This is a genomic window from Acinetobacter sp. YH1901134 (genome assembly GCF_013416965.1).
GTDB classification, from domain to species: Bacteria; Pseudomonadota; Gammaproteobacteria; order Pseudomonadales; family Moraxellaceae; genus Acinetobacter; species Acinetobacter amyesii.
In genome coordinates this window covers 288,358-346,028 of record NZ_VPEW01000003.1, presented here as the reverse complement: position 1 = coordinate 346,028, position 57,671 = coordinate 288,358, and the positions used below count along the sequence as shown (strand labels likewise).

50 protein-coding genes and 1 tRNA gene (2 of these 51 only partly in view) are annotated in these 57,671 nt (G+C 39.6%); 17 read left to right on the top strand and 34 right to left on the bottom strand.

The genetic code is table 11. The annotated features are described in order from the left end of the window. Positions 1–932, bottom strand: the 5' portion of a protein-coding gene (locus FTV50_RS03250) for an OmpW family protein (RefSeq protein ID WP_180023488.1). The gene continues 169 nt to the left of window position 1, outside the view; 932 of the gene's 1,101 nt are visible here — the first part of the coding sequence; it begins with the start codon at positions 930–932; the stop codon falls past the left edge of the window. A gap of 204 nt (positions 933–1,136) precedes the next feature. Further along, entirely contained in the window at positions 1,137–1,562 is a 426-nt protein-coding gene (gene aceI / locus FTV50_RS03245; protein WP_078191799.1) for a chlorhexidine efflux PACE transporter AceI, read from the bottom strand. A 115-nt stretch (positions 1,563–1,677) separates the two neighbouring features. On the opposite strand from aceI, the gene FTV50_RS03240 reads away from it, so the two are divergent. The 4 genes from FTV50_RS03240 (at position 1,678) to FTV50_RS03225 (ending at position 5,797) form a co-directional block, all read left to right on the top strand. Then, the gene (locus FTV50_RS03240; protein WP_180023487.1) at positions 1,678–2,568 is read left to right on the top strand and encodes a LysR family transcriptional regulator; all 891 of its coding nucleotides are present in this window, start codon (positions 1,678–1,680) and stop codon (positions 2,566–2,568) included. An 89-nt stretch (positions 2,569–2,657) separates the two neighbouring features. Further along, positions 2,658–3,647, top strand: coding sequence for a transaldolase (tal, locus tag FTV50_RS03235; protein ID WP_078191801.1), 990 nt, complete (start codon positions 2,658–2,660; stop codon positions 3,645–3,647). 73 nt (positions 3,648–3,720) lie between these two features. Next, positions 3,721–4,371, top strand: coding sequence for a leucine efflux protein LeuE (leuE, locus tag FTV50_RS03230; RefSeq protein ID WP_180023486.1), 651 nt, complete (start codon positions 3,721–3,723; stop codon positions 4,369–4,371). 256 nt (positions 4,372–4,627) lie between these two features. Beyond that, positions 4,628–5,797, top strand: a complete 1,170-nt coding sequence (locus tag FTV50_RS03225) for a benzoate/H(+) symporter BenE family transporter (RefSeq protein ID WP_180023485.1) — start codon at positions 4,628–4,630, stop codon at positions 5,795–5,797. Between the two features lie 344 nt (positions 5,798–6,141). Here the strand turns inward: FTV50_RS03225 and FTV50_RS03220 are convergent, their stop codons facing one another. The 3 genes from FTV50_RS03220 to FTV50_RS03210 form a co-directional block, all read right to left on the bottom strand. Next, the gene (locus tag FTV50_RS03220) at positions 6,142–6,702 is read right to left on the bottom strand and encodes a TetR/AcrR family transcriptional regulator (RefSeq protein ID WP_180023484.1); all 561 of its coding nucleotides are present in this window, start codon (positions 6,700–6,702) and stop codon (positions 6,142–6,144) included. A gap of 1 nt (position 6,703) precedes the next feature. After that, a complete protein-coding gene (locus FTV50_RS03215; protein WP_078188613.1) occupies positions 6,704–7,048 on the bottom strand; it encodes an SMR family transporter in 345 nt (114 codons plus the stop codon). Positions 7,049–7,129: 81 nt separating this feature from the next. Further along, positions 7,130–8,137 (bottom strand): alpha/beta hydrolase, encoded by a 1,008-nt coding sequence (locus tag FTV50_RS03210; protein WP_180023483.1) that lies wholly within the window; start codon positions 8,135–8,137, stop codon positions 7,130–7,132. Positions 8,138–8,448: 311 nt separating this feature from the next. Between FTV50_RS03210 and FTV50_RS03205 the strand changes: the two genes are divergently transcribed. Both FTV50_RS03205 and FTV50_RS03200 read left to right on the top strand, forming a co-directional pair. Continuing rightward, on the top strand, positions 8,449–8,892 hold the full coding sequence (locus FTV50_RS03205) for a universal stress protein (protein WP_078191806.1): 444 nt from the start codon (positions 8,449–8,451) through the stop codon (positions 8,890–8,892). Between the two features lie 141 nt (positions 8,893–9,033). Next, complete coding sequence (locus FTV50_RS03200; RefSeq protein ID WP_078188616.1) at positions 9,034–9,480, top strand: universal stress protein; 447 nt, start codon at positions 9,034–9,036, stop codon at positions 9,478–9,480. A gap of 49 nt (positions 9,481–9,529) precedes the next feature. On the opposite strand, the gene FTV50_RS03195 is transcribed toward FTV50_RS03200, so the two are convergent. The 5 genes from FTV50_RS03195 to FTV50_RS03175 all read right to left on the bottom strand — a co-directional run bounded on the left by FTV50_RS03195 (position 9,530) and on the right by FTV50_RS03175 (position 15,364). Then, entirely contained in the window at positions 9,530–10,558 is a 1,029-nt protein-coding gene (locus tag FTV50_RS03195; RefSeq protein ID WP_180023482.1) for a DUF1311 domain-containing protein, read from the bottom strand. A 121-nt stretch (positions 10,559–10,679) separates the two neighbouring features. Continuing rightward, positions 10,680–12,155 (bottom strand): OmpA family protein, encoded by a 1,476-nt coding sequence (locus FTV50_RS03190; RefSeq protein ID WP_180023481.1) that lies wholly within the window; start codon positions 12,153–12,155, stop codon positions 10,680–10,682. 221 nt (positions 12,156–12,376) lie between these two features. Next, a complete protein-coding gene (locus FTV50_RS03185; RefSeq protein WP_180023480.1) occupies positions 12,377–13,612 on the bottom strand; it encodes a dihydroorotase in 1,236 nt (411 codons plus the stop codon). 9 nt (positions 13,613–13,621) lie between these two features. Continuing rightward, positions 13,622–14,638: an aspartate carbamoyltransferase catalytic subunit gene (locus tag FTV50_RS03180; protein WP_180023479.1), complete on the bottom strand. Its 1,017-nt coding sequence runs from the start codon at positions 14,636–14,638 to the stop codon at positions 13,622–13,624. Between the two features lie 369 nt (positions 14,639–15,007). Beyond that, on the bottom strand, positions 15,008–15,364 hold the full coding sequence (locus tag FTV50_RS03175) for a hypothetical protein (RefSeq protein ID WP_180023478.1): 357 nt from the start codon (positions 15,362–15,364) through the stop codon (positions 15,008–15,010). A gap of 221 nt (positions 15,365–15,585) precedes the next feature. On the opposite strand from FTV50_RS03175, the gene rlmKL reads away from it, so the two are divergent. Next, complete coding sequence (rlmKL, locus tag FTV50_RS03170) at positions 15,586–17,790, top strand: bifunctional 23S rRNA (guanine(2069)-N(7))-methyltransferase RlmK/23S rRNA (guanine(2445)-N(2))-methyltransferase RlmL (RefSeq protein WP_180023477.1); 2,205 nt, start codon at positions 15,586–15,588, stop codon at positions 17,788–17,790. A gap of 41 nt (positions 17,791–17,831) precedes the next feature. On the opposite strand, the gene FTV50_RS03165 is transcribed toward rlmKL, so the two are convergent. The 8 genes from FTV50_RS03165 to crp form a co-directional block, all read right to left on the bottom strand. Beyond that, positions 17,832–18,299, bottom strand: coding sequence for a hypothetical protein (locus FTV50_RS03165; RefSeq protein WP_180023476.1), 468 nt, complete (start codon positions 18,297–18,299; stop codon positions 17,832–17,834). A 188-nt stretch (positions 18,300–18,487) separates the two neighbouring features. Then, the gene (locus tag FTV50_RS03160; protein ID WP_180023475.1) at positions 18,488–19,789 is read right to left on the bottom strand and encodes a DUF945 family protein; all 1,302 of its coding nucleotides are present in this window, start codon (positions 19,787–19,789) and stop codon (positions 18,488–18,490) included. A gap of 128 nt (positions 19,790–19,917) precedes the next feature. Continuing rightward, positions 19,918–21,084: a GNAT family N-acetyltransferase gene (locus FTV50_RS03155; protein WP_180023474.1), complete on the bottom strand. Its 1,167-nt coding sequence runs from the start codon at positions 21,082–21,084 to the stop codon at positions 19,918–19,920. A 1-nt stretch (position 21,085) separates the two neighbouring features. Further along, positions 21,086–22,636, bottom strand: coding sequence for a GH3 auxin-responsive promoter family protein (locus FTV50_RS03150; protein ID WP_180023473.1), 1,551 nt, complete (start codon positions 22,634–22,636; stop codon positions 21,086–21,088). After that, positions 22,636–23,472: a hypothetical protein gene (locus FTV50_RS03145; RefSeq protein ID WP_306441826.1), complete on the bottom strand. Its 837-nt coding sequence runs from the start codon at positions 23,470–23,472 to the stop codon at positions 22,636–22,638. Before FTV50_RS03145 ends, FTV50_RS03150 begins: the two co-directional genes overlap by 1 nt. Before the next feature lie 225 nt (positions 23,473–23,697). After that, a complete protein-coding gene (gene clpB, locus FTV50_RS03140) occupies positions 23,698–26,277 on the bottom strand; it encodes an ATP-dependent chaperone ClpB (protein WP_180023472.1) in 2,580 nt (859 codons plus the stop codon). 347 nt (positions 26,278–26,624) lie between these two features. Beyond that, positions 26,625–27,674, bottom strand: coding sequence for an NADP(H)-dependent aldo-keto reductase (locus FTV50_RS03135; protein WP_180023471.1), 1,050 nt, complete (start codon positions 27,672–27,674; stop codon positions 26,625–26,627). A gap of 202 nt (positions 27,675–27,876) precedes the next feature. Then, entirely contained in the window at positions 27,877–28,587 is a 711-nt protein-coding gene (gene crp, locus FTV50_RS03130) for a cAMP-activated global transcriptional regulator CRP (protein WP_180004890.1), read from the bottom strand. A 148-nt stretch (positions 28,588–28,735) separates the two neighbouring features. Here crp and FTV50_RS03125 point away from each other — a divergent pair, with 148 nt between their 5' ends. Both FTV50_RS03125 and FTV50_RS03120 read left to right on the top strand, forming a co-directional pair. Then, positions 28,736–29,164: an OsmC family protein gene (locus tag FTV50_RS03125; RefSeq protein ID WP_078191820.1), complete on the top strand. Its 429-nt coding sequence runs from the start codon at positions 28,736–28,738 to the stop codon at positions 29,162–29,164. 405 nt (positions 29,165–29,569) lie between these two features. Further along, on the top strand, positions 29,570–30,316 hold the full coding sequence (locus FTV50_RS03120) for an IS5 family transposase (RefSeq protein WP_180023470.1): 747 nt from the start codon (positions 29,570–29,572) through the stop codon (positions 30,314–30,316). Between the two features lie 86 nt (positions 30,317–30,402). Here FTV50_RS03120 and FTV50_RS03115 read toward each other — a convergent pair. From FTV50_RS03115 to efp, 7 genes are all read right to left on the bottom strand, one after another. Next, positions 30,403–30,479: transfer RNA gene (locus FTV50_RS03115), tRNA-Val, on the bottom strand. A gap of 32 nt (positions 30,480–30,511) precedes the next feature. Beyond that, positions 30,512–32,524: a DUF3488 and transglutaminase-like domain-containing protein gene (locus FTV50_RS03110; protein WP_180023469.1), complete on the bottom strand. Its 2,013-nt coding sequence runs from the start codon at positions 32,522–32,524 to the stop codon at positions 30,512–30,514. 3 nt (positions 32,525–32,527) lie between these two features. After that, positions 32,528–33,433, bottom strand: coding sequence for a DUF58 domain-containing protein (locus FTV50_RS03105; protein WP_180023468.1), 906 nt, complete (start codon positions 33,431–33,433; stop codon positions 32,528–32,530). A 12-nt stretch (positions 33,434–33,445) separates the two neighbouring features. Next, positions 33,446–34,402: a MoxR family ATPase gene (locus FTV50_RS03100; RefSeq protein ID WP_180023467.1), complete on the bottom strand. Its 957-nt coding sequence runs from the start codon at positions 34,400–34,402 to the stop codon at positions 33,446–33,448. Positions 34,403–34,630: 228 nt separating this feature from the next. Next, on the bottom strand, positions 34,631–34,933 hold the full coding sequence (locus FTV50_RS03095) for a YbdD/YjiX family protein (protein ID WP_078190160.1): 303 nt from the start codon (positions 34,931–34,933) through the stop codon (positions 34,631–34,633). A 13-nt stretch (positions 34,934–34,946) separates the two neighbouring features. Beyond that, complete coding sequence (locus FTV50_RS03090) at positions 34,947–37,049, bottom strand: carbon starvation CstA family protein (protein ID WP_078191829.1); 2,103 nt, start codon at positions 37,047–37,049, stop codon at positions 34,947–34,949. Positions 37,050–37,243: 194 nt separating this feature from the next. Further along, the gene (efp, locus tag FTV50_RS03085) at positions 37,244–37,813 is read right to left on the bottom strand and encodes an elongation factor P (protein ID WP_067762759.1); all 570 of its coding nucleotides are present in this window, start codon (positions 37,811–37,813) and stop codon (positions 37,244–37,246) included. A 387-nt stretch (positions 37,814–38,200) separates the two neighbouring features. Between efp and epmB the strand changes: the two genes are divergently transcribed. Genes epmB through FTV50_RS03070 form a run of 3 tightly spaced genes read left to right on the top strand, consistent with a single transcriptional unit; the run spans position 38,201 to position 43,088 of the window. Next, entirely contained in the window at positions 38,201–39,217 is a 1,017-nt protein-coding gene (gene epmB, locus FTV50_RS03080) for an EF-P beta-lysylation protein EpmB (protein WP_180023466.1), read from the top strand. A 14-nt stretch (positions 39,218–39,231) separates the two neighbouring features. After that, entirely contained in the window at positions 39,232–40,977 is a 1,746-nt protein-coding gene (locus FTV50_RS03075) for a GTPase (protein WP_180021984.1), read from the top strand. Next, complete coding sequence (locus tag FTV50_RS03070; protein WP_180023465.1) at positions 40,959–43,088, top strand: EAL domain-containing protein; 2,130 nt, start codon at positions 40,959–40,961, stop codon at positions 43,086–43,088. The genes FTV50_RS03075 and FTV50_RS03070 overlap by 19 nt, the downstream gene beginning before the upstream one ends. Before the next feature lie 84 nt (positions 43,089–43,172). Here FTV50_RS03070 and rpmE read toward each other — a convergent pair whose 3' ends face one another. From rpmE to FTV50_RS03045, 5 genes are all read right to left on the bottom strand, one after another. Then, positions 43,173–43,397 (bottom strand): 50S ribosomal protein L31, encoded by a 225-nt coding sequence (gene rpmE / locus FTV50_RS03065; RefSeq protein WP_078190165.1) that lies wholly within the window; start codon positions 43,395–43,397, stop codon positions 43,173–43,175. Positions 43,398–43,614: 217 nt separating this feature from the next. Next, positions 43,615–43,923: a hypothetical protein gene (locus FTV50_RS03060; RefSeq protein WP_180023464.1), complete on the bottom strand. Its 309-nt coding sequence runs from the start codon at positions 43,921–43,923 to the stop codon at positions 43,615–43,617. A gap of 217 nt (positions 43,924–44,140) precedes the next feature. Further along, a complete protein-coding gene (locus tag FTV50_RS03055; protein WP_180023463.1) occupies positions 44,141–45,115 on the bottom strand; it encodes a bile acid:sodium symporter family protein in 975 nt (324 codons plus the stop codon). A gap of 223 nt (positions 45,116–45,338) precedes the next feature. Then, on the bottom strand, positions 45,339–45,740 hold the full coding sequence (gene gloA, locus FTV50_RS03050) for a lactoylglutathione lyase (protein ID WP_078191833.1): 402 nt from the start codon (positions 45,738–45,740) through the stop codon (positions 45,339–45,341). A 197-nt stretch (positions 45,741–45,937) separates the two neighbouring features. After that, positions 45,938–48,082 carry an MFS transporter gene (locus FTV50_RS03045; RefSeq protein WP_180023462.1) on the bottom strand — a complete coding sequence of 715 codons (2,145 nt, stop codon included), beginning with the start codon at positions 48,080–48,082 and terminating at the stop codon, positions 45,938–45,940. Between the two features lie 184 nt (positions 48,083–48,266). On the opposite strand from FTV50_RS03045, the gene FTV50_RS03040 reads away from it, so the two are divergent. Continuing rightward, positions 48,267–50,936, top strand: coding sequence for an ATP-binding protein (locus FTV50_RS03040; RefSeq protein ID WP_180023461.1), 2,670 nt, complete (start codon positions 48,267–48,269; stop codon positions 50,934–50,936). Positions 50,937–51,118: 182 nt separating this feature from the next. Here FTV50_RS03040 and grxD read toward each other — a convergent pair whose 3' ends face one another. Next, positions 51,119–51,460, bottom strand: a complete 342-nt coding sequence (grxD, locus tag FTV50_RS03035) for a Grx4 family monothiol glutaredoxin (protein ID WP_067762767.1) — start codon at positions 51,458–51,460, stop codon at positions 51,119–51,121. 198 nt (positions 51,461–51,658) lie between these two features. Here grxD and FTV50_RS03030 point away from each other — a divergent pair, with 198 nt between their 5' ends. Further along, on the top strand, positions 51,659–52,870 hold the full coding sequence (locus tag FTV50_RS03030) for an aspartate aminotransferase family protein (protein WP_180023460.1): 1,212 nt from the start codon (positions 51,659–51,661) through the stop codon (positions 52,868–52,870). A 68-nt stretch (positions 52,871–52,938) separates the two neighbouring features. Here FTV50_RS03030 and FTV50_RS03025 read toward each other — a convergent pair whose 3' ends face one another. The 3 genes from FTV50_RS03025 to surE form a co-directional block, all read right to left on the bottom strand. Then, positions 52,939–53,868 (bottom strand): LysR family transcriptional regulator, encoded by a 930-nt coding sequence (locus FTV50_RS03025; protein WP_111884224.1) that lies wholly within the window; start codon positions 53,866–53,868, stop codon positions 52,939–52,941. A gap of 92 nt (positions 53,869–53,960) precedes the next feature. Beyond that, positions 53,961–54,791 carry a peptidoglycan DD-metalloendopeptidase family protein gene (locus FTV50_RS03020; RefSeq protein WP_078191836.1) on the bottom strand — a complete coding sequence of 277 codons (831 nt, stop codon included), beginning with the start codon at positions 54,789–54,791 and terminating at the stop codon, positions 53,961–53,963. A gap of 114 nt (positions 54,792–54,905) precedes the next feature. Beyond that, a complete protein-coding gene (gene surE, locus FTV50_RS03015) occupies positions 54,906–55,679 on the bottom strand; it encodes a 5'/3'-nucleotidase SurE (protein WP_111884223.1) in 774 nt (257 codons plus the stop codon). A 116-nt stretch (positions 55,680–55,795) separates the two neighbouring features. On the opposite strand from surE, the gene FTV50_RS03010 reads away from it, so the two are divergent. The 3 genes from FTV50_RS03010 to dacC form a co-directional block, all read left to right on the top strand. Beyond that, positions 55,796–56,170, top strand: coding sequence for an MCR_0457 family protein (locus FTV50_RS03010; RefSeq protein ID WP_111884222.1), 375 nt, complete (start codon positions 55,796–55,798; stop codon positions 56,168–56,170). 228 nt (positions 56,171–56,398) lie between these two features. Next, positions 56,399–56,785, top strand: coding sequence for an MCR_0457 family protein (locus FTV50_RS03005; protein WP_111884221.1), 387 nt, complete (start codon positions 56,399–56,401; stop codon positions 56,783–56,785). Positions 56,786–56,903: 118 nt separating this feature from the next. Further along, positions 56,904–57,671: the 5' portion of a D-alanyl-D-alanine carboxypeptidase PBP5/6 gene (gene dacC / locus FTV50_RS03000; RefSeq protein WP_111884220.1), read on the top strand. Its footprint extends 381 nt past the window's final position; 768 of the gene's 1,149 nt are visible here — the first part of the coding sequence; it begins with the start codon at positions 56,904–56,906; the stop codon falls past the right edge of the window.

Below are 57,671 nucleotides of genomic sequence, written 5' to 3'. Positions count from 1 at the left end.
TCATAAGTAAATCCAAGTGTGACAATTGGAGCAATCGCATCATCCGCATCGACATCGACCACCATTTTTCCTGATGATTCTTTACCATCGAGTGCTGCACCCGCATTATTATCTTTAATGTTTTGAATCATATGACCTGCAGCAATTAAGTCAGATTCAATTCCTTTATTGAGTTCAATATCATTAAAATAAGCATACATGATCCCTGCACCCACATAAGGTCTAAACTTATTTACACCCGACTGACCAAATTGGTACTGTGCCTGAAATACCGGCGTCCAAGCTCTTGCACTCGCCGCTTTACCATAAGATGATAGATCCGTAATGGGTACTGCGTAATCTAGTGGTAAACCATCTGGGAATAACATACCGCCCAGACCACCTGGCTCTGCAAGACCAGATAATGGCGCGGTAATCATACCCTTACCTTTAATGTCCACCTTAGGTGGGATACCGCCAATTACTTGCAAAGAAACATTATCATTAATATGGTAGTTAAATGTTAAACCTAAAGTATCGACATCTTCTGCTTCAAGCCCCGTGCCTTCAGCTGACCAATTATCTAGTCCATTGATCGTTGCGATCCCTGCAATCTCTGACTTGATGTTGCCATCCTTATCTTTAATTAATCCTCCCAAAGGGCCATTCACAAGGTCGGTTAAAGTGTCCTTAAGATTCGCAGAATTACTCCCTTCATTATAAATTGCATTCGGATCAATCGCTTTTAGAAAACCTTCAGCACTAATTGTGCCTACTTTAGCCTGTGTGCCATTTGCCACAGCGGTATTAATATTAAAAGGATTCGCCTTACCTTGCGGCATCACATGCATCCAACCCGCAGATACAGAAAAACGTTTAAAGTTACCATCTGCAAATGTAAATTGTGTAAGCCCAAGTAAAACAACAGGTGTGACAATTTTTATCAATTTCATATGCTAACTCCTTGTCTTGCATATTTTTTTAATTAAATCCTAAAAACATTCTTTGTTCTTATATTTAAAAGTTATGTAATTAGTATAATTTTTTATAGTTATATTATGTTTTTATATATTGTTATTTGTAAATTTTTGCACTATTTTAATGCAAAAAAGGCCTGTACTTATCAATACAGGCCAATGTGATTTTCTTATTGAAATTTAACGATATTGTGGTTGGTAACCTAGGTACGCTTCGATCTGGTCATAGCACCATTGGAAAATAAATGTGTAGACTAAAATACACATGGTCATACTAAAATCGAGCAAAATCGCCTGCCATAAGGTCATATGCATGGCATAAGCCACCATTGGGATGGTTGCAAGCATTAAACCGCCCTCAAATCCAATTGCATGTAAAACACGTACACCAAAGGTTCTTTTTAACTTTCTTTTTGCTTCAAATTTTTCAAAATAATGATTAAAAATCATGTTCCAAATCACAGAAGTGACCGCCATTGCAATACCGAGCGTACCTGTCACCTCCATCGGAACTTTAAAAATAAAACTTAAAGCAATAGCAATGATCACCAATAGGATGATCTCATAGCTTAGCGCATGAATAATCCTTCTCTTGGAAATCGTCATTTTGAAACACTCTATCATTTGTAAAAATCACATTTTATTTTTATATTATTGATTAATCGAGTTAGGTTCTTTCAATATTATTGAAAGGTTGTATTCCTTTATTTTTTATATGCACATGAATATTAATCAAGAACAACTGATGATTTTTAAAACAGTCATGGAAACAGGATCATTTTCCGCAGCCGCCAGACAACTCGGCAAAGTGCCATCGGCAGTCAGCATGTCCATTGCGAATTTCGAAATTGATCTCAACCTTAAACTGTTTGAGCGCGTTGGTCGTGAACCTGTGCCCACCGCTCAAGCGCTTAACCTATACGAAAAAACTGAACAATTATTGATAGAAATTAATCAGTGGAAACAGCATGCAATTGCACTGAGTCATGGTTTAGAGTCTTCACTGAATATCGTGGTGGTATCAGAGCTACTACATACGCAGTGGACCGACTATATCTCTTTGCTAGAAACTCATTTTCCATCTTTGCAAATCAATATTTTTTCTGCGCCTCAAGAAGATGCCCAAAAGATGCTATTACAAGGTCAAGCACAGCTTGCTCTAATGTTTGAACGTGAACAGCTTGAGAGTTATGAACAATTTGTCGAATTGAAGCGTGAAGCATTGGTTCCTGTTGCTGCGACAAAACATGCCCTGTCGAAATTTAAGCAAGTCAGTTTTGAGCAAATTTTGCAAAGCCGGCAAATCGTGGTTGCAAGTCGTGATAAAAGCATCAAACCAGAGTTGTTATTTTCCAAACACAGTTGGCGTACAGATAATCACCACTCTGCCTGTTCTATGATTATTCAAGGTCTGGGTTGGGGTGTGCTTCCCCTCGAGATGTTTAATGAAAATCCGACGCTCAAAGATCAACTCAAAATCTTAAGCTTTCAAGATTTCACAGCCAAATTTGAATATTTCGTCGACTTAGTCTGGAACCGTGAAAAACCTCTCGGCTCGGCTGCTCATTTTTTGATTAATCACATCCGAAATTCACGAAAAACTACGATTTAGACTGTCTAATTGGGCGTTTTTTGGTTGGGTTCTAAACAGATTGTGTTATAAAAGTATGTACACCAAGAACATTAAGAACTAGATTTCAAATGACTCAAAATGCGTTAAACCAATTAAAAAGCCTAACAACGATTGTTGCTGACAGCAGTGATTTAGCTGCGATTAATACATTCCGTCCATTGGATGCGACCACAAATCCATCTTTAATTACAGCAGCGGCAAATCAACCTGAAAATAAAGAACTGATTGAAAGTGCTTTTGAACAAGCGCGTAAAGAAGGTTATCAAAATGATGAGCTGGTTGAGCGCACCATCGATATTCTTACGGTCAAATTTGGTGTAGAAATTTTAAAATTGATCGAAGGACGTGTCTCTACAGAAGTCGATGCAGCCTTGTCCTATGATACTGATGCCACCATTGCAAAAGCTAAAGAGTTATTGGCTTTATATGCACAGTATGGTATCGATCAAAACCGTATCTTAATTAAAATTGCCTCAACGTGGGAAGGCATTCAAGCCGCTAAAGCCCTTGAAGCTGAAGGCATTCACTGTAATCTGACTCTGTTGTTTGGTTTGCATCAAGCTCAAGCCTGTGCAGATGCTCAAGTCACGCTGATTTCGCCATTTGTTGGTCGTATTTTAGATTGGTACAAAAAAGCTGAAAATGTGGATAGCTACCCGATTGAGAAAGATCCGGGCGTGTTATCAGTGAAGCAGATTTACCACTACTATAAACAACATGACATCAAAACTGAAATTATGGGTGCTAGCTTCCGTAGTATTGATCAAGTGCTTGGTTTAGCAGGTTGTGATTTATTGACGGTTTCACCGAATTTATTGGCAGAACTGGAAAAAGATCAGCGTACCGTGGAAGTGCAATTGTCTAATCATCATGCGCATGCACACTGTCAACACGATGTACAAGTGCTCGACAAGCAAACTTTCAAAGCTGAAGTTGAAAAAGACTTAATGTCTTTCCAACTATTACAAGGCGGTATTGATGGCTTTATTAAAGCCCGTGAGCAATTAAGTAGCTTACTGCGTCAAACTTTTGGCTTAGATGCTGAAATAAAAGCATAAATTAGAAATTTTCAGTTTCATCTAGAACCGAAGTTGTATACTACAGCTTCGGTTTTTTATTTGAGTGTCTTCAGTGTTTGGAATCACAGACTTAACGACCTTTATTATTGGTACGATATTAATTGTGATTTTACCCGGGCCAAATTCACTTTATGTCATGTCTGTTGCTTCTCGCTATGGCATTAAGGTCGGCTATTTAGGCGCTTTTGGTGTCTATACTGGCGATTTGATCTTAATCTTACTCACCGCTCTGGGGGCTGCATCCTTACTTCACGCCTTCCCTTGGTTATTCTTATTATTAAAAATTGTCGGTGCGCTGTATTTAAGTTATCTAGGTATCAAACTTTTCAAGGCTGCCTACCAAACATGGAATGCCGTTCAAATGCCAGAACAACTCGACACCAAGCAACTGAGTTTGAATGAATTGAAACCGTTTAAGACTGCATTAACCATCAGTATTTTAAACCCTAAAGCCATTCTTTTTTACTTATCGTTCTTTGTGCAATTCGTTGATCCTACGTATCCATATCCTGCGATTACATTTACCGTACTCGCGATCGTATTGCAAATTATCAGTATGAGCTATTTAACGATTTTGATCTTTTCGGGTGCAAAACTGGCTACCTATTTTAGCCATCGCTATAAATTTACGGCATGCTGCGTGGCAGCGGTAGGTCTTCTATTTTGTGGATTTGGTCTAAAACTTGCGACATCTACGTTGTAAATGACATGTGAGACATAGTTCAATTTTTTTAATTATAAAAATTTACAATGCTTTTAAATTTTGAATGGATGAAACATCCACAATCTAGGTTGTCGGTTCGTACTATTAAAGTGCCGTTTGTTAAAGTGTCATTTGTGAATAAATAAAGTATTTCCATAATATCTCGATGAGCACTTTTACTGTACAGGACTTGAGCGTATCATCCTGAAAAATGTCATCTTAAATCTGCGCCAACAATAATCATAGCTCGTTCATTATGCAAAAACTACTCCAAGACTTCTCCATTCCAGCTGCTTTTGCAGGTTTTATTACGTTCTTAGTCGGGATCAGTGTCTCGGCTGTTTTGGTGATCCAATCTGCACAAATGCTCGGTGCCAACACTGCAGAAATAACCTCTTGGTTTTGGGCTCTAGGTTTGGGTATCGGCTTAAGCGGGCTGATTCTGTCTTGGAAATTTAAATATCCCGTTGCGACTTCATGGTCCACTGCAGGACTGGCACTGATTTTAGCGACTGCGAATGGTTACAGCATGAATGCCGCCCTAGGTGCTTTCTTGGTCTGTGGCCTATTGACAGCAGTACTCGGATTTTTAGGCATTTTTGAAAAAATACTGCGCTATATCCCGCAAAGTCTCACCAGTGCAATGTTGGCGGGCGTACTTCTAAAATTTGGTATTGAGCTATTTGTCAGTTTACAAAATGAATGGGCATTCGTTCTGGGTTTACTCGCGGCTTATGTCATCAGTAAACGGCTGTTACCACGTTATAGCATTGTCATTACAGTAATCATTGGCATTATGCTTTGTCCATTATTACTTGGCTTTCAATTACCGGCGCTTAATTTAGAACTCGCACAGCCTGTTTGGGTTACACCTGAATTTTCGATCTCAGCAATACTGGGTTTAGCGCTACCACTCTTTGTAATCAATATGGCCTCTCAGTATTTACCGGGTTTAGCCATGATTAAAAGTTATGGTTATCAACCCCACGTCAATCAACTGATCGGTTGGACTGGGACAGCCCAAACGCTACTCGCGCCATTTGGATGTTTTAGTGTCAATATTGCTGCGATTAGTGCGGCAATCAGTCTAGATGACCAAGCCCACCCCGATGAGAAAAAGCGCTATATCGCAGGTATGACCTGTGGCGTCTTTTATATTTTGATGGGCCTGTTTGCAGCCACTTTGGTGAGTTTCTTAACCGCTTTCCCATTGGTGTTTATTACCGCTTTAGCAGGCATTGCCCTACTCGGCACCATTGGACACAACATCGTCATTGCTTTCCAAGAAGCGAGTGAACGTGACGCCGCTCTACTCACCTTCTTGTTTAGTGCATCGGGCGTACAGTTTTTTGGGATTGGTTCCGCGTTTTGGGGGTTGGTCTTTGGTTTAGTCGTGCATGCTATTTTCAAATATAAGAGAAATTAAGCCCTCAGTTAAATAATTTGCTTCAAATAAAAGAATGATACGCGGTAACGTCATCCGCAAGTGTTTGAGATAGGACTATTTCTAATCAAAAATGTTTTTGCGGTACTTTGAATAATTAGACACTAGTGAACAAGTTTTGCGGTGAGGAGCAATGCTCCGCAAGATGGTTTCCTTACGTAGCACGCTTCTCATTTTGCCGAATGAGAAACAACATTTCAAGAGTACCTCCAGCCGAAGGCTAATCCCTTTATTCAATCCCTAGATGTAAGACTCTGTCGAATAGACTTAAAAATCATTTTAAAAATGCGTAATTAATTTTACGTATGTAAAATCAGTTATTTAATCTATTTCGCTCGATACGTTCTGGCGATCAGTTCTTGTTTTAATAATTGGGTTTCGCTTTCGTCTTCCACTTCTGTAAAAGCGGTGAGCCAAATACCATCGGCTGCATAACGTACAATTTTCAGTTCTATATTTGAATCGGTCTGATGATGTCGCTCTAAACGTGAGTTCATCCATTCGATCCAATATTCATTAAAAGTTTTATCAGTCAGCATGGTCATCGAAATCGCGGACCAAGACTGTTGCAAACCCATGATTTGTTTTTCTAAAGTAATTTCAATATAGGCTCGGGTAAAGCGACCGTACGGCTCAGGGTCTTCGTCAATTAAACGGTCAACGACTTCGTCTAATTGAGCCAAAAGCATGACGATCATGGACTCTAAGAGCTTTTGTTTGTTTGAAAAATGATGAAATACACCGCCTTTTGTGACCCCAACTAAATCCGCAACGGCTTGAATCGACACCCCGTTGACACCTTTATCTGCAGCAAGACGGATTGCATGCTGCAAAATACTTTGGCGTATCAGTTGAGGTTCTTTCTTGCGCTGATGCGGATTATCCATATTAATGTCCAGCAGAAGTTGAAAACAGGTTAATTACGACCACACCTGAAACAATCAGGCCTATCCCTAACATGGCTGGGAGGTCTAAACTTTGACGAAAGATAAAGTAGCCAATTAGTGCAGTTAAAACAATACCAACACCCGCCCAAATGGCATAAGCAATACCAAGTGGTATGACTTTAATCACCTGCGACAATAAATAAAATGCCAAACAGAATAAAACTGCGACAGCCAATGAAGGCGCAAGTTTGGTAAACCCTTCTGACTTCACCAAAAATGTCGAACCAATTACTTCTGAGATAATCGCCAATGACAGTAAGCCATAAGCTAAAGTGACCGAATTCATTAATCATTCCAAAATAAACATACCAACTGGTAGGTATGTTATTAAGGTAGAGATTATTCTGCAAGCATTTTAAGCCTATTTTTAATTTTTAACGGACTGTACGTGTTGTTGCAAAAATTCTAAAGTGCGATCAAAGGTCTGCTGACTGGCCTTTTTACTCATCATAAATTGATATTCATGTACCAAAAATTCTTTCGAATCTGGATAAAAAACCGCTGTCACAGATACATTATTTGCCAACAATTTTTCTACAAAAGGCTCAGATTGCGTTTTGGTTAAAAAATCTTTATTGCCACCGCTGATAAATACAGGCGGATATTTTGAATTAATATTTGAGGCCGTTGAAATACGCGTTAAAAACTCGGCATCATCTTTTTTGTCTCCGGTATACGCCTGAACTAAGTTATAGACGCCCCACTCGATCAGTCCAATCTCTGCGGGTGCAGTATTTACAAAGCTGTTTAAATCATAAATACCACAATGTAAAATCAGCCCTTTAAGCTGTGAAGGCTTTAATACAGGTTGAATCTTTGACGCTTGTGCAAAATCTGGATTCGTAACCAAGGCGGCATAATGACTGGCCATATTTGCACCGGCAGAATCCCCTGCCAAATACATATTTTGAGAATCAATGCCATATTGTGCCGCATGTAGATTCAAAAACGTCAGTGCTGCATCTATTTGGTTGAGCTGTGTGGGATAAATGGCTTCAGGTGCAAACTGATATTGAACAGAAACCACATTATAGCCTTGGGCTGCGAGCCGTTTAAAATATCCACCTGCATGCTCTTTTGAACCTGAGACCCAACCGCCCCCATGGATCCAAACAATCGTTGGTCTTGGTGCAATCGCCATACTAGTTTCAGGTTGATAGATATCCAAGTTTAAATTTGGATTTTGTAGATATTGAATATTTGACTGCACAATAACATTGTCAGGAGCATGTAGGTTGATGAAGGTCTTTTGAACTTGTGTCGATAAGTTAAAAGCACCTGCAATCACTTTGGTACTGCTTTGCGTGTTTTGACAACCAGACAAATGCAACACTGAACACATGCTAAGTACAACCAACCCTGCTTTATATGACATATCAAACTATCCAATCGCATCAATTTTGTTATAAATCTTAGATTTAAAACTGTATATAGTTTAGGCTTATTTTCATAAAGTTCAAATTGATCTTTTAAGCTCAAAATCCGAGAAAATTGGTCGATTTTATTTTAATATTTTTTGAGCAAAGTCCGAGTTTTTTGCTCAGATTTATTTGACGGCTTATCGACATTAATTTATGTAATTTTATGAATTTACAATATTTTTTTGATTAATAAATTGAACCATGCACGACAATGTGTTATCAATAATCTATAGGGTTTAAAAGCAAAATTACAGGAGATTGTTCCATGTCATATCAAAACATTTTAGTACCTGTCGATGGTTCAGAAATCTCGTTTTCTGCAGTTAAAAAAGCTGCAATTATTGCCAAGGCGTTTAACAGCCAACTCACTTTAATCAGCCTTGTTGCTGAAGACCCATTTACCGATGCAGACTTCTATTATTCTTCATCAATCATGAAAGAATATTTCGTACAAGCTTATGCAAATGCTGAATCTGCTTTGAAAGAAGCTGTGCAAATTACAACTGAAGTGGGTGTAGAAGCACAAAGTAAAATCATTAAAGGCCAAGTTTCTGCTGAAGGTGTGGTAGAAGCTGCCAATGAAGTCAAAGCCGATTTGATTGTGATGGGTTCACATGGTCGTAAAGGCTTTAAGAAAATGCTACTCGGCAGCTTCGCACAAGATGTACTCAGTAATACTGAATTACCTGTGTTGGTTGTAAAAGCTTAAGATGACCAAGCCCACATCATGTGGGCTTTTTTGTATTCAGCACACCCTTCACCCATAGGCTTACCCTTTTGTCTAATTCATACAATATCGTGAATAGAGCAAGATTAGATTGATAACATTTAAAATATTAAGGAAGCAGATATGAGTCAATATCAACAAATTTTAGTCCCTGTGGATGAATCTCCAATTTCATATTCTGCTGTTGAACATGCCCTCAGCTTGGCTAAAAGTCAAAATGCACAAGTGACCATTGTCAGTGTTGTTGCTGTTGATCCATTCGTTGGTGTCGATTTCTATGCTGTGGCACCTGCAATCACTGAATATTTTATGCAAGCTGAAAAAAGTGCTCAGCTGCGTTTAGAAGATATCAAACAAACCTTTGTACGTGATGGTATCGAAGTTAAAACCCGTTTGATACATGGTGTATCGCCAACCGAAGGGATTTTACAAGTGGCTGATGAAATCTCTGCGGATTTAATCATCATGGGTTCACATGGACGCACAGGTTTGAAAAAAGCCATGCTAGGCAGCGTGGCACAAAATATTTTAACGCAGTGCCCAATTCCTGTTTTGATCATCAAGCAATAAACTAAGATTCAAAGAAAAGCCCTCAATTGAGGGCTTTTCTTCTTTTAGATCAATTAAACACGTTATTTAAATACACAATTCGTTCTGTAGTTTTCTGATTAAAACATTTGGTATATTGCAACTCTTGATTTTGCGTATTCATCGCATCATCCCAGTATTGTGAATGCTTTTGATAAGTCTCTTTTTCACTTTCATTTAATGAATAAACACTTTTTTGTGCAAGCACTTTACAGTCGATATCACGCTTTTCAAACCAGTCTGCTTGATCTTGCTGTAACTGCGCCTTTTGTTCATCACTAAAACGATCCCAAGTCTGATTGAGACGATCCACCACTTTGGCATTATCCTGATCTAGCTCTTTTTTTCGAATATCCATTGCCTTTTGTGCAAGGCTCATTTGTTGAGATTGACTCTCCATCCCTTGCTGATAGGATTCTTCGTTTCGCTTATTTTGAGCACTATATGCCGCATATAGCACCGCATGACGTGTCACTGTTACAACGCTATCAATTACGTCATTTTGACTTGGGACACTTAAACTTAAACCATCTTTGTCCGTTTTAGTGATGCTATAGCTAAAGTTCCCTTTAAGCTGATCATTGTCCATGCTCAAGCCTGACTCACCATCTTCGAGTGAATCATTCAAAGTATAATTACCACGTTCTTCACAGCCTTCATCACATGGTCGTTCAGCAAAGGCGTTTTCAGCACGCTTTTGTAATCCTTTCGGGAAAACCACCAACAATTGACTGCTACATTCCAATGTTTTGGCTTTATTAGGGTCTTCAGTTAAAGTCGTGACATTTTGAATGTTAAATTTTAGATTTTTTACAATCAGATCCATGAGTTGCTGATCGGCTTCATAATCTGACTGACGTATTTCTTTGTTTAATTCTTTGAGATATTCTTTTTTTAAATGATCTTGCAATTGGTCAATATTGGCTTGTGCAGTACAACTCCAATCTTCCAAAGCAGGCGCTTCCGTTTTGGCCTCAGCATCTTTTTTATTTTTAAAATTATCACAGCCATATATCAATGCCGCAGACAACATGAGGCTCGTGATGACTATTTTTTTCATTGTATAAGTACCATTATGATTTTATTCTTCGGGCGTATTTTACTCAAAATTACAGCGCTTTGACGAGAAAAATCCCCGCATGTGCAGGGATTTTTTATATATCATCTCATTTAGTACGGTTTTAATTGGTCTTTTCAGTTACGCCTTCGCTGGTGACATCTCGTACTTTACCATTCTCGGTATTTAAAACTTCAAACTCAATACGACGGTTTTTGAATTGACCTTCTTTGGTGCTGTTATCCGCTACGGGTTTTTCTTGACCATAACCCACCGCTTGAAGCTGTGCAGGATCAACGCCTTTCGACACCAAATAATCCACCACAGCTTGTGCACGCTCTTGCGATAAAGCTTTATTCGCTTCCGCATTACCCACAGCGTCGGTATGACCTTGTACAGTCAGATGTACCTGTGTAGCGCGCTGCAGCAATGCTGCCGCCTGATCCAAAATCGATTTATTCACGTCAGGAATATCAGATGAACCTGTCGCAAAATTAATAATTTGTAAGTTCAGCGCAGTCGCAACATCTAGCGCACGAACTTGCTCAGGGTTAATGCTCGCTAATGCTTTTTGTGCATCAGTAATACTGTTATCTACTGCTGTTTGTTCGCTCACGCCTTCTTGAACCAATACCGTCATATTTTTTGCTAAAGGCTTAATTTGATTGGCAAGGTTTTGAGCATCCGCAGGATTTTGCGACAAAATCGATAACTGATTTTCAGTCCAGGTTAAAGTGGTATTTGGTACACCTTTAAGTTTTTGCAGAACCGTTGGAATGGTATCTTGATCAATAAATTGAGTATGGTAACTGGCATCAGATGAAGCACCACAACCCGTATTAAAGTTAAAGATCTGTTTGACTTGTTGCTGCAAAATTTCAAGATAATTTGAATCACCAGTTTGAATTTGACAGTTGGTTAACTGCCCATCTGTACCGGTGCTAAATTGCAAATGTGCTGGCTGAGATGCAGCAGGCTGTGCAACCGTTGTTGCAGAGGTGGTTGGTTCTTCTTTATTAGTACAAGACTTAAACCAAAATGCGATCAGACCCAATAATATAAGCAGCGCAATAATTGGCAATAACCAATTCGAGCGTTTTTCTTCAACGATAACAGGTGTTGGTTCAACAACAGGCGCTTGGTGTAATGTACGGCCAGCTGCAGTGTTTACCCCTAAACCTGCGAGTAAAGGCACTGCCCATTGTGGTAGTGCCGCCAAAATGCTATCTGCATGATTATCAAGTAAATGCGTGATTGCGACGGGATCAGATGAACCCGCTTCATTTTCAAGTGCCCCTAAAGTTGGAGCTATAGAGTGGTTTAAGGTTTGCTCTATTTCTGACGTTGGGGCCGTACCGCCACCGAGATGTTGCAAAAATTGATCTTTTAATGTGGGATTTGCTGCAAATATATCACTAATACGAGGGTTTAACTGTTTTTGAAAGGTATCAATAAATTCAGGTTTGGATCGAAAAATATTTAACAGGAATGGAATAAACTGGCTAATGGCTGAATTTTTTTCAGTTAAGTGTTGTGTATCACCGTCCAGCACAATCGAGGAGACGTGCTGCTTAATCAGCGCTAATAAGTCTATATTCATATTTGTACTCCATGCGGTTGTCATTATTTTCATGTGTACTTTAGTTTATATGCTTATTTTTTGATCAAATGTAATAATTTGTTCGGACTTGTCAGCGCGTTAATTTCTTTTCTATTTTCAATCTATTAATTTCAATCCTCATAAAAAAAGCCAGCCGAAGCTGACTTTTAGATATCAAATTAAAATGCTAAGACTCAACATTTTCCATATTGAGCTTCAGCTTAAACGGCATAAAAAGCTTGAAGCACTTTACCTTTAACGGTGTGCTGAATTAATGGTGTGTTCTTACCATTTGACACAATCGTGTCTTTATTGATGGTCCACTCAAGCTCTGGATCAACAAGCACCCAACCCGCTTCATCTGCCCAACGTTGTTGCATATTGGCTACTTTAGCAGGTGCGAGTGTGACTTTTTCAACCCATTCCAGTGGGCTTAATAGGCCTTCTTGAATCAGTTGAATACCAAAAGGCACATAAGTATCAAATGCGGTAAAACCGGGCTGTGTTTCAGCAAAAGGCGCCATTTTCGCAGAGCTGCTCAGTGGCTCATGATGCGTACAAATCGCGTCAATCACACCGTCTTTTACCGCTTGGCGGAGCAAGTCTCTATCTTGCTCAGAACGCAGCGGCGGACGCACATGCGCAAGTGAATTAAAGCCGTCGATCAACTGATCAGTTAAATGTAATTGGTGCATGGCTACATCGCAAGTGACCGGTAAGCCTTTTGCTTTGGCATGTTTAATCAATTCAACAGATGCGCCTGATGACAACAGACCAAAGTGCGCACGCACTTTAGTAGCTTCAATCATCAGTAAATATTTTGCAATGGCTACGGTTTCCGCTAATGCAGGGATCATCGGTAAACCTTGACGAGATGCAACAAAGCCTTCATGCACACAGCCATCTTTGGCAATCTGCGGTTCTTCGGCATAGAACACAACGGTCATGTTCAGACCCGCTGCATATTCCAAAGTACGAATCACCACATCATCGTCCATAAATGGCGCATTAGCATTCGATACCGCAGTACAGCCACCTTTTTTCAAACCCGCCATATTCGCAGGTTGCTTGCCTAACAAGCCTTGAGTTTGCGCGCCAATCACCTGCAGATAAATGCCACCATCAATCATGGCTTTTTCTACCAGGCCATGAATCAATGCACCATTGTCTTGCACAATCGGTTTAGAGTCAGGCGGCGTAAACACATGCAAAATACCATTCGCACGCGCAGCCTTACCTTCTGACTTTAAAGTGCCGTGTTGCTGCTGACCCGGCTCTCGTAAACGCGCGCAAAGGTCAACCATACTTGGCATCAGCCATTTGCCTTGACCATCAATGGTTTCAGCGGCATTGCTTTCGGCAACCAATCGGCCATTTTCAATATAAACTGTCTGTACGCTGTCAGTTTGATTGATTGGATCTAAGACACGTACATTTTCAACTTTAACAATACTCATGACTATCCCTTAAACCGCAATCGCTTCAATTAAACCTTTTTCTTGCAACTGACCTTGCATTGCCAAAGCCAGTACCGCCATACGCACCGCAATACCATTAGTCACCTGATGTAAAATCACCGACTGAGTGCCATCGGCAATACTTGAGTCAATTTCAACACCACGGTTCATTGGTCCCGGATGCATCACGATGCAGTCAGGTTTAGCCAAAGCCAGACGCTCTTTATTCAAACCATACATTTTGTAGAATTCGGCTTGAGATGACAGCGCAGGAGAATCAATACGTTCATTTTGAATACGTAAAGTAATAATCACGTCGCAGTCTTGAATGCCGGCTTCCATGTTGTTGAACAGACGAATGCCTTCGCCATAATCATCAAAACCGTACGGCAGCAAAGTATTTGGCGCAATCACACGAATATCTTTACAGCCTAATGTTTGCAATGCAGCGACATCTGAACGTGCAACACGTGAATGCTTAATATCGCCAATGATGGCAATGGAAATGTCTTCAAAATTCTTTTTGGTTTCACGGCGAATCGTCAGCATATCCAACATGGCTTGCGTAGGATGCGCATGACGGCCATCGCCTGCATTGATGATTGCCACATGCGGACAAACATCTTTGGCAATAAAGTGCGGCGCGCCTGACGATGAATGACGAACCACAAAAATGTCGGTCGCCATCGCTTCTAAATTCCACAAGGTATCACGCAGTGTCTCGCCTTTTGATGTACTTGAACGTGCAATATCAATGTTCAATACGTTTGCAGACAGACGTTTTGCTGCCGCTTCAAAAGTGGTACGGGTACGTGTTGAATTTTCAAAAAACAGGTTCATCACCGTACGACCTTCTAAAAGGTTGTTGGTAATTAGCTGATTTTGGTCATTAAAAAAGGACTGTGCAGTGTCCAATATTTTTGTGAGAGTTTCTTTAGAAAGGCCTTCGATGGTGAGGAAATGTTTTAAGTTACCATCTTGGTTGAGTTGAATCTGGCTCGGTGTATGCAATGCCGCCAAGTGCATGAGAGATTCCTTATCGTTAAGTTAATGCATTATACAGAGAATCTTGGCAAATGGCAGTTGAAGTTTTCAACGTTCAATGCAAACGCATGATGTTATTCAGAATGAATTTTCAAATTCCTATCTATCATTTCAATTAGATAAATTAAACGTTTTAAATTAAACTTCACCTTTCCCCTTTCAAAAAGCCTTCAAACAGGACTTCTATCTGTCCTTATTTTTGATTGATTTGAATACTTTCAAACAGATAAAGTTCAGCTATAAACAGCCGCCTTCTGCGCAGTTCAACAACTCTTGAAATAAGGAAGTTGGTTTATACATCAGGCTGTGCGCAGCAAGAAAAATATACCTACTGCTCACAGCAGGATTGAATTAACGCAATGCGCCGATATAACGATGTGCAACCTGTGCTTTATAGATATCTTCCGCAGTCGGTTCGCTCATTAAAATTTCTGCTGTTTCAGATTGAACTGAGCTAACTATTGGTTCTTCTGGTGCTGAAACTGCAACTTCATGCAAATTCAACTCACTATATAAACGTGCAACTAAACGAGATAATTCAGGATCAGCCGTTTCCAAAGCCAAGTTAGAAACAAAGCGTGCATATTCGACATTTTCAACTACATATAATGCGTCAATAACCCGACCTGACACACGACGTAAACGCGCATAGATTAAGGTTGCGATTGAAAATGCGTTTGATTGACTATTGATTGCCAGCCCTGTCATAAATACCCCTAATGATATCAATATTATAAAGATCGAATTTTGATCAGTGTTATAGCAATTTTTGTACCATTAAGTGATATTTCTCACAATGTACACAGAATAAATTTGATAAAGTCATTCAAATCTACCGATATTTCTCCCGTTTCAGCGCAATATCGTCCGCCCAAATCCACGAAAATACGTTAAAATATGCGATTGCTTTTTTGCCTTTGGAAATTTACATGAATTCGAAACCGCGTCTTTCTACATATTGGGTTACCTGTGCAGATGGACTGGAAACCTTACTCCGCGAGGAAATTGAAGGTTTAGGTGTTCAAAATATTGAACAGTTCCCGGGTCGTCTTGTATTCAAAGGCACACTTGAAGATGCGTACCGTATTTGCATGTGGTCACGTTTGGCTTCACGTGTACTCACCCCCATTCATACACATGAATTAGAGTTCACACATGATGCACGTGATGTAGCGGAAGAGCTCTATGAAGGTGCAATAAACTTTGACTGGTCACTTATTTTTGCACCACAAAGTACATTTGCCGTTCGTTTACATATTGAACGTGACATCAAAGTCAATTCTCAGTTCGCAACTTTACGTGTCAAAGATGGTGTGGTCGATTCCTTTATGGAAGCTGTGGGCAAACGTCCAAGCATTGACATTAAGCAACCTGAAATTACGTTGTATGTATTAGCTGGCAAAACTGAACATACTTATTGCTTAGATTTATCAGGTGATTCTCTGCATAAACGCGGCTACCGTCGCTACATGACAGATGCGCCGATTAAAGAAAATCTAGCGGCTGCCATCTTACAGAAAGCAAAACTTAAACAGCATCAACCCGATATTATTTTGGACCCAATGTGTGGTTCAGGGACATTTATCATTGAATCATTAATGATTTTGACTGACCGCTCGCCAGGCCTTGTTCGTCGTTTTGGTTTTAATGGTTGGAATGGTCATGACCATGAACTTTGGATGTCAATTAAAGGCGAAGCGGCTGAGCGTCATAAAGCTGCACTTGAAAACCCTCTCCCACAATTCTATGCATTTGATGCAGACTGGGAAGCGGTAAAAGCGACCAAACAAAATATTATTGCTGCAGGTTTCGAATCTGTACTTGATCAAATTAAAATTGAAGAACGTACACTTGCAGACTGGCCAGATTTCCAAGCAACAGGTAAGAAATGCTTTGTTGTCACTAATCCTCCATACGGCGAGCGTTTAGGTGATAAAGCCTCTAACCGCGCACTATATTTAGGTCTATCGGCATTATTACAAAAGAACTTCCCAAAGCAGCCTGCTGCAATTATTGCAGCACAAGTTGAACAGGCCGATGTCCTTGCCTTTAATGATCCACAAATTTTGCGTTTGATGAATGGTAAGCTACCAATTTACGTCCGTTTTGGTACAGTCAAACCTGCGGCAGTTCAAAAGCCTTTCCTAGAGCATTGGGAACCGCAACAATTTGAAAAAATTGAAGGTGCAGAAGACTTTACTAACCGTCTGCAAAAAAACATGCAGAATCTTAAAAAATGGGCAGTCAAAGAAAATATTTTCTGCCTACGTTTATATGATGCCGATTTGCCTGACTTTAATGTCGCGGTAGATTTGTATGGTGATCGTTTACACGTACAAGAATATGCACCACCGAAAAAAATTGACCCTGAAAAAGCCAAAAAACGCTTTAACTTAGCACTTCAAGCGATTCGTGCAGTGACAGGCTTAGGTCGTGATGCGATTTTCATTAAAACACGTGCGCGCCAAGAAGGTAAAAATCAGTACACCAAACAAAGTACTGCGTCTAAACGTTTTATCGTTCAAGAAGGCAAAGCTAAGATTTTGGTGAACTTAACAGATTACCTCGATACAGGTTTGTTCCTTGACCATCGTCAAATGCGTCTACGCATTGCCAAAGAAGCCAAAGGCAAACACTTCCTAAACTTATACAGCTATACCTCTACAGCGAGCTTACATGCGGCGCTTGGCGGTGCAGCAAGTACGACCAGTGTTGATTTGTCAAATACCTACCTAAACTGGTCTAAAGAGAACTTTGTACTGAATGGTTTGACTGTAGATCATGCAGATGAACAACATCAGTTCTTCTCTAGCGACTGTTTTGAATGGTTAAAAGAAGGTCACGAGCAATATGACCTGATCTTTATTGACCCACCAACATTCTCAAACTCTAAAAAGTTCTATGGTACGTTTGATGTCCAACGCGACCATATGTCTTTACTGAAACGTGCCATGAACCGTTTAACCACTGACGGTACGCTTTACTTCTCAAACAACTACCGAGGTTTTGAGATGGATGATGTGATCATGGCAATGTTTGACGTTGAAGAAATCAGCAATGAAACCATTGGCCTAGACTTTAAACGTAATACTAAAATTCACCGTGCATGGAAAATCACTCATCCACAAATCTAAGGTTTGACTTTAGAAATTCCTGATCTATGAAATGAAGCACGTCAGTGCTTCACTTCAACCACAACGCCATCTGGATACGTTACTCGAATATTTTCGTGGCGCTCTTGCAGCACAATACGGTTAATCGGTGCCACTTCTGGAGATTGTATTAACCCGACCTGATCCGCTGCCCTTTTCTTTTGAAGCAAATAATCACTCATGGTTGAGCCTTCGAGCTGGGTCTCTTGAATGATCTTATTATTACGATTAGATTTATGATTTGAATTTTTCTGCTGCTCTTCTTTGGGTTTAGCTGCTTCACTCTCAATAATATCTAAGGTTTCTTCACTAAACTGTTTTTTACCTTGCGTTTCATTCGACAAACGTTGATCTGAAATTGAAGTACCCGCAAAAGCTGTAGACTGAACAGCGATTAAAAAAATGCTACTAACAAGACTGTGTTTTACCCAAGAACATTTAGGCATGGATGATTGAACAAATTTCCGTCTAAAAAAATAATCGTGTGACATCGTGTCTTTCCTATTGTTGTTTTGATTGGCTAGTTGCCCATTGACGCTAGCAACTTTTCAACTGTTCAACAATGGCTAGGCCACTATGTTCCGATAAAGTGAAAATCATGATTCCGCAGCTAAAAATATAAAACCGCCAATCTATGACGGTTTTATATTTTCAAACTAAACGACTAACCACTTGTTGCTTATTTCTTTTGTATAGCCTGACCAAAAAGCTTTTGACCGAACTTATATTGCATACTCATGACCATGTTATTGCCATCGCGCTTGCCTTGCCCTGATGTTTCAAAACCAGCAAACATAGCTTCGGCTTCCTGTCCTGACAAACTTTTGCCCTGTAATTGCAAAAAGTTATTCATGATTGCAGTCATCATATTTTTATCAAAACTTAAGTCTGCTTGAAAATCCAGTAAGCTCGGCACCATTTTAATAAAAGACTCCATTGAGGCATGGTGACCCGGCATGACTTTGCCCACGACATTTGCAGAGGCTTTACCTCCATCAATACTGATCGAGTTATCTTTAGACTCAAAATCAAAACCTTGGCTTGCGATTGCTAAGAAAGCTTGAGTCATTTCTTCACTTGATTCTCCCACTGCATCGCATGAATTTTCCACCTGATGCAAAAGTTCACTAAATGCACGAACTTTATCTAGATTGACTTTATGCAATGCCAAATTTAGTGCGAAATCTTTGGTGACTGGTGAACCTGGGAAATCCATCTCATCAGCTTTTAAGTAGCCTTCAAAGTCCACATCATGTTTATTTAGTTCGGTCTCCCAACGCAATTGCATACCACGCATGCCGCCTGAGAACTTTTGATCTAAACGTTTGATAGAAGCCGCTTGGATTTCAACAAAACCATTTTCAAGATTTTTCTGATTTAAACCTTGATTGGTCTTCATCGAAAAATTTTGCACCATGGTTTGCAATGGACCTTCACTCAACCGAACCACAGGTAAATGGATTGAAAGCTCAGATACCTTAGTGGCTTGCCCCGGTAGACTACTAATCCGAATTTGCAATTGGCTTGCATCAGCTTGTACTGTTGCACCTTGTGCAGTCGTTTTAAATGCAGGAATCTGTAAATCTGTTTTACTTTGACCAATCCAATTGACCAACGTTTTTGCCGTTAAGTCGGTGCCAAAAAGCTTGGCATATTCGGACGTACTTTGTTGTTGAATAATCTTAAAGTTCGAGTTGATGTTATAACCTTTCAACCCACGTTGAATCTGATCGGTACCCTTCAACACGATCACTTCTTTGGGTTTACACGGGTCTGTTTTCAAGGTTAATACCCAATCGACCGTTCCACCCATCAAACCCATTTGATAATTGCTGTATTTTACATCAACATCTTGTACAGCTGCTGACCAATTTTTCTGTGTATAAAATTGGGCAAGAGATTTATCTGCATATAAATTCCCTCCCACCACAGCTGCTGAAAGCACCACTAAACTGCCAATTCCCCACATCAATTTTGACATGTCTTTCTCATTCTGATTATTCTTTGCGCAGTATACTGAAGAACTCAGTTACATAAGTACACAATTAGAATGATTTTAAATGATTGATTTGGCAGTTTTAATTGATTTTTTGATGGCTATCACCTTAACTATATACGCCCAGCTTCAAAATAACTTATACATTTACGATCAAAAGCTGCATATGGATTGCCTTTAAAACTATGAAAATAGTGCTTGGCTTTTAACACGTGAGAGGTGGTATTTTTCATCCATCCTATACGTGGGTCCTTCTCTGCCAAAGTGATGCAATAGGTTTCTTTGCCACGTCGCTTGGTCTGTTGCTTGGCATGAAAAACTAAACTTGCAAATACATCTAGATGTTCAGGATGACATAGTGGACTATGCAGCATTAAATAATCGAAAGTTCCCTGAATTTTTGGCAGTGATAATACACCACGCACACTGGCGTAGGCATTATAAAAAGGCTTCATCAACTTTAATGAACGCGAATAGTCGATTACGCGGGTTTGTTTAAAACTCTTTTGATTCCATAATCCATAGAGTCCAACCAACAGATTATGCTGATCATAAATCAAATAAAAATCGTCCAGATTTAAGCCTGCCCAAAATGGATTTTGACCATCAACCAACGCATTAAAATCATAGCTAGGTAAAAAATTATAATGGTCTTTCATTTTTAAAATGAAATCATTCGCTTCATCTACACGTTCAGCGGTCAGCATTTTAAATTGATATTGATTGAAAGTTTTTGGTCTCATTGCCTGTGAAACAGTAAAGGTTCGAATTTCATCATAAAAAAATGGCAACGGAAAACCTGATCTTTCATGATGTAAAATACTAGCAGCAACAGTATTAGCGTTTAAAACTACACTTTCAAAAATCGTATCTTGCGGAATTTCATCGTGGACATAGTCCATTAATAAGCGCATGACTTTAGCACCACGATACGCTGGATTCATTCTTAAATCGGCAACATAACGCATTAGGTCAGGCTGACCATTGATATAACAATAACGCCATCCCAAATTCATCATCGCAATCACGATAGATGGATCGTCCACAGGAACAACCACTTTTAAATCTGGTCGATTATACTGTGCATAGCTAGCAGCCAAATAACTCGGGTGACGCTCATAAGATAAGGTAATGCCATTACTTGGCACACTCTCAGCACTAATTTTCATTAGTTGCTCATCATCTTCTACAGTCGCATTTCGAACCGCAAACTTAGTTTCATTCTTTGAATGATATAGCGCAGTTTCGTCGAACGGTGCATCTAACACATCGATATCCATCTCAATACTCAATTATTTTTGTTTTCATTTTCTTAAGCGGTTCAGGCTTAATATTCCCTTCAATCATGCCATTGTTCATGGCTAGTGTTTTGTAGTAGTCCCAAGCATCTTGTACATGTACCACTTCAGGTTCATCCAACTGCCCTAGATCGCGTGCCAATTCATAATGAAAATTATGTTTAAGCAAACGGTCTAGTGCATGAGCGGATGGTTGTTTATCTACATTACCTTCACTAAGCAAAATATAGTGTGGTTTTTTAACCGAACATTGTTCGATACCCAAGATACTAATCGGCAAATAATCCGCTTGTTTAAACTCTGCAAGCACTTTAACTGCAGCATTGTGGTCGAGCTTTTCTCCGACCAAATCTACCGTCATTTTGCGACCTAAAAATTTGAAGCATGGCACTTGCTGATAAAAGTCTGTGACTTCTAATTCATCATCAATCACATAACGAATTAATCCTGAACCTGTCGTGATCACAGGACTAACAATATCACCTACTTTCAGTTGCCACGATGGCACCACTTTTTGGCTGTCTTGCAAAATAAATTCATAAAAATGTGACTGATAACTTAAGGTAAAACGGTTTGCAAATGGAATCGTCACTACGCCTTCAGTTGCCCATAAACCTTTACCTTCAAATGCCACACCTGCAATTCGTTGCTGGAGTTGTACTGCCCACTGCTCTGCGCTCGCAGTATCCCAACTCGAAACCAGACTGAGTTTAGGCCACAGTTTTTTCCACGCCGTTGCTTGGGTCAAATCCAAGTCTTGTAAGCGATAGCATTGTTGACAAGATTTAGGAACTTGCAGAAAACTCAAACCCTCACGTTGCCACTGTCCAGTTTTTAAGACCTGCACAATTTCAGCTTGATGTTCATGAATGATATCCAACAATTGCAAAGCAAATGTAGGACTCCATACCGAAATCATGCCTAAATGCTTATCTGCAACGAGATACACCGCGGTTGCAAACATGGCATCTTCGGCTGAATTCGCCATCGCAATTTCAGTCGGTACCGACTGGGTAATTTTACTCAACACTCGCTTCGACAGATTAAGCAGCGCACTGTCATCATTCAAATTACTATTTTCTAAAAGCTTTCTCTGGCTTTCAGGCAACCATGAAACCGACCAATAATGCGTTGAGTTTTTCAGTTGTGGATGAGTGCGATATAAATTAGTGAGCCATAACCCAATAGCTTCATCTAGCTCATCTAAAAAAGCCTGAGTATAGGGAATGAATTTAATTGCTTCACTCGACCCACTGGTCGGTTGGAAACGGATAATTTTTTCAGGCCCCAAACAATTTTTGCCACTTTGTCTGGATTGTTCAATTTGGCTTTTCCAATTGCTATAACGCGAAAGCGGATATTTTTTGGAAAATTGCTCATAGCTTAGATTTTGCGAAATGTGCTGCTTTAAAAAATGGCTTAATTTTTTACGTTGCACATTTTCCAGCTGATTTGCCTGCTGTGTATAGCGCTGAAATGCTTTACGGCAGGCAATATTCAAAACTTGATGTGCTGTAGTGAGAAGCAATCCCATTAGGCCACCTTCGAGTCTGAACCTGTCGCAATATGCAATGTACGTGACTTATAACGTAACTTGCTGTCATGTTTACTTACACTGGTGGTCTTGGTTAAGAATCGATTTACATAACGGTATAAATCGCTCCAACGTAATTCACCAATGCACGGTAGTTCAGTTCCATCGACCCACGTTGGGTTCTTATCTTCAAAGAAAGCAATCTTGGTATTGTTTTCGCGCATCTCATGGGTGATTGGCGCAACATCTGCTTTGAGTGGCTGATAGTCTTCGCCAAAATTCAGCAGACCTGTTTCATGGTTATAGTATTCTGAGAAATATTCTTTACAGTACGATTCGACAAAGTCTTTGAGATGAGCATTTTTCTCACCATAATGTGGATAGTAGCTGTAGTAGTTATTGGCTAAGAGCAGATAAGTTTTAAAGCCTTTAGAGATTAAAATCCAATATACAGGGGTTCTTGGATGACGAAATTTAAAACTAATAATATAACGGAACATTGCTCGGGTTAATGCACGATTCCCCCAGTACTCTTTCTCAATAATGGTATCACCACTGAAAAAAGCATGTCGGGCTTTACCATCAACAATAAAGTCACGCTCCATAACCGTCGAGAATCCGACAATTTGATTATTTTTCGGTTCAATAATGAAAAAAACACCGGTTTTTTCTAAGAAGTCGCGTTCAAAAATTTCATAACGGGTATTGGCATAATACTTTTGGTAAATACCATACATGCGTTTGAGTTCTTGAACAGTGATGTCATCTGTACGTTTATATAAACTATAAGGTTCTTTTTTGATCTGCCTAAGCAGTTTAAATTCCATCATAATCATAATTTCCTGTTGCCATTCATTCATGATGAACGAGCGATATTGTTTTTGTTTTACAGAACACAGTCATCTCGTTGGATGTGTGCGGACGTCATATTAGTGGGTGAAAATGATGAAATGCAATGAACTTTACGTATTTAAACGAAAATTACGACAAGCGTAAAATTAAAAAACCCGGCCTAAACCGGGTTTCTGTTTTTACAACTGGATGTAGCAGATTTGTGCTTTTTAGTTGAGTTTTAACTTTTCAAAAGTTAGGTGATCTCCTTCCGCTTGAACGACAATCGTATCGCCCGGTTGGAAAGCACCTGATAAGATTTTCTGTGCCAATGTATTTTCAACTTGTTGTTGGATAGCACGTTTCAGAGGACGTGCGCCATACACAGGGTCAAAACCAGCATCGATAAGTAATTCAAAGGCACTATCTTCAACCGCCAAACTCATATCTTTATCTGCCAAACGTGAACGTAAGCGATCCAACTGAATATCCGCAATGCCACGAATTTGCGCTTTTTGTAAAGAGTGGAAAACCACCAACTCATCAATACGGTTCACAAATTCAGGTCGGAAATGTTCAGATACCGCAGCCATAACCACAGCGCGAACTTCGTCTTTCGACGGGTTTTCACCTAATTCACGAACATCGGTTGAACCTAAGTTCGAGGTCATCACGATCACGGTGTTTTTGAAATCAATCACACGGCCTTGTGAGTCTGTTAATCGACCATCATCCAACACTTGAAGTAAGATGTTAAAGACATCTGGATGTGCTTTTTCAACCTCATCAAACAACACTACACTATAAGGTTTACGACGAACAGCCTCGGTTAACACACCACCTTCTTCATAACCCACATAGCCCGGAGGCGCACCTACTAAACGGCTCACCGAATGCTTTTCCATAAACTCTGACATGTCGATACGAATAATCGCATCATCACTGTCAAATAAGAAATTACCTAAAGCTTTGGTTAACTCAGTTTTACCTACACCTGTAGGCCCAAGGAATAAGAATGAACCACTTGGGCGGTTTGGATCGGATAATCCTGCACGAGAACGACGCACCGCATTCGACACTGCTACGACAGCTTCATCTTGACCAACTACACGGTTATGTAAGAACTCCTCCATGTGTAAGAGTTTTTCACGTTCACCTTGCAGCATTTTCGCAACAGGAATACCTGTAGCCGCACTTACCACTTCAGCGATTTCATTTTCAGTGACTTTGGTACGAATCAGTTTCGGTTCTTCATTCACCTCGGCAACTTCTTCTTCATTCAAGCGTTTTTGCAACTCAGGAATAACACCATATTGCAAACGGCTAGCTTCTGCTAAATCACCTTCACGTTGTGCTTTTTCAAAGGCAGTACGTGCTTTATCTAGCTCAATTTGAGCCTGATTCGTGCCGTCAACCAAACGTTTTTCCGCAATCCACACTTCTTCCAAATCACTATATTCTTTTTGAACTTCAGCAATTTGTTTCTCTAGGTGCTCAACTTCAGCTTTTGAGACTGAATCTGCATCTTTTTTCACGGCTTCAAGTTGCATTTTCAATTGAATTAAACGGCGGTCTAAACGGTCAAGTGGCTCAGGTTTTGAGTCAATTTCCATTTTGATTCGTGATGCTGCTTCATCAATCAAATCAATGGCTTTGTCTGGCAACTGACGGTCTGTGATGTAACGATGCGACATTTTTGCCGCAGCAATAATCGCAGAATCTAAAATTTGCACACCATGATGGGTTGCATATTTGTCTTTTAGACCACGTAAAATCGCAATGGTATCTTCCACACTCGGTTCATCAACGATCACTTTTTGGAAACGACGCTCTAGAGCCGCATCTTTCTCGATATATTGGCGGTACTCATCTAAAGTGGTTGCACCTACACAGCGTAGCTCACCACGCGCTAATGCAGGTTTAAGCATATTCCCTGCATCCATTGCACCATCACCTTTACCTGCGCCAACAAGCGTATGTAATTCGTCAATGAAGAGAATGATCTCGCCATCATATTTGGCTAAATCTTTTAGAACGGCTTTAAGACGTTCTTCGAATTCACCACGGTATTTTGCACCTGCAAGCAATGAACCAAGGTCGAGTGAAAGTACACGTTTACCTTTCAGACTTTCAGGAACTTCGCCATTAACAATACGCTGTGCTAAGCCCTCAACGATTGCAGTTTTACCCACACCCGGCTCACCAATCAGTACGGGGTTGTTTTTACTACGACGCGATAAAACCTGGATGGTACGGCGAATCTCTTCGTCACGACCAATAACTGGATCTAACTTACCTTCTAATGCACGTGCATTGAGGTCTAAGGTATATTTGTTGAGTGAATCACGTTGATCTTCGTGGTTATTACTCATGACTTGTTCACCGCCTCGTATTTGTTCAATTGCATTGCGTAATTTATCTGTCGTTACGCCTACACTATTTAATAAGGTTTTGGTTTTACCCGTTTCAGCTAAACCTAGAATCACCCAATCTGTAGAAAGAAACTCATCTCCAGCTTTTTGAGCAAAACTGTCAGCTAAATTCAGCGCCTTGACTGCTTCAGGATTTAGGTTGATGTCCCCTGTCGGCGTAGCAATGGTGGCGGTATCCTGTAGGGCTTGCTGAAGCTTGGTTTTTAACTCAGGAAGATTAGCACCTGCCTGTTGTAACAAGTTTTGGTTCGACGGCTCTTCAAGCAATGTCGAAAGAATATGGATTCCTTCAATGGCTGTATGGTCTTTCCCCATTGCTAAAGATTGGGCATCGGATAATGCTTGCTGCAAACGGTTTGTGAATTTTTCAAATCGCATTCTTGTTATTCCTCACAACAAATTCTGTACTTGAAGCATATATGGGAGTCATATTTAAAATTTCAAATACATTTTTTAAATATTTTTCAATGAGTTAATTTTAAGATATAGATAAATCTCAATTATAATATTGGTATAAATAGAATACTTTTCAAGTCATTTATTGAAGAATTTAGTACTTTATTATATTGTTTAAATACATATGTATTTTTAGGCAATTTTCTTGTCAACTCAACTGACTTTCTGAGAATAAAATTCAATGATTTTCCATTTGCTTAAATAATACAAATGTCAAAAAAGCCCACATTTACATGCAGGCTTTTGCTTAATCCACTAAAAAGTTCAGCTTAAGGTGCAGGATTTGGCTGTTGGCGATGAATAGCTTCAATCCCTTTTAAAATGTCTTCTGATAAATTCACCTCAAAAGCATCAATATTTTCTTTCAACTGATCTAGATTTGTCGCACCAATAATTGTACTGGTGACAAAAAATTGCTGCTTAATAAATGCTAGTGCTAACTGTGTCAACGTTAAACCATGCTGTTCAGCCAATTGTGCATATTGTTCTGTTGCCCATTCACTCTCCGCATTTGAATAGCGGCTGAAGCGTGAAAATAGTGTCACTCGAGCATTGGCAGGACGTGCACCATGACGGAATTTACCTGTTAGATAACCAAATGCTAAAGGTGAATATGCCAATAAGCCCACGCCTTCGTAGTGTGCAATTTCAGATAAACCGATTTCATAAGTACGATTCAACAAACTATATGGATTTTGCACACTGACAATTTTTTCTAAACCATGCTTTTCTGCAAGTTGTAGGAATTTTAACGTTCCCCATGGCGTTTCATTAGATAGCCCAATTGAGCGAATTCGACCTTTTTTCACCTCATGACTTAAAGCAACTAATGTTTCTTCTAAATTGGTAATAGTTTGCGTATTGTTCGCTTCGGCATTGCCATAACCCAATTTACCAAAAAAGTTGGTTGGGCGTTGCGGCCAATGCAACTGGTATAAGTCAAGATAATCTGTTTGTAAGCGCTGAAGAGAATGATCCAGTGCAGACTCAATTTCCGAAGCAATAAATTTAGTTTGCCCGTCACGAATATGACTACCGCCTTGTGACGGTCCTGCAATTTTTGAAGCTAAGATTATTTTATCGCGGCCACCGCGAGCTGCAATCCAGTTACCAATAATAGTTTCAGTTGAACCTTGGGTTTCAGGTTTCGGTGGGACAGGATACATTTCTGCAGTATCCCAAAAGTTAAGACCACGCTCTAAAGCATAATCCAGTTGCTCAAAAGCTTCTGCTTGGGTGTTTTGTTCACCAAACGTCATGGTGCCTAAACAAATTTCTGGAACTAATATGCCTGTATGTGCCAATGGTTTAAATTGCATGCCGCAAATTCCCTCTTTATTTTAAATATCAATATATAAGTCACGAAGTAGCTTACATAAGATATCGGCTTTGTTTAAATCATAATTTTCTGTTTATTTGTCAAAAAATGTGAGAAAGGTTGCTTCCGCTATAATAGTGAGAAATGAATGGACATAAAAAAAGCAAACCCCTGAGTTTGCTTTTTTTTATTTAGAAGAATGATTATTCTTCGTCGTCAAATTCGTCAGAAGCCAATTGGCTTTTATCTTCAAGCGATGCATCAAAAATTAGAATCGCTTTACCATCAGTTTCAATCATGCCTTGCTCTTCAAGTGTTTTTAGAACACGACCAACCATTTCACGGGAACAACCCACGATACGACCAATCTCTTGACGAGTAATACGAATCTGACGACCATTCGGCAAAATCATTGCTTCAGGTTGTGAAGATAAATCAATTAAGCAACGTGCAATTCGACCTGACACGTCAATAAACGCAAGGTCGGTTACTTTACGCGTCGTATTTTTAAGACGGCGTACAAGCTGTGCAAATACCGCATAACTTAAGTCTGGGTATTGTTTGCTTAATTCATGAAAGTTTTCATAGGTAATCTCAGCAATTTCACATACATCACGCGTACGCACTTCTGCAGTACGCTGTGCATTTGCTTCGAATAGACCCATTTCCCCAAAAAAGTCACCCGCATTTAAGTACGCAACCACAATTTCACGCTCATCATCTTCGCGTAAAATGATAGATACTGAACCCTTAAGAATTAAATACAAAGATTTAGATTCTGAGCCCGCATCAATGATTGTTGTACGTTTTGGGTAACGATTAATATATGCACGTTTTAATAATGCCTTCACCGACTCAGGTAACTGCCCCGGAGATAGCGCATCTGTGCTAAGTTGTGAAAAGTTTGAAGTCATGCTAACAGTTTCCGAATATGGATAATTTATAGATCGCACAAGACCTAAAGTGAACTTGTCACACGTAAGAGTTGAAATTCCTTATCAACTCAATTTATGTTAGTGTACAGGTACTGCGTAAATTTATAGCTTTTTTTAGGGACTTGCAATGCAAACTAGTGTTCATTGGCTAGAGAATGTTGCTTTTGAAGCAAAAACTCAAAGTGGTCACACTGTTATGATGGATGGATCACAAGAATATGGCGGTGAAAACCGTGGTCCGCGCCCAATGGAACTGATTTTAACAGGACTTGGTGGTTGTGCATCTTTCGATATTGTGACGATTTTAAAGAAAGCACGCCAAGACATTACTGATGTTCGTTGTGAATTAAATGCAGAACGTGCCGACACTATTCCTGCTGTATTCACTAAAATTCATTTGCACTTTGTAGTCACTGGTCATGGCGTGAAGGAAAAGCAAGTTGCAAAAGCGGTTGAACTTTCTGCTGAAAAATACTGTTCTGCTAGTAAAATGCTGATGGATGGTGGTGTAGAAATTACCCATGACTTCGAAATTTTAGAAACTGAAGATGCATAATTTATTTGTTCAATTAAGAGCCGCATAGAATGCGGCTTTTTTTGTTTCAAATAATCCGCTATAGCATACATTGTATGAAGCACTACTATATAGTCATAAATGCAGAAATATGAGCCAAAGAAGTTTGGCTTAATTACTTAAACAACCGATATCCAAATTTATGTATTTGCATATAGATGCATTTACGCCTAATTCCATCTCAAAATGATTTTACGACTCAATTCCTATGAATCTATATTAGGCCAAATACAATTGGTAATGACCTACGATGAACACTCTTCATATAAGTAGATTTGATTCAACTATAGTCTTAATAACACTTTAATTAGGGTGTGTTGACACTTTTAGCTTAAAAAATAGCGAAATAGTAAAATCAAATCGCCAAACCCAATTTTACTATTCGCTATGCCTCGTAACATGCTGACAGATCAACACTGGCAAAAGTTGAAAGTTATTCTGCGTAATTTATCCATTCACCACAACTCAAATTTACGCAATTTTATTGAAGCTATTCTCTTTAGAATTAGAACAGGCTGTCCGTGGCGAGATATTCCTTCTTGTTTTGGTCATTCAAACTCTATTTTCAAGCGTTTTAATCGTTGGTCAAGCAGTGGTAAGTTACTTAGATTATTTAAATTACTAGCCTCATGCCCCGATATGGAGTGGATTTTTATTGATGGCTCTCATGTACGTGCTCATCAACATTCTGCCGGCATAGCGAATCAATCTATTTCTAAAAGTGTAGGAGGAAACTTCTCAAAAATACATTTGATTGTTGATGCACATGGCAATCCTATTGATTTCATGATTACCGATGGAACCACACATGATGTTAAAGTTGCACCTGATTTAATATCAACATTAGATTTAAAAGAGACAAAAGTGGTATGCGCAGATAAAGGCTATGATTCAGAATCACTGCGTGAACAGATCAGGAAAACAAGGACTAAAGCGAATATACCAAGGAAAACGAATAGCCAATCGAACAATGACCATATGGACTGGTATTTATATAAAATCAGGCATTTAGTTGAAAATATGTTTTGTAGATTAAAGCAATTTAGAGGAATAGCTACTCGATATGACAAGCTCAAAAGGAATTATCAAAGTTCTGTTGCTTTAGCCTGTATATTTTTATGGCTACCTTTATAGGGTTAATTATGAACAGTAAATGTCAACAGACCCTAATAATTTCAGATAAAAAAAAGCAGAATCATTTTGATTCTGCTTTTTGAATTTGGTAGGTTTAACCAGATTCGAACTGGTGACCTCTACGATGTCAACGTAGCGCTCTAACCAACTGAGCTATAAACCTAGAATGCGTAGAATCATATTCATTTTTATTTTTTATGACAAGCCCTTTTCTGACTTTTTTAAACTTTGCGTACAAGTTTTAAGCAAAGCCTTAAAATATTGAATATCATGAGAACTTAGCGCGGTACCTACATAAATTTCCTGCTCAAATAACGTAATAACTTGTTCAAATGCCGCCTTTTCCTGTTCAGGTACATTTTCAGCCAAACGTTGTAACCAATGCCGAAAACTTTCAGAAGTCAATTTTTGCTGGCTCAAGGGTAAATTCTTTGCGAAATTGGTAATTTCTCTTTCAAGAGGGCTTAAACTTTTTCTTTTTTTCCACAAAATCCATATAAAATATAATGCTACAATGCCACCAATACTCAAAATAAGAATTAAAACAACTGCATAAGCAGAATTTGTACCGAGCTTTTTAAACCATTGTTGTTGTGATTCAGCATTATAACCCACCACCTTGCTCTGCCATTGGTAACTCGCATAATCACTCCATACACGGACTTTTTTCAACATCGAAAATTGTTGATAGGCCCAAGTCGACTGCTGGCTCCCAAAAATTGTCCGATCTTGTTCCATATAATCCTGCATCCCCCCATCGATACGCTGCGGTGCGATCATGGCCGTCGGATCAATACGACGCCAATGTTGATTGACATAAACCTCTGTCCACGCATGTGCATCGAGCTGACGAACCTCCCAACTTTTTCCATCTGGTGCTAATTGACCACCTTGATATCCCACGACAATACGCGATGGAACACCCACATAGCGCATCAACATTGCAAAACTCGAAGCAAAATGTTCGCAAAAGCCCTGTCTTGATCCAAATAAAAAATTATCTATCCGATTTTGCCCCAATACATCTGGGCTTAAGGTATATGCAAAGCGATTTTGTTTATACCATTGCAAAACTTCGGCAATATAACGCTCAGGATTTTGATGACTTCGCTGCCATAATGTTTGGGCCAATCGTTGTGATTGAACATCCAAGTGTTCAACATAGCGAGTGTTTAATTTTTCAAGTAGAGCCACATTTTTTATTTGTGGCGGCTCTGCACTTCCTAACCATTTCAGTTGAATCGGCTCTGTACGTGCTGTTAATCGGTAGGGTGTAATTCGACCATCTTGACCTAAAGCAAAACGTGCTTCGTTGGGTACGGATTGCTCCAACGACATAATCCACATCACAGTTGGGTCGGCAGCCAAATATTGATAATTCAACGCCCGCTTGGTTTTTAACTCGGCTGGATTCAGCTGTATAACATTCTGGTTAAAAAAATGACTGGTCCATTTAGAACCATCATATTCATCTAAAGCCATCGCCCGCCAATACAGCTCTGTACGTGGTGGCAACGCTTGAATATCACCGATTATACGAAAAGCCAAACTACTCGACTGTGATAACTCAGCAATATCGCCCGGAGACATGCTGTCACTGATCCCTGTTGTGGCTTTATTTTCAGGAATAGGAATGTGCCATAGCGGTGGTAGGCGTGGAAAAAAGAGAAACAGTAAAATAAAACATGGAACAGCTAAGGCAATAAATTTACCCACATGCCCAATATCTTGTTTAATCGCTTGTATTTCACCGCCAGAGTTTTGCCTAAAACCAACGGTCTGTAAACGGTATAATCCAATAAAGCAGCTCAACAACGCCAACAAAATGACCAATGCCATGGCAAAAGACTGGCTAAACAAAAAACTACTGGCAATCACAAACATCGCAAAGTTAAATAAAATAATTACATCACGACGTGTTTTTGTTTCTAAAGATTTAGCAAATAAAAATGTACTAAGTACTGTAACCCCTGCATCAACACCAATAAAGGTTTTATGACTTATGTAAATGCTGAATAAAGCTATCAATGTCAGCACATAGGTTAAAATTTTAGAAAATGGTTTTTTACTGGCGCGGGTATTGAGTAATAAAAAAAGCCAAATGACTAAAAATACTAATGATGTCACCACTGGTATATAAAGCATTTGCGCAATGAGCACTAAAGCTAACGTTAGTAGTATGGAGCGGCGTATGGTATTTTCAATCATAAATCAAGCCTGCGCCAATAACCGTTTAGCTTCGGAAAAATGCAGTGCTCCAGTGCCTGATGCTAACTCAGCATTAGGTAAATACAGTGCATATTGATCGTGATTTTGCTCAGCCTGCTCGACCAAACCCATCATAAGGCTAAGTTTTTCTTCATGACTTTGAGCTGGCATATAGTGATAATGAATCTCCAATTTCTTTAGATCTTCATATTGTTCAAAGACTTTCACATATAAGCCTTGTCCTCGTGCTGCTTGTTTCCAAGACACCGCATGAAGTGAATCCCCCGTCTGAAAACTCCGTAATTCGCGAAATTCATCAAGATCAGGTTCAAAGTTTTGCTGTTGTTGCTTATTTTCAACGGAATGCCAACTGGCTTGAGGTGCAACCCACGCTGGTTGTTGTACGTACAAATACGTCCAGGCCCGAACCAAACCAAAGGGATAAACACTATAAATTTGTATAGGGGGAATCTGAAAAACACCGCGTTGACTGGTTATAAAATTTAATTGAAAGCCATGCTGTTGCGTATTGAACAATAATTTATGTAGCTGATTTTCCGTTTTAATCCACAAATATCTAGCCTGTTCAGCATCTTGTTTAAAGTAAATATCGACCGAAAGTAATTCACCTGCTTGCGGTGTATCAACAACATTTATTTGAATCTGTAACGCATGAAGCTGCTTAAAAGTAATATAGAAACTAATACACAGTACAGCACTAATTAAAAAGCAAAAGCCTAGAATCAAATTATTGGCATAATTCACACCTGCAATAAAGGTGATGAAAATTAACACCAAATACAAGTAGCCTTGCTGATAGATAAAGATCAAGACGTCTTTTTGGGTCAGCTGTTTATGCTGATCAATTTTAAATCGACGTTCAATCCATTGCTGCCACATTGAAGCCAAGGTTCAACTCCTTTATTGAATCGAAACTTGTTCTAAAAGCTTAAAGGCTTCAAGATCTGACAGCCCAATTCGATGAGACACTACCGCTGTAAACACCGCTTGCACATCGTCAGGATTCACATAATTTCGCTGCTCAATCAGCGCATAGGCTTGCGCAGCTTTCTTTAAGGCTAAAACACCACGCGTAGAAAGACCATGTCTCCCTTTACGTGTTTCAGCAGCAAGATCCAAAATGTAATCCATCAAACGATCACTCAGATGTATCTGCTCGACAAAGCCTTGTAGTTGTAAAATTTCTGCTTCATTAAAGATATGTGCTAATGCCGCAATCAGATCATGGCGTGAAGTTTGTTGGAGCAATAATTTCTCTGCCTGACGCGATGGATAACCTAAAGACAAACGCATTAAAAACCGGTCCAACTGGGACTCAGGTAAGGCATAAGTCCCGCTTTGAAATAAAGGGTTTTGTGTCGCAATCACCCAAAATGGTTGAGGCAAAGCATAGCGCACACCATCAACCGTCACATACCCCTCTTCCATCGCTTCCAATAAGGCACTTTGGGTCTTTGGACTACAACGGTTGATTTCATCTGCCAATAATATTTGGGTAAAAATCGGCCCAGATTTAAACTCAAAATGATGTTCTTTTTGATTAAACATATTTACCCCAATCACATCGCTGGCTAGCATGTCATTGGTAAATTGAATCCGTTGAAACTTTAATCCCGCCAAATGTGACAAGGCGCTAGATAATGTCGTTTTTCCTAAACCGGGTAAATCTTCAAATAGCACATGCCCGCCTGCCAATAGACATGCTAAAGCCAATTTGGTTTGCTGGTTTTTATCCAAAATAATTTGGTTAATTTGTTCGAGGAATGTATTTATTTTCGGGTAAAAAGGCGCAAGGCTCTGATCACTTAAAAGCGTTGATGTATTATTTTGTTGGCTTTTCTCTGATCCCCAAAACACCTTTTATTCCCCAATAAAAAAGTTAAATGAATGACTAACATACAGGTTTTTATTTAAAAATACAGTGTTTATCTCCAAGCTATACCCAGTTCCATACTTTAAATAGATATCCTTGATATTTATTGAGTATACAAAAGCGTTGTTTTCGCTTCGACTGATCACAAATCAGCAATAAAAAAAGCGTCCCGAAGAACGCTTTTTATTTGTTTTTTAGCACGAGTCAAGGCATTAGCAAGGACACTTCTTCATGTCACCACCAGCTGATGGATAACGTGCATCTACACAGTGACGATAAAATGTTTTTGCATCCATCGCTTCCAAATCAGGATGATGTTTTGCCATATGTTCCAAATAGTTTTGGTAATCTGGCACACCCACCATCAGGCGGAAGCTTTGCTGTAAACGTTGCCACAACGTCGCAATACGTGACCAATTTTTCGGGTTCAGAATTAAATCCTTCTGCGACATAATGGTCATTTTAATGATTTTATAAATCACCGTTTTTCCACTTTTTGCAAACTTCAGGTTCATTCATATTCCCCTATTAATGTGCTGAATTTGACGGATTAATTTCAGCTGGGTCACGGTAAATCGCTTCTGCTTCATTCACCGATGGATTTGGATTTGCCAAGGCACGACGTACCACACCAATTGCAGCAAACAACATCACAAATGCCACAATCATAAAGAATGCACAAAGACCGGCATTGATTTGATTCGACAATGCAACCGTATGCATTTCAGCCATGGTTTTCGCAGGTGCCAACAATTCATTTTTCGCAATGGCTGCATTAAAACGATCTGCCTGAGCCAAGAAACCAATCTTTGGATTTTCGTGGAAAATCTTCTGCCAACCAGCGGTCATTGAAGTAATAAACAAGAATAATGTTGGGATAATTGTCACCCAAACATACTTTTGTTTTTTCATCTTGAATAAAATCACTGTACCCAAGATCAATGCCATCGCAGCAAGAATTTGGTTACCAATACCAAATAGCGGCCATAAACTATTAATACCGCCGAGTGGATCAACCACGCCTTGGTAAACGAAGAAGCCCCAACCTGCAACAGCCACCGCTGTACCTAACAGATTTCCGAAGAAGTTATGTGAGTTTTTAACCGCAGGAATCACGATACCCACAGTATCTTGCACCATGAAACGACATGCACGTGTACCCGCATCAACTGCCGTTAAAATGAAAAGTGCTTCGAATAAAATCGCAAAGTGATACCAGAACGCCATCATTGAACGGTTATTAAAAATTTCCGTAATGATATGCGCCATACCAATCGCAAATGTTGGTGCACCGCCTGTACGAGACAGAATCGAATTTTCACCCACTTCTTGTGCAAGTAAGGTCAATGCTTCAGGTGTGACCACGAAGCCTAATGTACGAACTGCTTCTGCAGCAGACTCAACCGTTGTACCAATCACAGCTGCTGGCGCATTAATCGCAAAATACACACCAGGCTCAAGAATCGTTGCACAGACCAAAGCCATAATCGCAACAAAAGACTCCATCAACATGCCGCCATAACCGATCATGCGAATATCTTTTTCATTATTCACAAGCTTCGGTGTCGTTCCTGAAGAAACGAGCGCATGGAAACCTGAAATCGCACCACAGGCAATGGTAATAAACAAGAATGGGAACATTGAACCAGCAAATACAGGACCTGTACCATCAATAAAATGCGTTACCGCTGGCATTTTCATTTCAGGTAAAGCAAACATAATCCCGATTGCTAAACCTGCAATAACACCAATTTTTAAGAAGGTCGATAGGTAATCACGTGGTGCAAGCAGTAACCAAACAGGTAATACTGATGCCACGAAACCATAACCAATCAACCACCAAGTTAGTTCAGTACCTGAAAGTGTAAAGAATGGCCCCCAGTACGGATGCTGTGCAATGTCACCACCATAGATAATCCCAGCCATCATCAGTACAAAACCAATGATCGACACTTCTGCTATTTTACCCGGACGGATAAATCGCATATATATACCCATGAAAATCGCAATCGGTACAGTGGCCGCGATACTGAAAACACCCCACGGACTGTTGGTCAACGCTTTTACAACTACCAAAGCCAGCACTGCTAGAATGATGATCATCACGCCAAGTGCACCAAGCATCACGATGATTCCGGCAAAAGAACCCAGTTCTTGTTTTGCCATTTCACCGAGTGAACGACCATCACGACGCGTCGAGATGAATAAGACTAAAAAGTCTTGAACCGCACCCGCAAGAACGACACCCACTAAGAGCCAAATTGTTCCCGGCAAATAACCCATTTGCGCAGCAAGAATCGGACCGACTAAAGGACCTGCGCCTGCAATCGCGGCAAAGTGGTGACCAAATAGAACACTTTTATTGGTCGGCACATAATCCAAACCGTCAGCTAAGCGATGAGCAGGCGTTAAACGTCGCTCATTCAGTTCAAAGACTTTATTGGCAATAAATAAACTATAAAAACGATATGCAATGCTATACACACAGATTGCTGCAAGGATCAGCCAAACTGCATTGACATGCTCGCCTCGACTGAGTGCTAGTATGCCGAATGAAACGGCACCTAGAATGGCTACAAACAGCCAGATAATCTTCGAAGCCATTCCTGACTTCGGTTGAATGTTTTCCATCTCAATCCCTCATAAATGTTGAAATAAATCAGCTTGATTTTTCTTGTTCGAGGTACTGCTGTTTCTTCCCTTGAAACTCTACTCCTGTTATAGGTTTTTTCATCTAATACTTTGGAATAAAAATTTAAACCAATAGGTATAAAAAAAGGGATGAATCACTTCATCCCTTTCGATAATAGTCTATTTTTAAACCATTATGCACGTTCTAAATAGTCACCAGTACGAGTGTCTACACGAACGCTTTCTTCTTGCTGTACGAATAATGGAACACGTACAACTGCACCAGTTTCAAGCTTAGCCGGTTTACCGCCACCGCCTGAAGTATCACCACGTACACCTGGATCAGTTTCAACGATTTTTAATACAACGAAGTTTGGCGCGCTCACAGTTAAAGGAACACCATTCCATAACATGATTGTGCAAAGTTCGTTAGAGTCATCTTTCAACCATTTAGCCGCGTCGCCCATAGCAACTTTATCAGCAGCGATTTGTTCGAAAGATTCTGGGTCCATGAAGTTCCACATTTCACCGTCGTTATACAAGTAGTTCATTTCAACTTCTTGGATGTCAGCAGCTTCTAGTGAATCACCAGATTTGAAAGTTTTTTCTAAAACTTTACCAGTTTTAAGGTTACGTAATTTTACGCGGTTAAAAGCTTGGCCTTTACCTGGTTTTACGTATTCGTTTTCCATGATTGAACATGGGTTACCGTCAAGCATGACCTTAAGGCCTGACTTGAAATCATTCGTAGAATAATAGGCCATGACTGGCTCACTCCAAACTTACTAACTTTAATCTATAGATGCTATGGGCTGTAACATGTCATTTAGCAAGTACTGACTGTAACATTGGCTGCCACATGCACATTAATGTGATATTGCGTATTCTAAATGACCAATGCACCATGTCGCAATGAAAAATCCCCATTAAAGGGGTCAAGCTGCTTAACTTACACTCAGACATTAAAGAACTTTGTTTATACAATGCCCACAAACAGGTAAAATTGCTGTTTAATGAAATTTAATAAATGTTTCGTAGGCTTCATCCGTTGTGAGCTTTATCGGAATTATTTCAGCTTACACTTCAAAGTTCGACGCATTAATTTCAGCAATATTCCCCACTCACCTTTCTGCATTTTTTAAACATTCAGCATGATAAACTATTTATTTCAAGAGCAAAACTGGCAAACTCAATTGAGTGATTTGATTACAAGTCCTCAAGAATTACTTGATGTATTAGAACTTTCCCATGATCAGTTATTATCGGGTGCTCAGTTCGCAGCAGATGAGTTTCGCCTACGCGTGCCGCGCGCTTTTGTCGAAAAAATGCAAAAAGGTAATCCGCTCGATCCGCTTTTACTCCAAGTCCTACCGCATCATTTGGAACTTGAAGAACACGCCGGTTTTGTTACCGACCCATTAGGTGAAGAACAAGCTAACCAACAGCCTGGTGTATTACATAAGTACAAGTCTCGTTTTTTACTAACTTTAACCGGCGCCTGCGCGGTCCATTGCCGTTATTGTTTCCGCCGGCATTTTCCATACCAAGAAAACCTGCCTAAAAATGACGATTGGCCAAATATCAAACAATATATTGAACATCAACCCGATATTAATGAAGTGATTTTAAGTGGTGGAGACCCGCTCACACTATCAAATCGTAAACTTCAAGTGTGGATTGAACGTTTATCGACTTTGCCACAAATTAAATTTTTGAGAATTCATTCACGAGTTCCTATCGTAATCCCCAACCGTGTCGATGAAGAGCTGGTTTCTATTTTAAAAAACAGTAGGCTACGCATTATTCTAGTGGTACACTCAAATCATGCATCAGAGCTAGATGACTTCACGTGTAGCCAGCTTCAACAGCTTGTCAAACAAGGGATCACCGTGCTTAACCAAGCAGTCTTATTAAAAGGGGTTAATGATTCTGCAGAAGTATTAGTCGATTTAAGTTACCGCTTATTCGACGCAGGTGTAATGCCATATTATTTGCATGTTCTGGATAAAGTAAAAGGTGCTCATCATTTTGATACACCAGCTCAGGATATTGATTTAATTTATAAAAAAGTTTTAGAGAACCTACCTGGTTATTTGGTTCCTAAACTTGTACGGGAAATAGCGGGCGAAAAAAACAAGACACCGCTTTTTGGGGCTTCAACTTTTTGAGTTAAATAATAAAGATGACCACGCATACTTCAGATACGTTTTACAATCCGACTGAATTAAAGCTGGATAAATTAAGCTTTTGTCCGACCAATGCTAAAGGTCTGCAAGAGTGGTTAAACGGTATTTCAATTTTACAATTGGGTACCTCATCTAAAGCTTTATTCAATGCCTTACTTGAAATCTCCGAGCTGAAATGCCAAGAGATGTTACGTTTTGATTTGGTTCAAATTTTACATCCGACTATGGAAAGTGTGCTCACAAGCTTAGAAAAACACTTTACCAATCAAAGCCTCATTACCACGGATCGTAATGACCAAATCATTGAATTGGCGATGCTTTTACGCAGTCACTTTGCCAAAATCTATATTGATATTGCCAAACGATGTAATCAGCAGCTTAATCAACAAAAGTTTTCGATTTTTTCATTCGGCCATAAAAAAAGCTTACAAACCGCTCGAATTGCATCAATCTACTATGCGTTGCAACAACTGACACTGTTGTTGTATCAACAACATATGTTGTATGCCACACCGACTGCAGGTCAATGGATTGCGGCACATCAACTGATTGAATGTGCCATTGAACACAATTTCTATCAAAGTAATGTCAATCAGTTACTGGGTACTCAACATCAAATTGCAAATATTGCTCAAGCTTATGCACAATTAATCTTATTAGATATTTTCAATAATCATCAGATTCGCCCTGCTGAAATCCAAGGTTTGTATTTATGTAGCTTTGACTGGGCAAAATTGGTTCAAATCCTACCGAAAGAAACCACGCTTTCACGCTATGTTGTAGACACGAAAAAAGATCACCCACCGATTTATAACTCAAAACAAGATCGGTCTTATCAAGCCAATGTATACATTTCAACGCAAAACTTGCTCGATCATTTGACCGAAACGCAAACTAGAAATGCCAATTATTTATCTAAAAATGAAAAGTTATTTTTAACTCCAGCGCTATATTTCCATATTCATAATATTTTGACCAACAACACTGAACGCCGTCATGAACGTTATGAATATTCTGCGCAAATTAATATTTGCTTTAGCTTAATGGTGGCGCATTTCTATCTCTCTAAAGGTAAAAACTTCCACGAAACTTTAGATTTGGAAGGCAATTATCAATTCCACAATGAAGCCTCTTTTGTCAATTCGCATGATTCAAATATGCCAACAGGCATGACTAATGCGAAAGCGCTAGATCGTGAAGCAAAACAGATTCATACTGCTGACGTATTAGATATTAGTGTGAATGGTTATCGCATTAAATGGACTGGCCCTACCCCAGCCAATTTAAAAACCGGCGAATTTATTTTGATCCAAGAAAATGCTCAAAGCCAATGGCGTGGCGGTGTTGTTCGTTGGATCAAACAATCGACTGAAAAAAGTTTGGAATTGGGTCTCGAAGTACTGGCTCAAGATTTGTATCCATGTTCAGCCCATATTCGTACCGACCGCAATACAACAAATCATCAACCTGCTTTATTGGTACAGACCACACAACTTGATCAAGTGTCTACGACCTTAATTTTACCTGGGGCAAATCTCTTCCGAGAGAAACAAACGATCCACCTTCGCTTAGGCAAAGAAGACATCAAAGTCTATCTCACCAAAGCGCAGTTGGTGACACAAAGCTTTATTCGCTTTGAATATGAATTATTGAATGAAGAGCAAGAAAATGTCGTTAAAGACTATATTGCGAAACAGAGCAATGAGATCAAAAATAACGACTTATGGGAAGCATTAAAGTGAGAAATCCATTACTATCCAAAAAACTAAAACGTACGGAAACTCGATTACTCATTATTGATGATAATCAAATACGTTTTAACCAGATACGTGATTTATTGACAGACAGCGAACATCAAGTTCATGCCATATTACTTGATGATTTACAAAATTTCGAAAAACAGCTGAATCTCAATTGGGACTTGATCATTTTTGGACGTGCTTATGATTTAAAATATGAACAAGCTTTAAGTTTAGTTCAACTATCGAGCCAACCGAATTTACCGATTATTTTACTTAAACCCGAAGACTATCAAGCAGAACAATATGCAAGTTTAGTCAAAAAAGGGATTTATGACATTGTCGATATTGCTGAACCTGAGAGTTTCTATTTTGGTTTAATCCGTGCTTTATCCTTTAGTCGCCTACAACAATCGCAGCAACATTTAATGGAAGAGCTCGAAACAGCTCAAATCCAAACCCAGTCTTTAGTTGAAGATAGTCGTAAAGCGGTTGCCGTGATTCAAGAAGGCATTCACATTCAAGCCAATGCTGAATATCTCACTTTGTTTGGTCTAAAAAATGAAGATGATGTAATTGGTCTGCCTTTACTCGATCTATTACAACCTACTGACCTCAACGACTTTAAGCAACGCTTTAAAAAAATCAGCCAAGGACAGCTCGATTTAGGACGTTTTGATCTTGTTTCGCAAAATATCGCAGTGGCTGGGCAAAACCCACTAAAACTCGAATTTATTGCCGCGGCTGAAGAAGATGCTTTACAGCTCGCAATTGAGATTGGCAGTCAAAGCAGCAATGCTGTAAGCAACGCTCCAGTTGAAGCTAGCCCACAAAAACCAAAAGTATTTCAACAACTCAACCGCACCATTGGCCAGCAACCTGCTAATGTAAATGCATTGGTTCTATTTACATTGGCTTCTTGTTCTGATGCGATTTTTCAAAAAGATTGGAATACTTATAAGAGCTATTTCACCAATATTAAAGACTTCTTGAAAGATCAGACTCATGCTCCATTATTTAGTTTAGATAATGGTGCAATCGTTGCCTTATTCCAAGCGGATAATCAGCTCAAACTTGAGTCTAAATTGATTGGTCTTAATACCCTGAGCAAACCTCAATTACTGAGTGTAAACAATGAAACTTATCCATTAAATTTACGCATAGGATACAGTGTTTTAGACAGCGATATTCGTGATGAAGCACATTTTGATACCTTTATTGCGAAAGCCTTTAATACTGCGCTACCAACCAACCAACAAGCACCTGAAATCGATTTAACTATTCCATTAGAAATTGACATACCAAGTTTGGATTTTGGTACACCAGAAGCACAAATTGCGCCGATTGTCGTTAGTGATGAAGCTCCTGTTATCAAGGCCCTTCGCAACTGCTTAGAACGCGGTGAAATTCATCTTAAATATCAGCAACTGTATGATAAAGAAGATTCACATCTTTATACTTATGAAGTAACCAGCGGCTTTATTTTTGAAAATAAATGGAAAGATATCGCCCAACTACGTGAATTGGCTGAAGACTCAGAGCTATCCATTAAATTGGATCGTTGGATCTTGGTTGAATCGTGTAAACAGCTACACAACTTTATTACTCAGTTCCCTGAAGCTAAATTAATCGTTAACCTGAACAAGGAAGTGCTATATAACGACCGCACCTTCCCTGAGTTTATTTCAAAACTCATTACGATTATTCGTAGTAAATTGAAGAATCCACTGATTTTACAATTTGCAGAAGAAGACATTCAGCTCAATATTGATGCGGCTCAAAAAGCATTTGTTGAACTTCGTAAAAATGGTGCCGAACTGGCTTTACGTAATTTTGGTCATTCGATGTTTAGTGAATCATTATTACGTCAAATGGATGTTCACTGCTTAACACTAGATTCAAGCTTGACCCAAATGCTTGCAAACGACAAGTCATGCCAAGAGCTGCAAGAAAAAATTACCACTTATCATGAAATCAAAACTGTTGAAATCATGCTACGTGAATTAAATGACATGACACTGTTTGCCAATGCTTGGAATGTAGAAGCTCGTTTTATTCAAGGTGATTATTTCCAGAAGAAACTCGACCATCTCATCGATGTTCAGGACCAATAAGGTTCTGAACATTGCCGATTTAAGGTTTATCTTTTTATCGGCACAAAAAAAACGGGCATAAAGCCCGTTTTTTCGTTTTGGATATTAACGTTTGATAGAACGTGACATACCAGCAAAACGTTGTTTGAATTTGTCGATACGACCGCCAGTGTCAACGCTTTTCTGTTTACCAGTGTAGAATGGGTGGCAAGCAGAACATACGTCTAGGTAAATAGTTTCTTTACCAAGAGCTGAACGAGTTTCAATTACGTTACCGCATGAACATGTAGCAACTAAAGTTTCATATTTTGGGTGAATATCGGCGCGCATCGTCGATTACTCCTAAGATTAAAGAAGGTTTAGCTGTCATCGCAATTGATCACTCTTGCATCACTACAAGGAAGGCTTAAAAAAGCAGACCAACACCATAACAGACCATTCTTTTGGCCCACCGAGACGGATACCGCCAGAGCTAAGCACAACAAGTTGGGGCAAATTATAGCTGATTTTTTATTGTTAATAAATAGATATTCAAGGCTGAATCACTCTACTCTTTAGGTTGAGCTTGCTCTAAATATTTCTGATATTGTAATTCGACTGTACGCTGAAATTGGGCTTGATCAAAATGTTTTAATTTTTCAATAAATGCAGGACAAAACGTCGCTGCATTTACTGGCTGTAATGATTTGCTCATGCCCTCTAACATGCCTTGAAGCTGCTGTTTAAATTGTGCATCGACTGGCAAATCAACATCTTTTGCTTTTAATGGCTCTACACCATTAAAACGGACAGCCTGAACCGCAGCAATTAATTTTAGCTTGGCAGCTTGATAAGCCTGATCTAATTCCGTATTCATCTGTGGTTGTCGATCACGACAAAAATCCAACATGGGCTGCAGGCTGATGAGCGGCATTTTTTCAATGACATCACGGTTACTATTTAGAGATAAATCCTATTGGGCATGAACGACTGTGTTCAGACCCAAGAATAAAATGAAGAAGCTTGTTTTAATTTTCATGATTTTTTCTTTTCATCTATATAAGGTATTTTAAAAAGACCTATTCATCTCGCCCTTATTCTTGCCCACGGCTTTGTTTTGCCCAAAGGTTGGCAATCACACCACAGACCATCAGCTGAATTTGGTGAAAGATCATAATTGGTAAAACTATCATCCCCATCGGCTGACCAATAAATAGAATTTGTGCCATGGGCACGCCACTTGCCAAGGTTTTTTTAGAACCACAAAAGAAAATCGTCTTTTGATCAGCTCGGCTAAACCCCAACCAACGTGGTACATATAACGCCAATAACATAATGATTGTTAACAAGACAGAGCACGCCACAATCAAAAGGAATAAGGTCATACCACTCACTTGATGCCATAGCCCTGCCACCACCGCACTACTGAATGCACCATAGACCACCATCAAAATTGAGCCCTGATCAAATACCTTCACGATTTTTGGCATTTTCTTCATATAAGGAAACACCCAAGGACGAAGGAGCTGCCCTAAAATGAAGGGAATCAGTAATAACAGCGTAATTTGGATAATAGATGCCGTCGGATCGTAGTTATGTTGTGACTGACCGAGAATAAAATAGGCCACCATCACTGGGGTAATAAACATCCCAATAATATTTGAAAATGATGCACTACAGACTGCGCCAGCAACATTACCCTGTGCTACCGAAGTAAATGCAATAGAAGACTGTACTGTCGAGGGTAAAAAGCACATAAACAAAAAGCCCCAATACAACTCTTTCCCTAACATCGGCACGAGAATTGGTTTCGCCATTAAACCCAATAATGGAAATAATGCAAAGGTAAAAGCAAAAACTAAAGCATGTAACTTCCAATGCATTATGCCTTCAACCACAGCCTCACGAGATAACTTTGCACCATGTAGAAAAAATAAAATGGCAATTGCAGCCGTTGTAATATAGCCAAAAATTTCTGCAGCTTGACCACTGACAGGCAAAAAAGTCGCAAGTATGACCATTACAAAAAGTAGAATGGTAAAACGATCCAAAGCCAACATTTTTAGCATAACAACATCCTGTACAAATTTCCCTTTAAAGCTCATCGGCACAAAAATGCCCAATAAGCTAAATTTACCATTGAGTAAATTTCATCTTACTGGGCCATATAAATAAAGCCAGCTTTTCTCCGATATATTCATTATTTTAAACGTTGATAGTGAGCTCAACGCAAAAAAATTTATAAATAAGAATATTCAGAATTACAGATGACTTTATATTAATGATTGCACATTAATTATTTCGTGCATTTGAGTCTTGTTGGATCAACTCAATTTTATAGCCATCGGGATCTTCAACAAAGGCAATGACGGTCACACCACCTTTCATTGGTCCTGCTTCACGTACCACGTTTCCGCCACGTGCTTTAATTTCTTCACAAGCCTTGTAGGCATCATCTACTGCAATAGCAATATGGCCATAAGCGTTACCCAATTCATAACTCTCCGTATCCCAGTTATGCGTTAACTCAAGTACAGTATGATTTTCTTCATCACCATAGCCCACAAATGCCAAAGTAAAACGACCTTCTTCATAATCACGCTTACGAAGCAAAGTCATACCGAGTACTTCAGTATAGAACGCCAATGAACGCTCTAAATTGCCTACACGTAACATGGTATGCAGCATGCGCATAATCGAGTTTCCTAAATCTATCATTATGTTTGAATACTATAGGGATTTAACATACAAAGTTCAATTTAAGTCTAGAATGCATATACCCGCTTATTTCAAATATCCTTGTCTAAAACCACAGATATACTTAGGCTATTTAGTAGCTTAGAATAAAAAAGCCCATTCAAACTGAATAGGCTTTTTCAAGTTAAATTGAATTATGAATTGGATTTTTGTTCATGTTCTCTCAATAGTTTGGCGACCCAAACCACTAAAATTAAAATCGGAATACCAATTAAAGTCGTCATCAAGAAAAAGTTTGGATAACCGATATTGGTCACAATCGTACCAGAGTAACCGCCTAAAATTTTAGGGGTTAAGGTCATTAATGAACTAAAGATGGCATATTGAACAGCTGTGAAAGAAACACTGGTTAAGCTCGATAAAAATGCAATAAATGCCGCACCAGCAAGACCAGAAGCCAAGTTATCAACAATAATCGCAAAATACAGCCACAGCGAACTATAAGGCTTAATGACCTTACCTTTGATGTCCACATTCTGTTCAGCACTTGCTAAGTTAATCGGTTGAATATCAACACCAAGTACACCTGACATATTGGCTGATGTATTCACTTGATATGTTAAATCGACACTCTTTTTCACTACATCATTTTCTAGTAGTTGAGCCGTTAATGTTTTTTGCTTTGCTGTTTCGAGCGCTTGACCTGGAATTGCAGCACTAAAAACACCAGTTTTATCAAGCTTCGCGTCGAATGGTTTAGCATCCAAAATAATTTGAATTTTTTGATTTTCTTTTAACTCGCCTGCCAAGTATTGTCCACGGACCACGATACTATTTGCAGTCTCTTGAGCTGAAATCGTGTTATCTGAAGTCACTGGCAGCAACATCATTGCTGAGTTTGAAAAAGCATTATTCAGATACGGCAAACTCACCTGTACTGGATGTTGATTCTTCGACTGATAATCCGCAGTGACTTTAATATTTTGATCTCCAGCCAAGACTGCTTTTGGAATTTGAACTGCCCAAGCTCCCGTGTCATCCGGCGTCGCTGTATATTGCTGCCCTGCTACATTTACAGTGACATCGCTCAATGGCTGACCTGATTTGACTAGGCCGATAAAAATCAAGTTTGTTGAACTTGCTAATATCGCACCGACAAACATTAATTTCATAATGTTCATGCGCTGCGCTAGCAAACCACCAAGGAAGCCACCAACCAAGCTAAAAATCACACCATAGACTTTTACAGCTTCAGCAATCTGCTCTTTGGTGAAGTTTAAATCTTGATAAAACACATTAGAAATGACGCCGGCGATAATATCGGAAATACGGTAAAAACCAATAAGTAACAACAACACTAAAGCCAGTTTTAGACCATAACGCTTAAAGAAATCTGCAACTGGATTAACCCAAGTTTCAAATGCCATCTGCTTATTTACAGCACCTGATTTCACTAAAACTGAACCGATACCAAAAGCAACCACAGCTGAACCAATAAAGCGCACAGCCTCTAAACAGAACAAGGTAAATGAATCTGAAATTTGCCACTGCTCTTTCAAACTTTCAACCGCTACACCTGAATAGATATAACTCAAGACAAAGGCAACCACGGCAGCAAAGAATACAGCGACTAAACGATAATAGTCGGTCCGTTTATAATGCTTTTGTACACGGTCAACCTGCGGCTCACGTATCGACAAAGTTGTGATAATACCGATAGCCATCACAGCAGCCATTGCAAGGTAAGTATATTTCCAAGCTTCATAAATATAGTTACCTTTGGCCGTGCCTAAATATGCCGCCAAAAATAACGCCCCTGCACCTGCCACGATCATGCCGATACGATAACCTGCATTATAGGTCGAAGCTAAAACGGTCTGCATTTCAGTTTCAGCCAACTCAATACGATAAGCATCAATCACAATGTCTTGCGTTGCGGCAGAAAAACCTAGTAATACGGCTCCAGCAGCCATTTGGTAAATATAGCTTTGTCCTAAAGCTGGGTCTGAAAATGCCATGATACAAATTGCACAGATAATGAGAACCTGAGCGATCAATAACCATGCACGGCGACGTCCAAGTTGTTTAGTTAAAAATGGCACAGGTAACTCATCAATTAATGGCGCCCAAACAAACTTAAACGAATAGCCAAGCGCTGCCCAGCTAAAAAAAGTCACTGCACTTTTATCAATTCCTGCTTCACCTAACCAAAGCGATAAACTGGAAAAGATCAGTAAAATTGGGATGCCGGCCGAAAAGCCAAGAAAAAGCATAATCAGCGCACGTCGGTCTAAAAATGCAGTAAAAGCAGATTTCCATCCTGAAGCTTGTGTTGTCATGACTCAGTTATTTTTGTCAAAATCGAATGTTGCTATTCAAGCGCTTAATGACAACGGTTTCAACAACATTTATGAAATCATTGTTTTATTTTATCGATATTTCGCATGCTGTTGCTTGATCTTTGGCATTAAACCTGTATACCTTAATTACATATCTCTATTCTTTAGTTTTTTGGATTCAACAGTGACCCAGCGACTTGAACAAATTCACTCTTCTTTATCAACTACCATTAATGAAGCCAACACAAAAAACTTAGCAGAAACAGTAACGACACTAAAGAGCGCTTTTGATCAACCCGAAATACAGAATACTTTAACTAAAACCCAGTTGCAGCCACTTCAGCTGACGCATACACCTGAGTTAAAAAAAATACCAACGTCTACCAAGCGGATCAAACCACTTAATGACTTTTTAGGACAAGATCGTGCCCGAGCTTCGGTCGAGGCTGGCATTGCATTACCCTATTCAGGCTATAACATTTTTGCTGTAGGTACCGCAGGCTTAGGTAAGCGCACCATGATTAAGCGCTTATTACAACAACACGCTAAAAATATGCCAACGCCTTCAGACTGGGTCTATGTAAATAATTTTAAGTTTCCGCGTGAACCGATTGCGCTAAAACTTCCTTCTGGTCAAGCGACAAAATTCCAAGCGTTATTACATCAAAGTTGGCAAACCATATTAAAACAGCTTGAACGTCGCTTCACCGCAGAAACCTATCACAATCGCATTGAAATGATTCGCCAACATGCTGGTGATGAACAACATCTTGCTTTAGTTGAATTAACCCGAGAAGGTGAAGAGCTCGATCTTAAACTGATTTCTCAGGATGATGATCATTGTTTCGTTCCGATGCACTTAGTAGATAACAAATACCAAGAAATGTCGAAAGAAGACATCAATGCTTTAAGCAGCAAACAACGTGCTGAAATTGCGTCAAACGTCCGTTATATGGATAAAAAACTTGAACGTCTTGGTCTACATCTTGGTGATCTTGAAGATGACGCACGCGATAAAGTTCAGGTTTTAAACCGTGAAATTGCTAAACAAGTCGTCATGCCGCGTATTGATGTAATTCAAAATAAATTCAGCATGGTTGAAGGCTTGGAAGATTATCTGAAGCAATATGCAGATGACATCATTCAAAATGTTGAGTTTGTGCTTGAGCAAGAAGAAGATGACTTTACACCTGGCCTATTTAACCGCGTGCCATCTCGCTACCAAGCTAACATCATCGCCACACACAAACCAAATGCTGGTGCGCCCGTTATTTTTGAAGATTTCCCAACCCATTACAATTTGCTAGGTCATGTCGAACAACTGACCCAAAATGGCACCATCACCACAGACTTTACGTTAATCCGTCCTGGTGCATTGCATAAGGCCAATGGTGGATTCCTCATCTTGGAAGCTGAACAACTTTTAGAGCAGCCTTATGCATGGCAAGGTCTAAAACGTGCATTAAAGTCAGGACATTTAAAGCTGTCTTCACTTGAACATATGCTTACATTGACAGGCAGTATTTCGATTGAGCCTGAAGCTATTGATTTAAATATCAAAGTGATCCTGCTTGCTGAACCTGATATTTATTACGATATTTTAGAACTCGAACCAGAACTGGGCAGTGTCTTTAAAATTCGTGCCGATTTTACCGATACATTACAACGTAATGACATTAATGAGCAGGCATATATGCAGCTAATTGCTGACTATGTGCAAACAGACAAACTTCTGCCGTTTGACCGTACAGCACTTGCTGCACTGTTAACTGATTCAAGTCGTCAAGCTGAAGATCAAAGCTCTTTGTCATTACATGCCCTCACCTTAGGTGATTTGATTCGTGAAGCACATCATCATGCAGCACTTGCTGGCGATAAAATGGTGACAGAAACACATATCAACACCGCTCTTGATCATCGTAAATACCGTCTAGGCTACTTACGTGAATTATATTGGCAAGATCTCACTCGCGGTACACAGTTAATCGAAACCAAAGGTCATCGATTCGGGCAGATTAACGCCCTCTCTGTGATTCAATATGCTGATGTTGAATTTGGTTTACCGTCACGTTTAACGGCTTCGGTTTATCAAGGCGGCGGCGATATTTTAGATATCGAGCGTAGTGTAGAACTCGGTGGTTCTTTACATGCCAAAGGCGTCCTGCTGATGTCGAGTTTCTTAAAGGCACACTTTGGTCGTGAACAAATTTTACATTTTTCTGCTGCCCTTGCCTTTGAGCAAAGCTATGGCCAAGTAGATGGCGACAGCGCAACTGTTGCAGAGCTTTCAGCTCTTATTTCCGCTATTAGCCAATTACCGATCGATCAATCATGGGCAATCACTGGCTCAATGAACCAATTGGGTCAAGTTCAACCGATTGGTGGTGTAAATGCCAAGATTGAAGGCTTCTATGATGCATGTAAATTACAAGGGCTAACAGGCAAGCAAGGTGTGATTATTCCACGCCAAAATATGCAGCACTTGATGTTACGCAAAGATGTGATTGAAGCTGTGCAACAAGGTCAATTCCATATTCACGCCATAGATACCATTGACCAAGCTCTAGAAATTTTGATGGCGCGTCCAGTAGGCACTCTTGATAAAAAAGGTCGTTATAGCAAAGGCTCAATCTACGCTGCTGTCATGGAGCAACTTGAATACTGGCAAGCGATTGAAGATGGTGCTGAGTTTGAGGAAGAAGAGCCAAAGAAAAAGAAAAAAAAGAAGAAGTCAAAAAAGGACAAAGATAAAAAGGCAAAGAAGTCTGAAGCTCAAGACAGTACTGCTAAAAATGGGACTACTGAAAACGAGCAACGTGTTGAAGAAAGTCCGACTGAAGACAATCCGTCATAAATGTTCGATTAGATTATTCATTTGTTGATTTTTCCACCATTCATTACACTTTAAATGCCTTTGAAATGGTGGAAAAACGCATAACCTCAGACTTTTTAGATAATTAAGTCATAAAAAAAGCGCCTTAAAGGCGCTATTTTTTATTTGTATCCAATGATTAAAATCATCAAATACATATCCAATTAAGCTTCCGGAGCTGGGCTATATTGTTCAACTAAAGGTTGTAATTCACCTTTTTGGAACATATCAAGCATAATGTCACTACCACCGATCAATTCACCATTGATCCATAATTGTGGGAAAGTCGGCCAGTTAGCAATTTGTGGAAGAGTTGCGCGAATATCTTGATTTTCAAGAATATTTACATAGGCAAATGGACGACCAATTTGACTGAGCGCTTCTACTGCACGCGCAGAGAAACCACACTGTGGAAACTGTGGAGTGCCTTTCATGTAAAGTAGAACTGCGTGTTTAGCAATTTGGTCACGAATTAACGCTTCTGTATCGCGTGCTTGTTCAGTCATTGATATATCCTCAATAAATCTGCTTCGCATTATACCCAAAACTGAGTAAAACAATATGACTAAAGCAATATTTCACGTTTTATTTACATTTCAGCTTTTCAAGTGAGTCATATTTTGCTTATATAGACCTCTTGATGCTCATATATATATGGCGTCTCCTCTATATTATTTCAATCACCTGACAAATTAGAGTTAGTCATGAATAACATTACCCTTGCCCCAGTACAAACTGATCAACCATCGCACTTGATGCCAGTATTTGGCCGCCAACCGATCAGCTTTGTCCGAGGTCAAGGTGCTCACCTGTATACCGCAGATGGCACAGAATACTTAGACGCACTGACAGGGATCGCTGTTTGTGGTTTAGGTCACTCACATCCTGCAATTACAGCTGCAATTGCTGAACAGGCAGCGACCCTCATTCATACCAGTAACTTATTTGAAGTGCCTTGGCAAACGGCTGCTGCGCAAAAATTAGCTGAAGTTGCGGGTATGGAAGAAGTTTTCTTCTCAAATAGTGGTGCAGAATCAAATGAAGGTGCAATCAAAATTGCACGTAAATTTGGTCATATGCAAGGTGTTGCAAGCCCTAAAATTATTGTTGCTGATCATTCATTCCATGGTCGTACCATGGCAACGTTATCTGCGACAGGTAACAAAAAAGTTCAAGAAGGCTTTGGCCCATTGGTTGAAGGTTTTATTCGTGTACCTTTTGGTGATATCGAAGCAATTGAAGAAGCTGCAATTCACCACCCTGACATCGTAGCGATTTTGGTTGAGCCGATCCAAGGTGAAGGTGGTGTAAATACTGCACCTCAAGGTTTTAGCTACCTCGAAGAAATTCGTCAAATCTGTAATCAACATAACTGGTTAATGATGCTTGATGAAGTGCAAACAGGTAATGGTCGTACAGGTAAATACTTTGCGTATCAACACACCAATATTGTTCCTGATGTGCTAACTACAGCTAAAGGTCTAGGTAATGGTTTCCCTATTGGCGCAGTCATGACTCAAGGTCGTGGTGTTGGGGTTTTAACAGCGGGTAACCACGGTTCAACTTATAGCGGTACTGCATTAGGTTCACGTGTGGTTTATACCGTGATTGATACCATTCAAAAGGAAAACCTTGTTGAAAATGCTGCAAATATGGGTGCGTATCTTGTTGAGCAATTCACAGAGCAACTTGCAGAGCAAAACGTGACTGTTCGTGGTTTTGGTTTAATGGTCGGCATTGAATTACCAAAAGCATGTGGCGAACTTGTGAATATTGCACGTGATGAGCATCACTTGATTATTAACGTAACAGCAGGCTCTGTGATTCGTTTATTACCTACGCTGAACATCAATAAAAAACAAGCGGATATCTTAATTGAACGCATTGTTAAAATGGTGAAAAACTTTCTAGCGTAATTTGTGCCGAAAGTAAAAAAAGCCGCTGATTGCGGCTTTTTTTATATCTTTTTAAACCTTTTTTGTTTTTATGAGGCTTCTTGGTATACACGTCCGCCTGGTAATTGACTGAAATACAATTTTAATGCATCTAGGCAACGATGAATCTTGGTAGGCTGTTGATCACGTTTAGACATCACCGCATATAGAGTAAATGATGGTAAACGCCATTCTGGTAAAACTTCAACAAGAGAACCGTTTAATAAGTCTTTTTGCGTATCTAGATATAATATTCTTGCAATGCCATGTCCTTGTTGACACATTGCTTTTGCAGCAAATACATTATTTGTTGTAAATCGGGAGTGCACATCCAATGCAACCTGTTCTTTAGTCACTGCATTTTCAAATGCAAAATGCTGAAAGTTTCTAACCAAATTTATTTGAACCATATCATGATTTTGTAAATCTTCTGGTCGTGTAATTAAACTGGTTTGGTTGATATAGCTTGGTGCTGCAACGAGAACTTGTTCAACATGTGCCAATGGCACCACATGAAACTGTTGATCATCAATTTTTGAACTCATTCGTAGCGCAATATCAATGCGGCCATCAATTAAGTCGATATATTGATTATCTGCTTCTAGATGAACGGATAAACCGCGATGTGCCGACATCCAATGTGACAATGCAGGAATCACATGATTCGCACAAAGTTCTGGTGTTGATGCAATACGTAATTCACCGACTAAGTCGTCACGAAGTTCATTGATACGAATTTTGCCGCGCTCTGCGGCAGATAGCATCTCTTGGCAACTATGAAAAAAAGCTTGTCCAGCTTCTGTCAAACTTAACTTACGTGTTGAACGATGTAAAAGAATGACTTCCATATCCTGCTCTAGTGAGCGGATTTGCTGACTCACGGCACTCGTGGTAATACCTAACTCACGAGCAGCACCGCTAAACGAATTTTTTTCCACAACGCAAGCAAAGACACCCATTGCTCGAAGTTGATCTAACATAAATTTCCCTCATAAACTTATGAGAAGCTTCATCTTTCGATAAAAGCAACTCATTGTATTATACGGGGATATTTTGCTTTTGCATTATATATTTAATTATTTGGTAAAACTGAAGTTGGATTGATTGGTTTACCATCTAAACGCACTTGGAACTCAAGCATCGTGCGGTTGGTACCCGATGAACCCATCTCACCAATTTGCTGCCCTGCTTTCACAGTATCGCCACTTTTGACATTCATTTTACTGTTATGTGCATATGCAGTGATATAGCCATTAATATGCTTCACCAAAATTAAATTGCCGTACTCTTTAAGACCATCAGCGGCATAGACCACTTGACCATCAGCTGCTGCAAAAATAGGATCACCTGTATTACCTGCGTAACGTGTTCCTTTCACATTCGATGCTAAGTTATAGCCTTGTAATACCGTAGGACGCGATACTGGACTCACCCAACGTAAACTTGAAGAACTGACCACTGGCGTTGGAACTGTAGTTCGCGTCACTGTCGATGGAGTGGTTGAAGCTTGAGTCACGGGCGCTGTTTGCGTTGGCATTGCAATCGTTTGGCGTTGAATTGGTGCCGCTTGAGTCATGGCTTGTGTAGACGTCGTACGACGAGAGCCACTATTTTTAAGGCGAATGGATTGTCCAACATAGATGCGATAAGGCTGGGCAATATCGTTCATTTCTGCGATGCTGACATAGCTCAAGCCATAGCGAGCTGCGATGCCACTTAAAGTATCTCCCGAACGAACTGTATAATAATCCGGAGCAGTCGCATAACGGGTCGCATTATTAATTTGTGGTTTTGACGCACAGCCAGTCATGACCAAAGTTGTAACCACAGCAGCAGATAAAACAAGGGTCTTAAATAATGCTGCAGGAGCGGTAATAACGCGATATTGTGACACAAGGGACATCATCTTCCTCACTAATAATTCAAATATAGTCATTATGAATGGGCTAAGATTAGCAAAAATCCACTCTAAAAAAGTTGCGGCATAACCATTTTCACAAAGTTATAACACTAATACTTAAATTTTAGATAACTCTGCGTGTAAGTTATTCAAAATCTCATAGTTTGTAGCATCCATTTGTATAGGCGTTACACTGACATAACCATTTGCCACGGCAAAAAAATCTGACTCGATATCGGTTAAGCCTTTCTTAGGCTCTGCCACTGCCTCGCCTGCCAATCCAATCCAATAGACTTGACGACCACGCGGGTCTACATGACTGGTAATCGGTTTGGACTGTAAACGTCTTCCTTGATAGGTCACTTTGGTGCCTTGAAGTTCAGCAACATCTGGAATATTAATATTAAAAATATGTCGTGCAGGTAGCGCGGGTAGTCCATTGGCAATAAAATCATGCACCCATTGCGCGGCGACTGCATAATCTTCTGGGTTATTATAACTACGCACATTTGGCCCAGCCAAAGAGACGGCTAGCGCAGGTTGTTTCATTAAACGGCCTTCAAATGCCGCACCCACTGTCCCTGAATACAGCACATCATCACCCAGATTTGCGCCACTATTGATTCCACTCACCACCAGATCAAATTCAAAATCAAACAGACCATTCATTGATAAATACACACAGTCCGCAGGTGTACCATTTACCGCCCACATATTCGGTGCAATTTCGACAGGTCGTAATGGTCGATCTAAAGTTAAAGCACTTGAAAAACCGCTGCGTTCGCTTTCAGGCGCCACGATCACCACACGACCGAGAGGACGCAATGCATGTGCTAAAGCTTGGATACCGGGAGCAAAAACGCCATCATCATTGGCAATTAATATATTCAAAACTAAATTTCCATTACTAAAAAATTAAAAATGACTCGCAAGAACATTTTATTGAAATATATGAATAATTATATATATTTACATTTCAACATCCAGCATAAATGTGTGTGTACAAAATGAATAAAACCGTAGCACTTCGTGGTTTATTGAGCTTTGCTCTAGCAGCTTGCATGACTCAAACTGTGGTCGCAGACAATGACTTCACTCAAGAAGAAGCCAATACCATCGTAAAAGAAGATATTGCATCTGCACAAGTCATGTTAGAAGTATGCCCTGCGATTATTGGTCAAAATGCAAAATTTGATGCCAACATTCAAGCACTCACTAAAACATATCTTGCTGATTATTCTGATAAATCAATGACATTAGAAAAATTACAGTCTGACAGCGAATATAAATCAGTTCTTGAAGAAGCGCGTCAAGCTGCTAAAGAAACTGATAAAGCTGAGCAAAAATCAGTTTGTGATGACGTTTTAAGTTATGAAGGTTAATTGATCATTCAGCTTTGGACGTCCTCTAAATAGGTTAGTCCTTATTGCATCAAACCTGCCCAAAAAAGGATGACGCTTTATAGCCTCATCCTTTTTTCTTTCACAATGTATTGATTTCTAAACAGCTTCAATACAATTTTCTACTGATCTCTACCAGAAATACGATTAAGCTAGGCAAATAAATTTTAGCTATTTGATATCTTCTAAGTTATTTCACAGGTTATTTAAATGAAAAACTCTTTTGTAAAATCTCTTTGTGCCCTTAGCCTTTCTGCTTTTGCTTTCACCACCATGTCTGCACATGCCGCAGATGAAAAAATTGAAGTGACTCCTACACCTCAAGTGACCAGTCAAGAACTTGCAGCTATCTATGTACTATCTGAAGTCTGCCCAAAATTGGTGAATGACAAAGATCAACCAAAGTTTGAAGCGGGTTATGCAAAATTAGCTAAAGAATATATGCCGAATGAAAAGAACCCAGTAAATGCTTTACAGCAACTCAGCAAACAAAAAAGTTTTAAAGACGCTTTAAAAGAAGCGCAGTCTGATGCGAAGAAAGCTGGCGATAAGAAAAATGGTGCGATTTGCAAAGAATTGACTGCTTACAGCAAATAATACCAATTGGTTACAATACTTTTAAAATAAGCGCTTGCACCCCATAGCAGTCCGCCTAGCTTTGTCCTAAAATGCTAGGCTCTTTGTGCTTATACCTAAGTTATTGGAACCACCCAGAATGACCCGAAAAACCGCCCTTGCCGCATTACTACTTGCACCTAGTTTTTCATTCGCGGCAACTGTCCTTTCTGCACCACCTGAATTAAATAATAAATCTTATGTGCTGATGGACTATGAGACAGGGCAAATCCTTGCTTCTAAAAATGAAAACGAAAAATTAGCTCCTGCTTCAATGACAAAAATGATGACCAGTTACATCATTGAACAAAAGTTATTAAGCGGTGAACTAACTGAAAATGAAAAAGTACGTATGAATGAGTCGGCTTGGTGTCGCGGCAGCAGCACTGAGTCATGTATGTACGTTCCGCTCAACGGTACTGCAACTGCATTAGAAATGTTACGTGGCATTATCATTCAGTCGGGTAATGACGCTTCTAAAGCTATGGCAGAACATATTGCTGGCAATGAAGGCACCTTTGCCCACATGATGAACCAAGAAGCGAAACGTATTGGCATGGTGAATACTCAATTCATCAATGCGACAGGTATGCCAGCTGAAGGACATTTCTCGACTGCCAAAGATATGGCAACTCTTGCGCAACATATCATTCATGACAGTTCAAAATACTATCCGATCTATTCTGAAAAAGAATTTACGTTCAATGGCATTAAGCAAGGCAACCGTAATGCCCTGCTTTATACTGACCCAAGTGTAGATGGTTTAAAAACTGGTCATACTGAAGAAGCGGGCTATTGCTTAACGACTTCAGCTAAACGTGGTCCTTTACGTTTAATTTCAGTGATCTTTGGTGCGCCAAGCATGAAC

Bases quoted from the DNA above. Each gene is read 5' to 3' on its own strand.
- FTV50_RS03045 (WP_180023462.1), bottom strand. From the start codon at position 48,082: ATGACAACACAAGCTTCAGGATGGAAATCTGCTTTTACTGCATTTTTA.
- FTV50_RS03135 (WP_180023471.1), bottom strand. From the start codon at position 27,674: ATGCAATTTAAACCATTGGCACATACAGGCATATTAGTTCCAGAAATT.
- FTV50_RS03010 (WP_111884222.1), top strand. From the start codon at position 55,796: ATGAATAAAACCGTAGCACTTCGTGGTTTATTGAGCTTTGCTCTAGCA.
- epmB (WP_180023466.1), top strand. From the start codon at position 38,201: ATGATAAACTATTTATTTCAAGAGCAAAACTGGCAAACTCAATTGAGT.
- FTV50_RS03110 (WP_180023469.1), bottom strand. From the start codon at position 32,524: ATGATTGAAAATACCATACGCCGCTCCATACTACTAACGTTAGCTTTA.
- FTV50_RS03225 (WP_180023485.1), top strand. From the start codon at position 4,628: ATGCAAAAACTACTCCAAGACTTCTCCATTCCAGCTGCTTTTGCAGGT.
- FTV50_RS03020 (WP_078191836.1), bottom strand. From the start codon at position 54,791: ATGTCCCTTGTGTCACAATATCGCGTTATTACCGCTCCTGCAGCATTA.
- FTV50_RS03125 (WP_078191820.1), top strand. From the start codon at position 28,736: ATGCAAACTAGTGTTCATTGGCTAGAGAATGTTGCTTTTGAAGCAAAA.
- aceI (WP_078191799.1), bottom strand. From the start codon at position 1,562: ATGACGATTTCCAAGAGAAGGATTATTCATGCGCTAAGCTATGAGATC.
- FTV50_RS03180 (WP_180023479.1), bottom strand. From the start codon at position 14,638: ATGCACTTGGCGGCATTGCATACACCGAGCCAGATTCAACTCAACCAA.
- gloA (WP_078191833.1), bottom strand. From the start codon at position 45,740: ATGCGCATGCTGCATACCATGTTACGTGTAGGCAATTTAGAGCGTTCA.
- FTV50_RS03030 (WP_180023460.1), top strand. From the start codon at position 51,659: ATGAATAACATTACCCTTGCCCCAGTACAAACTGATCAACCATCGCAC.
- clpB (WP_180023472.1), bottom strand. From the start codon at position 26,277: ATGCGATTTGAAAAATTCACAAACCGTTTGCAGCAAGCATTATCCGAT.
- FTV50_RS03055 (WP_180023463.1), bottom strand. From the start codon at position 45,115: ATGCTAAAAATGTTGGCTTTGGATCGTTTTACCATTCTACTTTTTGTA.
- grxD (WP_067762767.1), bottom strand. From the start codon at position 51,460: ATGACTGAACAAGCACGCGATACAGAAGCGTTAATTCGTGACCAAATT.
- FTV50_RS03005 (WP_111884221.1), top strand. From the start codon at position 56,399: ATGAAAAACTCTTTTGTAAAATCTCTTTGTGCCCTTAGCCTTTCTGCT.
- FTV50_RS03185 (WP_180023480.1), bottom strand. From the start codon at position 13,612: ATGAGTATTGTTAAAGTTGAAAATGTACGTGTCTTAGATCCAATCAAT.
- FTV50_RS03095 (WP_078190160.1), bottom strand. From the start codon at position 34,933: ATGAACCTGAAGTTTGCAAAAAGTGGAAAAACGGTGATTTATAAAATC.
- crp (WP_180004890.1), bottom strand. From the start codon at position 28,587: ATGACTTCAAACTTTTCACAACTTAGCACAGATGCGCTATCTCCGGGG.
- FTV50_RS03200 (WP_078188616.1), top strand. From the start codon at position 9,034: ATGAGTCAATATCAACAAATTTTAGTCCCTGTGGATGAATCTCCAATT.
- FTV50_RS03070 (WP_180023465.1), top strand. From the start codon at position 40,959: ATGGGAAGCATTAAAGTGAGAAATCCATTACTATCCAAAAAACTAAAA.
- FTV50_RS03155 (WP_180023474.1), bottom strand. From the start codon at position 21,084: ATGGATATCGATGTGTTAGATGCACCGTTCGACGAAACTGCGCTATAT.
- FTV50_RS03205 (WP_078191806.1), top strand. From the start codon at position 8,449: ATGTCATATCAAAACATTTTAGTACCTGTCGATGGTTCAGAAATCTCG.
- tal (WP_078191801.1), top strand. From the start codon at position 2,658: ATGACTCAAAATGCGTTAAACCAATTAAAAAGCCTAACAACGATTGTT.
- FTV50_RS03150 (WP_180023473.1), bottom strand. From the start codon at position 22,636: ATGGGATTGCTTCTCACTACAGCACATCAAGTTTTGAATATTGCCTGC.
- FTV50_RS03215 (WP_078188613.1), bottom strand. From the start codon at position 7,048: ATGAATTCGGTCACTTTAGCTTATGGCTTACTGTCATTGGCGATTATC.
- FTV50_RS03090 (WP_078191829.1), bottom strand. From the start codon at position 37,049: ATGGAAAACATTCAACCGAAGTCAGGAATGGCTTCGAAGATTATCTGG.
- FTV50_RS03075 (WP_180021984.1), top strand. From the start codon at position 39,232: ATGACCACGCATACTTCAGATACGTTTTACAATCCGACTGAATTAAAG.
- FTV50_RS03120 (WP_180023470.1), top strand. From the start codon at position 29,570: ATGCCTCGTAACATGCTGACAGATCAACACTGGCAAAAGTTGAAAGTT.
- rlmKL (WP_180023477.1), top strand. From the start codon at position 15,586: ATGAATTCGAAACCGCGTCTTTCTACATATTGGGTTACCTGTGCAGAT.
- FTV50_RS03160 (WP_180023475.1), bottom strand. From the start codon at position 19,789: ATGTCAAAATTGATGTGGGGAATTGGCAGTTTAGTGGTGCTTTCAGCA.
- FTV50_RS03190 (WP_180023481.1), bottom strand. From the start codon at position 12,155: ATGAATATAGACTTATTAGCGCTGATTAAGCAGCACGTCTCCTCGATT.
- FTV50_RS03240 (WP_180023487.1), top strand. From the start codon at position 1,678: ATGAATATTAATCAAGAACAACTGATGATTTTTAAAACAGTCATGGAA.
- FTV50_RS03145 (WP_306441826.1), bottom strand. From the start codon at position 23,472: ATGATTATGATGGAATTTAAACTGCTTAGGCAGATCAAAAAAGAACCT.
- efp (WP_067762759.1), bottom strand. From the start codon at position 37,813: ATGGCCTATTATTCTACGAATGATTTCAAGTCAGGCCTTAAGGTCATG.
- FTV50_RS03060 (WP_180023464.1), bottom strand. From the start codon at position 43,923: ATGAATACGGAATTAGATCAGGCTTATCAAGCTGCCAAGCTAAAATTA.
- FTV50_RS03210 (WP_180023483.1), bottom strand. From the start codon at position 8,137: ATGTCATATAAAGCAGGGTTGGTTGTACTTAGCATGTGTTCAGTGTTG.
- FTV50_RS03195 (WP_180023482.1), bottom strand. From the start codon at position 10,558: ATGAAAAAAATAGTCATCACGAGCCTCATGTTGTCTGCGGCATTGATA.
- FTV50_RS03175 (WP_180023478.1), bottom strand. From the start codon at position 15,364: ATGACAGGGCTGGCAATCAATAGTCAATCAAACGCATTTTCAATCGCA.
- FTV50_RS03025 (WP_111884224.1), bottom strand. From the start codon at position 53,868: ATGTTAGATCAACTTCGAGCAATGGGTGTCTTTGCTTGCGTTGTGGAA.
- FTV50_RS03220 (WP_180023484.1), bottom strand. From the start codon at position 6,702: ATGGATAATCCGCATCAGCGCAAGAAAGAACCTCAACTGATACGCCAA.
- FTV50_RS03165 (WP_180023476.1), bottom strand. From the start codon at position 18,299: ATGTCACACGATTATTTTTTTAGACGGAAATTTGTTCAATCATCCATG.
- rpmE (WP_078190165.1), bottom strand. From the start codon at position 43,397: ATGCGCGCCGATATTCACCCAAAATATGAAACTTTAGTTGCTACATGT.